Raw genomic sequence first — 44,469 nt, forward strand, 5'->3', positions numbered from 1 at the left:
CCACCAGCGCCGACACGCGGGCACCGGGGTGCAGGCGCACGCCGTGGCGGGCGTGCATCCGGCCGCACACGGCCCCCATCTCGGGCCCCAGGACGCGCTGCAGGGGGACCGCCCCCGCTTCGACGACGCCCACCTCGCAGCCCAGGCCGACCGCGGTCGAGGCGACCTCGGCGCCGATGAACCCGGCCCCGATGACGACCAGCCGCGCTCCCGGCACGAGTTCGCGCCGCAGGGCCTGCGCGTCGTCGAGGGTGCGCAGGGTGTGCACCCCGGCGGGCACGGGGCCCGGCGGGGTGCGCGCCCGCGCCCCGGTGGCGAGCACGACGGCGTCGGAGGCGATGCGGGTGCCGTCGTCCAGCTCGACGGCGCCCTGCCGGGTGTCCAGGGCCCGGGCCGTGCGGCCCAGGACCCACTCGGCCCGCAGGTCCTCGTCGTCCCCGGTCAGGCGCAGGTCGTCCTCGGTCACCGCGCCGGCCAGGAACTCCTTGGACAGCGGGGGCCGGTCGTAGGGGGCGTGCTTCTCGTCGCCGACCACGGTGATCCGGCCTTCGAAGCCCTGCTCGCGCAGCGCGCGGGCGCTCGCCAGGCCGGCCAGCGAGGCCCCGACGACGGTGACGGCCTCCATCAGACCACCTCGTTCACGGGCGCGTCCGCGCCGACGGGGGCGGACTCGCGGACGTAGACCGTCCCGTCCTGGACGAGGACCTCGTGGGTCCGGACGGGCTTCTTGGCGGGCGGGCCGCTGGGGCGGCCGGTCCGCAGATCGAAGCAGGCGGCGTGCAGGGGGCACTCGACCGCGCACCCCTCCAGCCATCCGTCGGACAGCGACGCGTCCTGGTGGGTGCAGGTGTCGTCGATCGCGTAGAGCTCACCGTCCACGTTGAAGACCGCGATCGCCACCTCCCCCTGCACTCGGGCCGACTCTCCGGGCGGGAGGTCGGACAGCTCGCCCACGAAGATCATCTCGCCTCCAGTTGCATATGAAGAAAATAAATGCGTGATACGCAACGAACATTGGGCGGTCCGGTCCGCCGCTCGTCAACGGTGGATTTCTCTCGACGGCCGGTGGGGGTCACGGGTCCGACACGGCGACGCACACCGCAGGGTGATCCGCCGTCCGGTGGACGGACCCGGAGCCGACCGCTTCGACCGCGTTCGACCCTGTGAGGGGGGACCGGGACCGTCCGCGAGGATCCTCTCGCCTCTGTTGCGTACTGCGAGACCTACGGTGATATGTGCAACACACAGGATGCGTGTCCGCCCGCCGCCCGTCAACGGTCGATTTCCCGGAGGCCCGATCCCGGCCGCATTCCCGGCGCCGCCCCCGGTCCCGACCTGCACGCGGGGCCGACCCCGCGGCCCTTGACCCGTACCGAAGCGGTCCCGTAGGTTGCCGCTTGCCGGAATAGAGATATATCACTCGTCGATCCGTCGTCGTCCGAACCCCGCCGGAACGGCAGTCGCCTGCCGGGACGCGCCCCGTGCCGCAGCGGCGGCAGGCCGCATCGAGGGGACTCATGACCGATAAGCCGAAGCGGCCGTGGCGGGGCCTCACGCCGCCCGTCGTCCAGGAGGAGCGCACCGTCCGCCGTGCGGTCGCGGCGGCGGCGGTGGGCAACTTCGCCGCCTGGTACGACTTCGGGCTCTACTCCTATCTGGCCGTCGTGGTGCTGAACCGGGTGTTCTTCCCCGACGTCGGCCAGTGGACGACCGCGCTGGCCCTCGGCGCGTTCGCCTCGGCCTTCCTGATGCGCCCGCTCGGCGGCCTCGTCTTCGGCCGGCTCGGCGACCGGTTCGGCCGCACCCGGGTGCTGGCGGCCTCGATGCTGCTCATGGCGGCGGCGACGGGGCTGCTCGGGCTGGTTCCGGGCTACGGCGCGATCGGCCTCGCCGCACCGATGCTGGTGCTGCTGATGCGGATGCTGCAGGGCTTCGCCGCCGGCGGCGAGTACACCGGGGCGCTCACCCTGATCGCCGAGTACGCGCCCGACCGGCGGCGCGGGTTCTTCGGCAGCCGGCTGGAGCTGTCCACGCTGACCGGCTACGCCCTGGGCGCGGCGGTGTCCGGGGCGGTGATCGCCCTCCTGCCCGACGACGCCCTGGTCGCATGGGGCTGGCGTCTGCCGTTCATGCTCGCGCTCCCCCTGGGCCTGACCGGCCTCTACCTTCGGATCGCCCTGGAGGACACGCCCGCCTTCCGGCAGCTCATGGAGCGCTCACCCGCACTGTCCACGATGTCGGTCCGGCGCGCCGTCCAGATCATCGCGGCCCACTACCGCACCGCGGCGCTCGTGGCGGCCGGGGTGACCATCGCCTGGAACGTGACCAACTACGTGCTCACCAACTACGTGCCCGCCTACCTGACCGGAACGCTCCCGCGCTACGGCATGGGCGGCACCAGCGAGGCGGTGGTGACCGCCCTGCAGGTCGCCACCATGGTGCTGATGGTGTGCGTGATCGGGTCCGTGGGGCGGTTGAGCGACCGGATCGGGCGCCGGCCGGTCCTCATCATGGGCAGCGCGACCCTGGCCGTCTTGGGCCTGCCGGCGGTGTGGCTGCTGCGCGAGGGCCTGCCGGGCCAGATCGTCGGGCTGCTGATCATGGGGACCGCCCTGGTGTGCTTCGCCGCGGTCTCCCCCTCGACCCTGCCCGCCCTGTTCCCCACGATGGTCCGCTACAGCGGCCTCGCGGTCATCTTCAACGCCTCGGTCTCGCTGTTCGCCGGTACGGCGCCGACGGTCATCGAGGCCGCCACCGTGGCCACCGGCGATCTGGACTGGCCCGGCTACTACCTCATCGGCGCGGGCGTGATCGGCCTCGTCAGCACCTGCTTCCTGAAGGAGCACGCAGGGCGGCCCCTGGAAGGCGCGGCGCCGCTGACGTCGAGCTCGGAGCTGCCCCCTCCGCCGCTGTCCCCGGAGGGCGTTCCCCTGGAGTACCCGCACGACGAGGAGTCCTAGGGCCGCCCCGCTCCTTCCCACTCCTTCCCGGCGGACGTCGCCCCTCCCCCGCTCCGCCCCTTCGGATCCCCTTCCCTTCAGGCCTGCCTTCCCGTGCAGGCCCTGCCGGCGCCCCCGGCGCAGAGGCGGTAGGCCCCGCGCGCACGCGCGCGGGGCAGAGCAGGTGCTCGAACGGACCGCCCTCCTCCGTAGGCCCCGCGCGCACGCGCGCGGGGCTCTCGAGGGGTCCGCGTCAGCCGGTGCGCTGCCGGACCCAGTCGTGGAACTCCCCGATGTGGTGCTCGCTGGGCACCAGCACCCCGCCGTCCCGGTAGGACCGGGAGTCCATGGCGAGCTGGCACCGCTCGCAGGCGTCGAAGTCCTGCTGGTTGACCCGGTGGAACAGCTCCACCGAGCGGTCGAGGTCCGCGCCCGAGTCGACCACCTCGGGCAGGTAGAGCCAGTCGCAGCGGACGAGGGTCCGATCGGCCGACAGCGGGAACATGCGGTGGAAGATCACGTGGTCGGGGACGAGGTTGATGAAGACCTGCGGGCGGACGGTGATGGCGTAGTACCGCCGGTCCTGGTCCTGGCTCACCCCCGGGATCGGCTCCAGCCCGGCCGAGCCGTCGACGGTGAAGCCCTCCACGTCCTCGCCGAACTCGGCCCCGTGGCCCACGAAGTACTGGGCCGCCAGGCCGTCGGCGAACTCCGGGAGGACCTCGGTCAGCTCGGGGTGGATCGTCGCGCAGTGGTAGCACTCCATGAAGTTCTCGACGATCTGCTTCCAGTTCGCCTTCACGTCGTACTCGATCCGCCGGCCGAGCTTGAGGTCGGCGACCTGGTAGCCCACGATCGCGTCCGGGGTGCCCAGGCGGGCGGTGACATCGCCGATGACGGTGTCCTCGAACGAGGGCGGCTCCTCGGCCAGGCACAGCCACACGTAGCCGAGCCACTCGCGCACGTGCACCCGGTGCAGGCCGAAGCGGGCGCGGTCCACGTCCGGCATCGCCGTCAGGTTCGGGGCCGAGACCAGCTTGCCGTCGAGGGAGTAGGTCCAGGCGTGGTACGGGCACTGGAAGGCGCGCCGCACCTCGCCGCGCTCCTGTGTGCACAGCCGGGCCCCCCGGTGGCGGCACACGTTGAGATAGGCGTGGACGGCGCCGTCCCGGCCCCGGGTCACCAGGACGCTCTCGCGGCCGATCTGCACGGTCTCGAACTGGCCGGGGCGGGCCAGGTCGTCGCCGTAGGCCGCGCAGAACCACTGGGCCTCGAAGATCGCGGCCTGTTCGGCGCGGAAGATCCCGGGGTCGGTGTAGTAGTGGCCGGGAAGGGTCTCGCGCAGGCTCTCAGGGAGGTTCTCGCCTTCGGTGGATGCGGCGATTTCACCGGTCGTCATGGACGCGCTCCTCACGCGGGGAGGGGAAGGGGACGGAAGGTGGGCGACCTCGCCGCCGGCGCCGGGGCATGCGCGGCCGCGTTCCCCGAAGGCCGGTGGCGGAGATGTCGATGGGAGCACCCGGGGCCGCGGCCGTTCGCGGGGCACGGCGACCCCGCGCGCGGTCCCCGAGGGGCTGCTCGAATCGGCTGCTCGAAAGGCCGTGCGCCGGAGACGGCAACGCGGGAATGAGGCCTTCGCACCTTATCGCGGACAGATATATGAGTCGAGGGTTCAGAGGGGGCGCCGGCCCGCGGCGCGGGATCCGGACGCGTTCTACGGGCGTTCTGCGGGCGTTCCTCGTTCAGCGGAAGACGACGGTGCTGTCCCCGTTGAGCAGCACCCGCCGCTCGCAGTGCCAGCGCACCGCCCGCGACAGGGCCAGGGCCTCGGCGTCCCGCCCCACCGTCTGCAGCGCCTGCGGGTCGTAGGTGTGGTCGATGCGGATGACCTCCTGCTCGATGATCGGCCCCTCGTCCAGGTCGGGGGTGACGTAGTGCGCGGTGGCGCCGACCAGCTTGACCCCGCGCCGGTAGGCCTGGTGGTAGGGCTTGGCGCCCTTGAACCCCGGGAGGAAGGAGTGGTGGATGTTGATGGCCCGCCCGTAAAGGGCCTTGCAGGTCTCGTCGGAGAGGATCTGCATGTAACGGGCGAGGACGACCAGGTCGGCCCGGTATTCGTCGACCAGTTTCAGCAGCCGGGCCTCGGCCTCCGCCTTGTCGTCGGGGGTGACGGGGATGTGCACGAAGGGCAGTCCGGCCGCCTCGGCCATCGGCCGCAGGTCCCGGTGGTTGGACACCACGGCCAGGATGTCGGCCCCCAGGCTCCCGGCGCGCCAGCGGTAGATCAGGTCGTTGAGGCAGTGGCCGGCCTTGGAGACCATCACCAGCACGCGCGCATCGCGGTCGTCGAAGAAGGCGAAGTCCATCCCGAAGTCCGCGGCGACCGGCTCGAAGCCTGCGGAGACCTCATCGAGGTCGACCTCGTGGCCGGCCGCGACCTGCGTGCGCAGGAAGACGCGTCCGCGGACGGAATCGTCGAACTGCCGGTATTCGCGGATATCGCAGCCGCGCCGGAGCAGATAGGAGCTGACAGCCTGGACGATTCCGGTCCGGTCGGGACAGCTCAGGGTGAGGACGAACGAACGGGCCACCGGATTACTCCTCAGCATTCCACGACGTTGAGGGCGAGTCCGCCGCGGGCGGTCTCCTTGTACTTGTCCTTCATGTCGGCCCCCGTCTGGCGCATGGTCGTGATCGCCTTGTCGAGGGGGACGTGGTGCCGGCCGTCGCCCCGGACGGCCATCCGGGCGGCGGTGATCGCCTTGACCGCGGCCACCGCGTTGCGCTCGATGCAGGGGATCTGCACGAGCCCTCCCACGGGGTCGCAGGTCAGCCCGAGGTTGTGCTCCAGACCGATCTCGGCCGCGTTCTCCACCTGCTCGGGCATGCCCCCGATGACCTCGGCGAGCCCCGCCGCCGCCATCGAGCAGGCCGACCCGACCTCGCCCTGGCAGCCGACCTCGGCCCCCGAGATCGACGCGTTCTCCTTGAACAGGATCCCGATCGCCCCTGCGGTGAGCAGGAACCGCACCACCGCCTCTGAGCCGAACGAGGGGAGGAAGTCCCTGGCGTAGTGGAGGACGGCCGGGACGATCCCGGCGGCGCCGTTCGTCGGCGCGGTCACCACCCGTCCGCCCGCGGCGTTCTCCTCGTTCACGGCGAGGGCGAAGAGGGTGACCCATTCCAGCGCGGCCAGGGCGTCGTCGTCCCCTCCGCCGGCCTCCAGGCGCGCCCGGAGCCCGCCGGCCCGGCGGCGGACCCGCAGCCCTCCGGGCAGGACCCCGGAGGTGCTCATCCCGCGGTCGACGCACTCCCCCATCACCGACCAGATGTGCAGCAGGCCCTCGCGGACCTCGTCCCCGGTGCGCCGGACGCGCTCGTTGGCCAGCATGACCCCGCTGACCGGCAGGCCCGTGCGGCGCGTGTGGGCGAGCAGCTCCTCACCCGTGCGGAAGGGGTAGGGGGTGGCGGTCCCGTCCTCGACGAGGACGGGGCGGCCCGCCTCGTCCTCGTCGAGGACGAACCCTCCCCCCACCGAGTAGTACTCCCGGCGGTCGACCGTGCGGCCCCGGTCGTCGAAGGCCTCGAAGACCATTCCGTTGCTGTGGAACGGCAACCGCTCGTTGCGGTGCAGGACGACGTCGTCCAGGGAGAAGGCGATCTTGTGCTCCCCGAGGAGCGCGAGGACCCCTTCCTCTTGGACCGCCCGGACCCCCGGTCCGGCGGAGACGGGGTCCACGATGTGGGGCTGCTCCCCCTGGAGGCCGAGGACCACGGCCGTGACGCTGCCGTGGCCGTGCCCGGTCGCGCCGAGCGACCCGAACAGCCCGCAGCGGACGCTCGCGACGCGCGGGAGGCCCCCGGAGGAGCGCAGCCGGGTGGTGAACAGGTACGCCGCGCGCATCGGGCCGACCGTGTGCGAACTGGACGGTCCGATGCCCACTTTGAACAGATCGAATACGGACAGGCTCATGCGCGCTCCCCTGGCGGTTCGGGGCGGGTGCGGCGGCGGGGCCGCCGACGGCGGTGCGGGCGGGGCGGTCGGGCAGGGTGATCAGGCGGTGTGGGCCGGGCGGGATGGCCGGGCGGGCGCCTCGGCGCGCCCGCGTGGACCGCACCGCCCCGGCGGTGAGGGGGGACCGGAACCGGGGCGGTGCGGGGTCCGGTTCAGCGGCGGATGCGCTTCATCTCGGGGTCGACCAGGGGTTCTGCGGCGACGGTGGCACGGACCATGCGGTCGAAGTACTTGATCTCGACCGGGGTGCCGGGCGTGGCCGAGGCGGGCAGCCACGCGTAGGCGATGGGCGTGCCCAGGGTGTGGGAGAAGGCCGCGGAGGTGACGTATCCGGCGGGGTCCCCGTCGAGGAACACCGGCTCGGACCCGAGCACCACGCTGCGCCCGTCGTCGACGGTCAGGCACGTCAGGCGGCGCGTCACCGTGCTCTCGTCGCGTCCGGCGAGGGCGTCGCGCCCGACGAAGGGGCCCTTGTCGGGGCGGACGGCGAAGCCGACGCCCGCCTCGTAGGGGTCGTGCTCGGTGGTCATGTCGGTCCCCCAGGCGCGGTACCCCTTCTCCAGCCGGAGGCTGTTGAAGGCGGCCCGGCCGGCGGCCACGACGCCGAGGCCGCGTCCGGCCTCGTACAGCACGTCCCAGAGCCGTCGGCCGTACTCGGCGCTGGTGTAGACCTCCCAGCCCAGCTCTCCGACGTAGGACAGGCGCATGGCGGTGACCGGGATCCCCGCGATGTGGGCCCGCTTGCACCGGAAGAACTTCAGGCCCTCATGGGAGAAGTCGTCGCGGCTCAGCGGCTGCACCAGGTCGCGGGCCAGCGGCCCCCACACCCCGATGCAGCAGGTGCCCCCGGTGACGTCGCGCAGCTGCACGCTGCCGTCGCCGGGGAGCCGCCGCCGGAAGTAGTCCAGGTCGATGTTGCCGTTGACACCGACCTGGAACTCCTGTTCGCCGAGGCGCGCGACGGTGATGTCGCTGCGGACCCCGCCGGCGGCGTCGAGCAGCAGGGTATAGGTCACGGCGCCGACGGACTTGTCCATTTTTCCGGTGGTCAGGCCGTCCAGGTAGGCCAGGGCGCCCGGACCGCCGATCTCCAGCCGCTTGAGCGGGGTCATGTCGTACAGGGCCACGGCGGTGCGGGTCCTCCAGGCCTCCACCGCCACGACGGAGGGGTCGTGGAACATGCCGGACCAGGCGTCGCGGGAGGGCGGCCGCCAGTCCATGGGCAGCTCCTTGGCCAGCGCCGCGTTGGCTCCGTACCAGTGCGGGCGCTCCCAGCCGTGGGCCTCCAGGAAGACGGCGCCCAGCTCCTTCTGCCGCGCGTGGAAGGGGCTGACGCGCAGGTCGCGGGGCGAGAGCCGGGGCTGCAGCGGGTGTTTGACGTCATAGATCTCGATGAAGTTCTGCCGGGCCGTCTCCTCCACGTAGGCCTCGGCGGTCTCGATCTCGTCGAACCGGTGGACGTCGCAGCCGTGCAGCTCGACCTCGCTGCGGCCGTCCACCAGCAGCTGGGCGACCGACCTGGCCACGCCCGCCGAGTGGGTCACCCACACCGCCTCGGCGATCCAGAAGCCGGCCGTCTCGGGCGACTCGCCGATCAGCGGCCCGCCGTCGGGGGTGAAGGAGAAGACGCCGTTGAAGCCGTCCTCGATCCGGGCCGTCTCCAGTGCGGGCAGCAGCCGCCGGGCGTACTCCCAGGACTCGGCGAAGTCCTCGCCGGTGAAGGGCAGCATCGAGGGCATGGACGCCTCGGTGGGGCCGTCCACGCGGGGCAGGTCCTCCAGGCCCACCGGCATCGGGCGGTGGGCGTAGGAGCCGACGCCGAGCCGGTCGACGTGCTCGCGGAAGTACAGGTCGCGGTCCTGGTGGCGCAGGATCGGCATCCGCGCCTCGCCGTGCTCGTCGTTGCGCCCCGCCAGTTCGGGCAGCGGCCCGGTGTGCACGTACTGGTGGGCCATGGGCAGCAGGGGCAGGTTCATCCCGGCCATCGCGCCGACCGCGCGGCCCCAGAAGCCGGCGCAGCACACGACGATGTCGGCGGGGACCTCGCCCCGGGTGGTCTCCACCCCGGTGACGCGCCCCCCGCTCTGCCGGACGCCCACCACGCGGGTACCGCCCTGGAACCGGGCGCCGCGCGCCTGGGCGCGGCGGGCGAGCGCATCGACCGCGCGGGAGGCCTTGGCCAGGCCGTCGGTGGGGGTGTGCAGGCCGCCCAGGATCCGGTCGGGGTCGAGCAGCGGGTGGAGTTTGGCGCACTCCTGGGGGCCCACGACCTCGCCGGGGACGCCCCAGGAGGTGGCCCAGCCCTGCTTGCGGTGCAGGTCGGCCAGCCGCTCGGCGGTGGTCGCGATCTCCAGGCCGCCCACCCGGTTGAAGCACCAGGCCCCGTCGGCGTCGAGGCCGGTGAACTTCTCGACGGTGTACTGGGCGAACGCGGTCATCGTCTTCGAGGGGCCGGTCTGGTAGACCAGCCCGGGCGCGTGGGAGGTGGACCCCCCGGTGAGCGGGAGCGGCCCCTGGTCGAGGACGGTGACCCGGTCCCATCCGCGCTCGGTCAGCTCATCGGCCAGGTTGGCGCCGACGATCCCGGCTCCGATGATCACGACACGGGGGGTCGTACTCATGCTGGTCTCCTAACGGGCGGACTGTGAAGGCCTCTGAGGGGCGGCGCTTGCGCAGGCGGGAGCGGCACCTGCTCCGTGGAGCCGCGGCAAACGGCTCGGGGGCGGGGGCAGGAGGCAGGGGCAGGGCGCGCCGAAGACGGGCGCACACCGCGGGTGGGGCGAAGGGGCGAGGGGGCGTCGACGCGGAGGACCCGCCATAGCACGGGCCCGGGGCCGGGGTCGGCGGCACGCTGAACGCATACTGATATATCAATTGGATGGAAGGTATGCCGCGGCCGAGCCGGCGGTCAACCCCCCGCCCGGAACCGGGACACCCGTCCCCGCCCCGCCGCCCGAACGGGGCGAGGCCGCCGACGCCCTTCCGGGCCGACACCGCTCCGAACCGGTGGCGCGACCCCCTTGACCCCAGTGCCCTCGCTGTTAGCCTGAGGGCCTTCTGATATTTCAGTTGTATGGCAATTGCGTGGCAGTGCCGCGCGGCCGTCCGCTCCCCGCCCGCCCGCCGCCCTCCGGCACGGAAGGAGTCCCGTGTCCCCCTCCCGCCCCACCAGCGCCGCCCGCGCTCTCGACCTGCCGCTGAGCGCCGCCGACCCGCAGTTCGCCGCGGCCCTCGGCGCCGAGCTCCGCCGACAGCGGACCACCCTGGAGATGATCGCCTCGGAGAACGTCGCCCCCCGCCCGGTCCTGGAGGCCCAGGGGGCGGTGCCGGCCGACGAGTACGCCGAGGGCTCCCCCGGCCGGCGGTCCTTCGGCGGCTGTGAACACGCCGACGTCACCGCCGCGTCACTGCAGCCCGGCTTCGACGGCGCGGCCGCCGCGCGGCTGCGCGCACGGGCGGAGGCCCCGGCCCCCGCCGCACCGCTCTACCCGGGCTCGAACGGAGGGCTCTGATGGCACCGCGCACCCCCGGCGCCGACCTGCCGGACCACCCCGACCGGCTCTGGCGCGCCGCCGACCCCGAACGGTCCTACGACGTGGTCATCGTGGGCGGCGGCGGACACGGCCTGGCGACCGCCTACTACCTGGCGGTCAACCACGGCATCACCGACATCGCCGTCCTGGAGCGCGGATGGCTGGCCGGCGGCAACATGGCCCGCAACACCACCATCATCCGCTCCAACTACCTCTGGGACGAGAGCGCCGGGCTCTACGAGCACGCGCTGAAGCTGTGGGAGGGGCTGGAGGAGGAGCTCGACTACCCGCTGCTGTTCTCCCAGCGCGGCGTGCTGAACCTGGCGCACTCGCTGCAGGAGGTGCGCGACGGCGTCCGGCGGGTGGGGGCGAACCGGCTCAACGGCATCGACGCCGAGTGGCTCGACGCCGAGCAGGCCGCCGAGGCCTGCCCGATCCTCAACACCTCGCCGGACCTGCGCTACCCCGTGCTGGGAGGGACCTGGCAGCCCCGGGCGGGCATCGCCAAGCACGACCACGTCGCCTGGGGCCTCGCCCGCGCCCTGGACCTTCTGGGCGTGGACCTGGTGCAGGGGTGCGAGGTCACCGGCTTCGAGCGGGCCGGCGACCGGGTGGTCGGTGTGCAGACCACCCGGGGGCCGATCCGGGCGGGCAGGGTCGCGCTGGCCGCGGCGGGCCACACCTCGGTGCTGGCCGACACGCTCGGCCTGCGCCTGCCGCTGCAGAGCCACCCGCTGCAGGCCCTGGTCTCGGAGCTGCTGGAACCGGTGCACCCGACGGTGGTCATGTCCAACGCGGTGCACGTCTACGTCAGCCAGGCGCACAAGGGCGAGCTCGTGCTCGGGGCGGGCATCGACTCCTACAACTCCTACGGCCGGCGGGGGGCGTTCCCCACCATCGAGCGGGAGCTGGCCGCGGCCGTGGAGCTGTTCCCGGTGTTCGCCCGCGCCCACGCGGTGCGCACCTGGGCCGGCGTCGTGGACGTCACCCCCGACGCCTCCGCGATCATGGGGCGGACCCCCTTCGAGGGCCTGTACATCAACTGCGGCTGGGGAACCGGCGGTTTCAAGGCCACCCCCGGCGTGGGCTGGTGCTACGCGCACACCATCGCCAAGGACGAGCCGCACCCGCTCACCGAGCCCTTCGGCCTGGAGCGCTTCACCACCGGCGCCCTGATCGACGAACACGGCGCCGCAGGGGTGGCGCACTGACCCGGGCGGGACGGGCCGGCCGCGCCGCCTGCCGCCCCCTCTCCGCGACCCCGGCGTCGCGGCATCCCACGACCCTCCGAAGGAGGCCCCGCATGATGCTGATCCCGTGCCCGTGGTGCGGCCCGCGCAACGAAGTCGAGTTCCACTACGGCGGCCAGGCCGACGTGGCCTGCCCCCGCGACCCCGACGCGGTCTCCGACGCCGAATGGGCCCGGTTCCTGTTCTTCCGCGCCAACCCCATGGGCGCCTTCACCGAGCGGTGGATGCACCGTGCGGGCTGCCGCCGCTGGTTCACCGTCCGCCGGGACACCGTGACCCACGAGATCCGCCCGGTGGGCGCGGAGCAGGAGAGGGCGGTGACGGTGTGAGCGGCTCCTTCAGGCTCGCAGAGGGCGGCCGGATCGACCGGGACCGCCCCGTGGCCTTCCGCTTCGAGGGCCGCGACTACCAGGGCTGCGCCGGCGACACGCTGGCCTCGGCGCTGCTGGCCAACGGGGTGCACCAGGTGGGCACCGGCATCCGCCACGGGCGCCCCCGGGGCATCGCGTCCGCCGGCGCCGAGGAGCCCAGCGCGCTGGTGCAGATCGTCAAGCCCTTCCCCGAGCCCATGCTCACCGCCACCACGGTGGAGCTGCGGGACGGGCTGGAGGCCCACGGCCTGCCCGGACAGGGGCGCCTGGCGGCCGACCCCGACCCCGCCCGCTACGACGCGATGCACGCCCACTGCGACGTGCTCGTCGTCGGCGCCGGACCGGCCGGGCTCTCCGCGGCGCTGGCCGCCGCCCGCGCCGGCGCCCGGGTCGTCGTGGCCGACGCCGACACCGAGTTCGGCGGCGGCCTGCTGGGCAGCGGGGAGCTGCTCGACCATGCGCCGGCCGCGGACTGGGTGCGGCGGGTGACCGCCGAGCTCGCCCGGGGCCCCGACGTGCGCCTGCTTCCGCGCACCACGGTCTTCGGCCACTACGACGGCAACTACCTGGTGGCGCTGGAGGACCGGGGCCCAGACGCCCTCACCCGCCAGCGCACCTGGCACATCCGGGCCCGCGAAGCGGTCCTGGCGACCGGGGCGCACGAGCGCCCCCTGGTCTTCGCCGACAACGACCGCCCCGGCACGATGCCAGCCGGGGCCGCCCGCACCTACCTGCACCGGTACGGCGTGGTGGCGGGGCGCCGCGCCGTCGTGTTCACCACCGACGACGGCGCCTACCCGGCCGCGCTGGACCTGTGGGGCGCCGGGGCCGAGATCGCCGCCGTCGTCGACGCGCGGCCGGAGGCGCCCCCCTTCTGGGCCAGGCGCTGCGCGGAGGCCCGGATCCCGGTGCTCCCCGGGCACGCCGTGGTGGGCACCTCCGGCGAGGAGCACGTCACCGCGGCGCACATCGCCGCGTTCGACCCGGACTCCGGAACGATCGGCGCCGCCGACCCGCAGGCGTGCGACCTGCTGCTCGTCTCCGGCGGCTGGAACCCCGCGGTCCACCTGTACTCCCAGGCCGGCGGCCCGGTCGCCTTCGACGGGGCCGCCGGCGCGTTCCTGCCCGCCGGCTCCGTGCCCGGGGTGCACCCGGCGGGCGCGGCGTCCGGCCTGCGGACCACCGCCCAGTGCCTGTCCAGCGGCGCGGTGGCCGGGGTGCAGGCCGCATCCCGCCTCGGGCTCGAGGCCGCGGCGGCGCCCCGCCCCGAGACGGACGCGCACCCGGTGCCCAAGGGCCGCCCGCTGTGGCGGGTCCCCGACCCCGACACCGAGGCGCCGGGCGCCCGGCAGTTCGTGGACCTGGCGCGCGACGCCACGGTCGCCGACATCGGCAGGGCCGTCGGAGCGGGGCTGACCTCGGTGGAGCACATCAAGCGCTTCACCACCGTCGGCACCGGGCACGACCAGGGCAAGACGTCGGGGACGCTGTCGACGGGCATCATCGCCGAACTGCTGGGGACGGACCCGTCCGAGGTGGGCACCACCACCTTCCGCGCGCCCTACACGCCCGTGGCCTTCGCCGCGCTGGCCGGCCGGGAGCGGGGCGACCTCTACGACCCGGTCCGGGTGACGGCGATGCACGACTGGCACGTCGGGCACGGCGCGCCCTTCGAGAACGTCGGCCAGTGGAAGCGCCCGTGGTACTACCCCCGGCGGGGCGAGGACATGGAGGCCGCCGTGCTGCGCGAGTGCCGCGCGGTGCGCACCGGCGTGGGGATGCAGGACGTGTCCACGCTCGGCAAGATCGACGTGCAGGGCCCGGACGCGGCCGCGTTCCTCGACCTCGTCTACACGAACATGATGAGCACGCTCAAGGTCGGCCGCATCCGGTACGGACTCATGTGCACCGCCGACGGGATGGTCTTCGACGACGGGACCGTCATGCGCACCGGCGAGAACCGGTACCTGCTCACCACGACCTCCGGCAACGCCGCCCACGTGCTGGAGCACCTGGAGGACTGGCTGCAGACCGAGTGGACGCACCTGCGGGTGCATCTGACCTCGGTGACCGAGCAGTGGGCCACCATCGCGCTCGCCGGCCCGCGCTCGCGGGAGGTCCTGGCGCGGGTGGCCGCCGGCATCGACCTGGACAACGCCGAGTTCCCCTTCATGAGCTGGCGCAACGGCGCGGTCGCCGGGCGGAGGGCGCGGGTGTGCCGGATCAGCTTCTCCGGTGAGCTGGCCTTCGAGGTCAACGTGCCCTGGTGGCACGGCCGGCACGTCTGGGAGGCCCTCTACGAGGCGGGCGGGCCGTTCGGCATCACGCCCTACGGGACCGAGACCATGCACGTGCTGCGCGCGGAGAAGGGCTTCCCCATCGTCGGCCAGGACACCGACGGCACGGTCACCCCGCAGGACCTGGGCATGGGGTGGGCGGTGTCGAGGAAGAAGGCCGACTTCATCGGCCGCCGCTCCTTCAGCCGCCCCGACACCGCCCGCACCGACCGCAAGCAGCTCGTGGGCCTGATCCCGGCCGCGGGGGAGGGCGTCCTCCCTGAGGGGACCCAGCTCGTGGAGACGCGGGTGCTCCCCGAACCGCCGGTGCCGATGCTCGGCCACGTGACCTCCAGCTACCGCAGCGCCGTGCTCGGCACACCGTTCGCCCTGGCCCTGGTCCGAGGGGGACGCGACCGCATCGGGCAGACGGTCTACGGCCACGTCGGCGACCGGCTGGTGCCCGTCGAGATCACCGATCCCGTGTTCTACGACAAGGAAGGAGCACGCCGTGACGGCTGACCTGTACGGCGCCTCTCCGCTGGCGGCCCGCGCGGACGCCCTGGCCCGGCACTCGGCGCCGGAGGGCGTGCAGGGCGTGCGGATCGCCGAGGTCCCCTTCACCGCCCAGGTCGCGCTGCGCGTGGACCCCAGGGGCGGGGCGGCCGAGCGCATCGGCACGGCGCTCGGGGCCGCACTTCCCGGCCGGCCCGGGCAGGTCGCCCGCACCGACCGCGTCCTCGTCCTGGGCCTGGGGCCCGACGAGTGGCTGGTGGTGGGCTCCGAGGGAACGGCGCCGGAGCTCCAGGACACGCTGACCGCGGCCCTGGACGGCGCGCACGGCGCGGTGGTGGACGTGTCGGCCCACCGCACGATCGTCAGGGTGTCCGGGCCGAAGGCCCGCGACCTGCTGAACACGGGGTGCGCGCTCGACCTGCACCCGCGCGTATTCGGCGCCGACCAGTGCGCGCAGACCCTCCTCGCACGCGCCGCGGTGATCCTGCTGTGCCGCGAGACCGATCCTGCGGACTTCTGGGTCTTCGTGCGCGCCTCGTATGCGCGCTACCTGGCCGACTGGCTGATCGACGCCACCGAATTCGACGGCTGAACCGCAGCGGGGTCCGGCGGGGCCGGGGCCCCGCTGCCGACCGCCCGTCCGGCGCGAGCGGTCCGCAGTGGAAACGTTCCGCCGGACCGACACCGGCCGCCCCGTCTGTCCTCCACCGCCACCGGCACCGGCAGCACACCCCGGCAGCACGGGGCCACCGGTGCCGATCCGTCCGGCTCGGCTGCCCGCGTAGGCGGACGGCACGTCCTCCCCGCAGTCGTTGACGGAGGTTCCGGGTGCCGTTGGACGCGGCGACGGGTGTCCGCGACCGGTCTGCCGCTGCAGGGCCGGGCGCCCGTCCGCGCACCGTGTCCGTCCCGAGGGCAGAACGCTCCCCCGCGCGCCGGGTGCCCGCGCCGAGGCGGCCGTGCCGCCCCCTCCGATGCCGGGGCCCGGTACGGCCGGCCGACGTGCACCGACTTCAATGCACACCCCATCACCGATCGAGGAGCTCCCGGCGCCGCCCGCGTGAAAGAGGTGCCCGGAAGCGGCCACGGCCCGAATGCGCCAGGGGAGACACCCCGGCCCTCGCGACCCGGCCCTCGGAATCGGGGGCCACGCGCCGCCGGACGCGCCCTGGGCACGGCAGGCGCCGCGCGTCCGGCGCGAGCGGGCGCACCGCCCGCCTTTCCCCTACGACCGAAGCGGCCCCAGTGCCCCCGCGCACTGCGGACTGCGGGGCCGGCCTCCTGGCCGCGTCGGCCGGGAAACGGACCTGAAAACGCCTCGGAATCGAAAGGAATCCACCCCCCATGCTGCGCAAAGAGCAGGACTCGACGCTCGATCACCCCACCCGCCCCGCCGCCTCCGGGCGCGACCGCACGAAACTCGCACCGGACCAACCTGTGGACCGGGTCGTCCTCGGCTCGGCCCTGGCCCTGTGCCTGGGCTTCGTGGCCTGGGGCGTGGTCGACGCCGACTCCCTCGCGTCGAGCGCTCAGGCCGTGCTCGACCGGATCCTCCACTCGACCGGCTGGCTCTACGGGCTGGTGACCTCCGGGCTCGTCGTATTCGCCCTGTTCCTGGCCTTCTCACGGTTCGGGGACATCCGCCTCGGCCGAGACGGCGAGCGGCCCGAGTTCAGTACGCCGGCGTGGACCGCGATGCTGTTCGCCTCCGGCATGGGGATCGGCCTGGTCTTCTGGGGCGTCGCCGAACCCCTGTCGCACCTGGCCCGGCCGCCGATGGGGGCCGCAGCGCCGAACTCCCCCGAGGCCTCGCGGCTCGCGATGGAGTACTCCGTCTTCCACTGGGGCCTGCACCCCTGGTCGCTGTACGCGCTGGTGGGCCTCGCCCTGGCCTACGGCATGTTCCGCAAGGGGCGGCCCAACCTGCTGAGCGCGATCGTGCTGCCCGGCAGGCCGTCCTCCTCCGGGCCCTCCCGCGCCATCGACGCCTTCGTCGTCTTCCTCACCACGTTCGGCGCGGCGACCTCGCTCGGCCTGGGCGCGCTGCAGATCAACAGCGGCCTGGCCTCCACGTTCGGCGTCCCCGAGAACACCGCGGTGGCCATCGCGGTCATCGCCGGGCTCATGCTGCTGTTCGTGCTGTCGGCGGTGACGGGCGTGCACCGCGGGATCAAGCACATCTCCACGGTCAACGCGGCCCTGGCCGGGGTGCTGGTCGCGTTCGTGTTCGTGGCCGGCCCGAGCGTGCGCATCCTGCAGACGCTCATCGAGACCCTCGGCGGGTACACGGCGCACATCGTCCCGATGTCCTCGCAGACCGGGGCCTACGGCGGTGAGGCGTGGCTCGCCGCGTGGACGGTCTTCTACTGGGCGTGGTGGATGTCCTGGGCCCCCTTCGTGGGCGCCTTCATCGCCCGCATCTCCCGCGGGCGCACCGTCCGCGCGTTCGTGGTCGGCGTGCTCGTGGTCCCCACGGCGCTGAGCCTGGCCTGGTTCGCGGTCATGGGCGGCACCGGCATCCACCTGCAGCTCACCGGCCAGGCCCCGATCGCCGACGTGCTGGAGGCCTCCGGCGAGGAGGGGGCCCTGTTCTCCCTCTTCGGCCACCTTCCGCTGACGACGCTCTCCTCCGTCGCGGTGATGGTGCTGATCGCGCTGTTCTTCGTGAGCAGCGCCGATTCCGCGTCGGTCGTCCTGGCCATGATGTGCCAGCGCGGCGCGCTGCACCCCCGCCGCTCGCTCGTCGTCCTGTGGGGCGTCGCGATCGCCCTGACCGCGGCCGTCCTGCTGCTGGCGGGTGGGCTCTCGGCGATCCAGACGGTCTCGCTCGTCGTCGCCCTTCCGTTCATGGCGCTCCTGGTGGCGGCGTGCGTCGGCCTCTTGCGCGAGCTGCGCGCGGAACCCGTCCCGGAGCCCGGCCGGCCGCGCGCCGGCGTCCGCTGATCGGCGGCCCCGATCAGATTCGTGGTCGTGGTGACGTCCCTCCCCCGGCCGTCACCACGACCACGATTCATTCACCCGGAATGCGGATGCCGCCCCGGCCGGGAGCCGGGAGAACGCGTTGAGAGGCCTTCAGAGAATGGACAGAACGGCCTTCTCGAACCCGCGGATGTGCTCGACGGCGAGTTCGCGGGCGCGGTCGGCCTCGCAGTCGATCATCGTCTCCAGGAGCGGGACGAGTTCGCCGACATGGTCGGTCACGGCGGGGAGGCGGTCGATATAGAGGTACCAGATCCTCAGCATCAGGTTGTAGTACTGGGTGAGCGTCGCCTCCAGGTAGGTGTTGTGGGAGCATTCGTAGATCGCCCGGTGCACCTTGCTGTCGAACACCATCTGCGATTCCGCGTCACGCCCGTGCTCGAAGGCCTCGTCCCGGAGTCCGGCCAGTCGGCAGCGCTGCTGCCCGGTCGCGCGCCGGGCCGTCTGATAGGCGGCCTCGCCTTCGAGGGGCGCGCGGACCTCGGTGAGCAGCGAAAGGTCGGAGAGCTGCACTTCGGTCGCGAACACGCCGCGCCGCGGGTAGACCTTGACCAGCCTCTCGGATTCCAGGCGCTTGATCGCCTCGCGGACCGGGGTCCGCCCCACTCCGAGCTGACGGGTGAGCTCTTCCTCGTGCACCGGGGCTCCGGGCTGGATGCGTGTGGTGACCAGCATGTCGCGAATCGCGAAATAGGCGGCCGCCGAAAGTGACGTATTCTTCCTCGGGGAATTCTGTGCGGCTCCGCCTTCGGTATTCTGCATGCCTGCCATGGTAGGGCAACGTGAAACATCAGTCGTCGGGAACAGCCCGACACCCGGCATGCCGCGCGGCCGGACCGGGCACCGCCCGAGGTGCCCGAGGCGGCCCTGCCCGCGGTTCCGCCCCTCCGTTCGGAGGGCCGGCGCCGCCCGTCCGGCCAGGTGGCACCGCTCCCCCGGCCGCCTAGTGTCGCGTGCGTGCACGGCCGCGTTCGCCCGGGCCTCCGAGCGCATCGAGCGCGGGGCCCGGGAGGGCGGGCGGAACCGCTCCCCCCTTGTCCACAGGCGCCGATCGGCACTGACCGACACGGCGCCGGGCCTGGAAGAATGGAAATCCAACAGCACCGTCGGCTGTACGTTCAGGGGGCCGCCATGTCCAATCCTCCCACCGACGACCCGCGCCAGGACGCCCCCGGCGTCTCCGAGCCCAAGCGCTCGGCCGTGGGCATCCCCGCGATCGCCAACAGTATGAAGGTCGTCGGCCGGCAGTCGGGGGCCAAGCGGGGGCTGCTGACGCTGACCGCGGTCAACCAGAAGCAGGGGTTCGACTGCCCCGGCTGCGCCTGGCCCGAGCCCGACCACCGGCACCCGGCCGAGTTCTGCGAGAACGGGGCCAAGGCCGTGGCCGAGGAGTCGACCCGCCGCGCGGTGGGGCCGGAGTTCTTCGCCGAGCACCCCGTGTCCGACCTGGCCGAGCGCAGCGGCTACTGGCTCGGCCAGCAGGGGCGCCTGCCCCAGCCGATGTACGCCGGCCCGGGCGCCGACCACTACACGCCCATCGGGTGGGACGAGGCCCTCGCCGTCATCGCCGACGAGCTCACCGGCCTGGACTCGCCGGACGAGGCCGTCTTCTACACCTCGGGCCGCACCAGCAACGAGGCCGCCTTCCTCTACCAGCTGCTCGCGCGCCGCTTCGGCACCAACAACCTGCCCGACTGCTCGAACATGTGCCACGAGTCGTCGGGGTCGGCGCTCACCGAGACGCTGGGTGTGGGCAAGGGCAGCGTGAAGCTGGACGACCTCTACCAGGCCGACCTGATCATCGTCGCCGGGCAGAACCCGGGGACCAACCACCCGCGCATGCTCACCGCCCTGGAGAAGGCCAAGCGGTCGGGGGCGCGCATCATGACGGTCAACCCGCTGCCCGAGGCGGGGCTGCAGCGCTTCCGCAACCCGCAGTCCGCACGCGGGATCGTCGGGCCCGGGACCGTCCTGACCGACCTGTTCCTCCAGGTCAAGGTCGGCGGGGACCTGGCGCTGTTCAGCGCCCTCAACCGGCTGCTGCTGCAGATCGACGAGCAGCGCGGCGGCGTCCTCGACCACGGCTTCATCTCCGAGCACACCCACGGCTTCGACGCCTACGCCAAGGCCCTCCTCGACCACGGGGAGGAGGAGTTCTGGGAGCGCATCGGCGCCTGCACCGGGCTCAGCCGCGAGCAGGTCGAGGAGGCGGCGGCGATGGTGCTCGCCTCGGAGAAGGTCGTGGTCTGCTGGGCGATGGGGCTGACCCAGCACCGCAACTCCGTCGTCACCATCCGGGAGGTCGTCAACTTCCTGCTGCTGCGGGGCAACGTTGGGCGCCCCGGGGCGGGCGTGTGCCCGGTGCGCGGGCACAGCAACGTCCAGGGCGACCGCACCATGGGCATCTGGGAGCGGCCGCCGGCGTCCTTCCTCGACGCCCTCGAGGCGGAGTTCGGGTTCGCCCCTCCGCGCGAGCACGGGGTCGACACCGTCGACGCCATCCGCGCGATGCGCGACGGAAGCGCCAAGGTGTTCTTCGCCATGGGCGGCAACTTCGTGTCGGCGAGCCCGGACACGGCCGCGACCGAGGAGGCGATGCGCCGCTGCCGCCTGACGGTGCAGGTCTCCACGAAGCTCAACCGGTCGCACGCGGTGACCGGCGAGCGCGCGCTGATCCTTCCGGCGCTCGGGCGCACCGACCTCGATCTGCACGAGGGGGAGGAGCGCTTCGTCAGCGTCGAGGACTCCATGGGCGAGGTGCACGCCTCCCGGGGCCGCGTGGAGCCGCTGTCGCAGGAGATGCGGTCGGAGGTCGACATCGTGCGCGGACTGGCGGTGCGGCTGCTGGGCGAGGACGACGTCGTCCCCTGGGAGGAGTTCGCCGACTACGACCGCGTCCGGGAGCGCATCGAGCGCGTGGTCCCCGGCTTCGAGGACTACAACGAGCGCGTGCGCAGGCCGGGCGGCTTCCTGCTGCCGCACGCCCCCAGGGACAGCCGCACCTTCCCCACGGCCACGGGTAAGGCCAACTTCACCAGGAACGGCCTGTCGGCCCCGCAGGTCCCCCGGGGACGCCTGCTGCTGCAGACGCTGCGCTCGCACGACCAGTTCAACACCACGATCTACGGGTTGGACGACCGGTACCGCGGCATCCACAACGGGCGCAGGGTGGTCCTGGTCAACCCTGAGGACCTCAAGGAACTCGGCCTGGAGGCCGGAGGCTACGTGGACCTGGTCAGCGAGTGGAAGGACGGCACCGAGCGCCGCGCGCCCCACTTCCTCGTCGTCGAATACCCCACTGCCAGGGGTTCCGCGGCCGCCTACTACCCGGAGACCAACGTGCTGGTTCCACTGGACTCCACCGCCGAGGTGTCGAACACGCCCACCTCCAAGTCCATCGTCGTCCGCTTCGAGGCGGACTCCGGCCTCTAGCCCGTGGGGACCCGGAGCCCCGTGCTCCGGGTCCCCACCGGGAGGGGTAGCCCGACTGAAACCAACTTCTGCCGGGCCCTTCCCGGCCACCAGGGACTCGTAGCGGCGCTCCAGGAGCATCCGGCCCTAGTGCAGCGAGCTGGGCCACTCGCGCCTGTAGATACGCTGCGTATTCGTCACGGTCCGCCTGCCTGGCCCCGTCATCAGTGAGTTCTTCACCGACGGCTTCCCCCACACCGCCCGGCGTCTGGAGACCCGCGGCACCTACGGAGTGCCCTCCGGGGCCAAGGAGTTCCAGGCGTGGTTGCGAGGTGACGAACCCGAGTCCGACCTCGACCGGACGGGGCTGGTGGCCATACGCAAGCTCGAAGCCGAGGGCATGAGGATCGAACGGGTACGGACCCATTGACGACCCGCCCACGGACTACCAGCGCTGGGCCCTTCCCGAGGTCACCGACAGCATCGCCACGGGCGAGGACATCCGCTACCTTCCCCGCGCCGAGCAGGGACCCCTCCCCCAGCATGGGCCGCACTGCGGTTTCTGGCTCTTCAACTCCCGAACCATCGACGTCTTCTCCTTCGACGGAGCCCGCTCGCTCGGTGGCGGCAGAGGCGATGCTCGGCGAGATCCAAGAAGGTGCGCGCCAATCATGGTGGACCGCCGACACAAACACCTTCACTTTTCTACGCATCTGCCGAGTGCGTCGCCGACGTGTTCCTCGGTGTACTTCTTCTGCACTACCTCCCCCTGGAGGCGGCGGTCGGCCCGTAGAAGCGGCCCCGGAAACAAGATGGAGCCGGGGCGCATCCAGGGCTGGGACATAGCGACAGGGAACCCGTCAAGTAGGAAGCACCAGAGCGAGCGCCGGCACCACGACCGCTGCGTGAGCCAAGATGATCGTCACCCAGGCGTTAGACGAGAGTCCCCGCAGCCCCTCACCCCTGGCCCCACTCCAGGCACCGATGAGGACCACGGCGGCCAGAACTGTGAGGATCAAACGAACCCACCAGACAGGCACACTTTCGCTGACCTTGCCGAGGAGAAGCGAAACCAATCCGAACGGGATGACCAGCAGCCATCCCGTTGTCTTTTTTTCCTCGATTTCAGTGTCCAACCAACTTACCTTCCAGCGAGCAGCCGCCCGCTCACGCCTTCGTTGATCAGGGCCGACGATTGCGGGCGGGAAGAGGGCACCATTCCTCTCCCCGCCCGACTTCAGTCCGTCAGGACAGCCAGTCGTCGAGGGTGCTGTAGATCTCGTACTTGGTGAACTCCTTCAGGGAAGTCCGGATCCAGGAAGGAACGTTGTTGTCGAACCAGCCGGAGAAGTGGCCCCACCCCTTGCGCACGGCACCCTTGACGCCGGGGATCTTGCCCATGAGCTTGATGATGATCTTGACGACGCCCCTCTGCTGGGCCTCGGTGGCGGTTCCGTCCGCCACGGCCTCGAGGGTCTCGCGTTCGCTCTGAGTCAGGTACTCGGCTTCAGGCGCCTGGAGGGCTTGGCGCGCCGATTCACGCAGGTCGTGGTCGGAAGCAACGGTGGCCGCGGTGGGACGGGGAGCCTCGTGGGCCTCCGCCGCCGTCGCTGCGGGCGCCGCGAAGCCGAGGGCGACCGCCGACAGAGCCGTCACACCGAAGGCCCGGATTGTTGCCTTGTTCACCTATACTCCTCTTGCGAAGGGGAGGGCGGACGTAAAGCGCTTTGGCGAGTTGCCCTAACGTCCGCCCTTCTCTGGCCTTGTCCGGGGGGGGCACCCCGGAACGCACCAAAAGTTAACAACCCTTCCTATTTCAGGCAAACATCCCATCATAGGTCTTCATTGCCGGGCGAAGGTGTAGCTGACCAGGGAACTCCCACCCCTCTTCACTGCCCCCAGTTGGAGAGCCAGATGGCCGGACTCGGCCATCAAGGAGGACCGGACTTCCCTTGACGCAACTACCCCCAGTGCACTGATTGCTGCAGACCGGTGCGCTTCAGTCGGCACAAGCAGACCCCTGGTCGATGTCCGCGGCCAGGTACGGGGCCGTCGGCGGTGACGGTGTACATGCCGCCCCCTTCCGGCATTGACGAGGCCGGGGCGGGGTCAGTGAACCCGTGCTCCTGGTCCCCCTGGGAGGGGGCCCGTCGGAGACCGACTTCTTCCGGGTCCTTCCCGGCGACCCGTGGCGGTGGGCTCCAGGACGGGCCGCCCCACCGTCCCTGAACGGGACGGAGAGCACCCCCGGGGCCCGCTACCGCTTCACGCGGTTACGGACCGCGAGCACCGCCAGGGCCAGCAGTACCGGTCCCGCGAACCGGGACACCACCACCGTCCACTTGCCGACGTCCGTGAGTTCCTTGCCGCCGTCGCGGAAGGCGACCGACCCCAGGGCGATCCGCGCGGCTTTCTCCACCCGGTCACCCGTCCAGCGCTCCTCCGCGTCGGGGAGCTCGGCCGGCGGCTTGCCGATCTCGGCCGTCACCTCCCCGCCGCCAGACGGCAGCGAGAACTCCACCCGCTGTTCCGGCCCCTGGTCCGGCAATCCCCACCCGGCCAGCACCACCGTGGCCACAGCCACCAGCACCGCCAGTGCCGCAAGCGCACGCAGGGCGCGCAGCCCGAACCCCGACAGCGCCCAGTAGGCCCACAGGATCGCCCGCTCGGCCGGCGGCGCGGACGGCGCGCCTGCGCGGAACAGCATCTCGCCGTAGTAGAAGTCGGCGGCCCCGGGCCGGTCGGCGTTCTCCTCATGGGCCCGGCGCAGGCTGCGGTACAGGTCGGCCAGCTGCTCGGCCGATACCTCGGGACGCTTCGGCCTGGACAGGAGATGTGCTCCTCTGGGGTCCTGCACCCAGCCGCCGTACCCCCTGGTGGTGCGCCACTCGCGTTCCTCGGCCAGAACGCGGCGCCGCGACCACCGGACCAGCCGGCCGAACCGGCCGCCGCGCGACCTGGGTGGCCAGGCGAAGACGCACTGGCCCTGCAGGCCGAGGGATGCCAGGTTCATCGCCCCGGCGAAGCGGCACGAGGAGAGGTCCACGTCGTTGAGCGCCAGGTGCGTGCAGTCCACGCCCCGCAGGGACACCACCACCGGCATCCAGGGCCGCCCCGCCGTCGATGCCCCGGAGTCGCTGAGGGGAGACAGAAGCCGCGGACTGCCTCCGGGCGGGGCCTGTCCCCCGCTGGGAGGGGAATTCGGCCCAGTGGGGATCCGCCGTGGCGCGCCCGAGAGGGTAGAGGGCCCCTCGATCCGTGCTCCCTCCAGGTCGACCGCGGCTCGCTGGAGCACCAGCCGTGCGCCCGACGGGAAGCCTGCCCGTCTCAGGTCGACCCCTGCGGCATCGATCTCCAGGTCGACTGGGGAGGGGAACTCTGCGTCGGACAGGTCCACCCGCCCGGACGCGGCGATGGCGAGGGTGCTGGAACCGTTGAACTCTGTTCTGCGGAACTCGGCGTCGCCCTCGAAGCGCGTGTTCACGAACCCTGTGCTGCCCTCGAAGCGCGCCCCCGTGAACAGAGCGTTGCACTCGAAATGCGCCTCCCCGAACTCGGCGCCGCCCTCGAAGCGCGCGCCCACGAACCGGGCGCCGCCCTCGATATCCGCGCTCCCGAACCAGGCGTCGCCCCCGATATGCGCCTCGGTGAATTCGGCGCCGTACTCGAAGTACGCGCCGACGAACCATGCGTCGCCCTCGACGCGCACGCCCGAGAACTGGGCAATGCCCTCGAAGTGCGCGCCCAGGAACCCTGCCTTGCGCTCGAAGCGCGCACCTGTGAACCAGGCATGGCCCCTGAAGTGGGCGTCCCCGAACCCGGCGACGCCCTCGAAGCGCGCATTGGTGAACCGGGCATGCCCGAGGACCTTCCTTCCGTCCTCGTCCCTCAGTGGATCGAGCAGTCGATCCAGGAGGCCGGAGCCGATCGTGGTCCCCGAGACGTCCAGATCGCTCCCCGGGCCCAGACTCGCGAGGAAGCCGTCCAAGGTTTCGGGGTCCAGATGGGCCAGGCACGTCTCCGTCCCGGCGGCCCGGATACCGCGGCAGTCCTCCTCGGCCGCACAGGTCTCCCAATCGGTGGTGATCGCCATGGGCCTTGTCTAGCGGACTGGGCCGCCTGGTGAGGCCGCACACAGGCATGAGGGCGACCGGCCTCGCTCCCGGGCCGAGAGATCCGGGGCGGTCTCTTCGCGCATGGCCGCCAAGAAAACTCGATACCGAGAATAAGCCGGTCGAGAGCGCCGCAGATACCGCGACCCGAGCACCGGGCTTCGCACACCCCGGTGCTGCACCCATCCGCGATGGGCCGCCTTCCCTCCTCTCCTCCGAAATGAGGGATATGTAACTCTGCCGGACCACTCGACAACCGAGCGCCCCCGGTCGGTACTACGACACGCCGGTCGGCCTGTTCCCGGTCCGCGACATTACGTCTAAGGCCGGAACACGTGCTACTTTCCCGGTAAGAGACCTGATCGACAGGGGGACTCCATGGCCCAGAAGGTCAAAGTAGAGCTGGTCGACGACCTCGATGGGACCGAGGCGGACGAGACCATCCAGTTCGGCATCGACGGCAAGAACTTCGAGATCGACCTGAACGCCGAGAACGCCGACAAACTTCGCGAGGGGATGAAGGAGTTCGTCAGCGCCGCGCGAAAGGCTCAGAGCAAGCCCGCACGGGGCTCCTCCCGCCAGGCGAAGCGCAAGGGGCCGGACCGTGAGCGCAGTGCCGAGATCCGTGCGTGGGCCAAGGAACAGGGCAAGGAGGTGAACGAGCGGGGTCGTATTCCGGCCGGCATCGTCGCCGAGTACGAGGCCGCCACCGGCCGCTGAGGCCTACCGAGAGGCGCCCCCTTGCCACGAGGGGCGCCTCTTGTTCTCGGTCCGCTCTTTTCACCGCCCGGCTCCTGGCCGCGCAAGGGAGCTTGAGGTGACAGGTCCGACTGCGCCAGGAACAGGGGCGGCGGTGCCGCCCGCGTTCTGGGCCGCATGCTGTTGCACCGCCGCGAAAGCTCCGGCGTAAATCCGTGCTCGATCGGCACCCCGGCGCACTCATCGACCTCCGAGGGCGCGGCGCCGGAGCGTGTCTAACCGGGGCGTACGGCCGTGGTCAGGCTGGACCACCAGTAGTCGACCAGCTCCTCCTCCTCAACGGCACGTGCCGCACGGTCGGCGTGCACCATTCGACCTTCGCCGACGTAAATTCCCACGTGCGATTTGTTGTAGTAGAAGAACATGAGGTCCCCTGGGCGCAGGTCGTCGCGCTGGACCTTGTGGGGCAAGTCGGCCTGGGCGAAGGACGTTCGGGGGATCTCGAAACCGGCCTCACTCCAAGCGGCCTGCGCCAGACCAGCGCCGTCCCAAGAATCAGGTCCTGTCGCTCCCCAGACGTACGGCTTTCCGATCTGCTCGCGCGCGAACGCCACCGCCGCTTGGCCCTGTGCCGGCGTCGAGGCGTGCGCCGTTGCGGTGGTCGGCAACGCCAGCGCAAGGGCGAGGAGCACGGCGCTGAGCAGCCGGACGGTCGCCCGCGAAGCGGCAGTGGATTTCGTGCGTTGTTCCATGGAAGGGCCTTTCTTCACCGGTGATCACCGGTTCGTTGCTTTTCGTGGCCTGGGACACCCTAAGCCAGCCCGTCCGAAGAATTCAGGGCGGGGTCTTCATGGTCCCCGAGCCCCGGAGACGACCAGGGAAAATCGCATCCCCTTCGGGCCTGTCAGGCCTTCCGAACTTCAGATGATCTCCCAGTCCAATTCGCCCTCCGGGGTGACGAGCCGTTCGTAGACGCCCTCCACCCCGCCGACCTCCAGGGCCGTGGCCGTCGTCTCCAGCAGCGCCGACAGGGACCTGTACATCGCCTCCTTTCCGAAGGAGCAGCCCACTTCGTGGTCGGCGTTCCCGATGCGCCCGAAGCGGTCGCCCGGGCGCGTGTCGATGACCAGGTAGTCCCCGGCCCCGTCGGCGGCGAACGGAACCCACTGCCGGTGCCACCACAGCCCCTCCCCCTCGTCGTCCCCGCCTTCCGACGGCGCCTCCCAGCGGTCCTCGATCCTGGTTCTGATCCTCCATCCGCGGGCGACGCCGGTCGTGCTCAGCAGGGTCCAGAACGGAGGGAGGAGCTCGAGGTCGCGCGTGCCGTCGTGGCGGAGCAGCGACTCCCTCAGCGGTTCCGGCAGGGCCCTTCCGATCTCCCGCTCCGTCGAGGCGAGGCGGGCCGGGTCCGCCGGGGGCGCCAGTGCCTCGAAGGTGGCCGGGGCGTGCGCGGACAGCCAGGCCTCGATGCGGTCCCAGGACTCCTCTACCGGTGCATCCGGTCGTGTCGAAGACGCCATGGGCCGCATCCTGACACCGCGCACCGACAGGAGGCGGGTTCCGATCCCGTCCGGATCCGCGGCGGATACGGCCTCAGACATATTCCGATGACCCCGCTCGGCCGCCTCCAGCGCGGACGTCCGGCGGCGGGCGGGTTCGGATCGCCGCCGCCACCGCCTCGCCCCTCGGTCGGACCGGGATCCGGACCGGCACCAACCCCGCCGCCCCGGTCCGATCACCTTCCATGTCCGCCCGCCCCTCGGCAGGATTCCCACCGCGGGATTTCCTCGAACGTCTGTACTATCCGGGGTGGAGTATGCGCCGAACCGACGACGGGCCGAAGCGGAGGCGATCACGGGGACGCCGTCCCCGACCGCCTTGGGAACTCCCCGAATTCGCCAAGAGCAGGTACTACCCGTGGCTGGAGGAGATGGGCTCCATTCCGGTGCGGCAGGTCGCCGCCCGCCTTCCCGGGCAGGTCGCCACGGCGCTGCGCTGGGCCTGGCGCGCGAGCCCGCGCGACACCGCCGCCGTGGTCGGCCTCAACCTCGCCGCGGCCGTCCTGGCGGCCTCGGTCCTGGTGGCCCTGGCCGGCATCCTGAACGAGCTGTTCGCGGAGGGTCCCACCCCTGAGCGCATCCAGGCGGCCCTGCCCTCCCTGGTCCTGGCCGGGACGGCCGTCACCGCCCGCGCCTGCCTGCGCACGGCCGCGATCTGGGCCCAGGGGCGGCTGCGCCACCAGGTGGAACTGGTCGCCGAGACCGAGCTGCTGGGGACGGTCACCGCCGCCCGCCTTGAGGCCTTCGACGAGTCCGAATTCTGCGACGCGGTCTACCGGGGGCGCGATCGGGGCCTCTACCAGGCCGGGCAGATGATCGGTCACACCGTCGACATCCTCGCCGAGGCCGTCGGGATCCTCGCGGTGGCCTCGGTCGTGACGGTTCTGCACCCGTTGCTGTTGCCGCTGCTGGTGGCGGCCGTGCTCCCGGTCGGGTGGGCCGCCGCCCGCTCGGCGCGGATGCAGTACCAGCGGATGCGCGAACTCTCCACCACCAACCGGCTGCTCTACATCCACACCTACACCATGACCCAGCGCGAGACCGCCGCCGAGCTGCGCGCCTACAACATGCGCGGCCCGATGCTCCGTGAGTACACGGCCCTGGCGTCCTACGTGCGCGACTCGCTGCTGGCCATCGTCGGCCGCCAGACCGCCGTGCGCGCCTCGGGCGAGGCCGCAGGGGGCGCGGTCACCCTGGCCGCCTATGCCGCCCTGGTGGCGATGCTGCTGGGCGGGTGGATGCCGCTGGCGGTGGCCGGGACCGCCTACGTGGCGCTGGGCCAGGGCCGGGGCGCCCTGGACCGGCTCGTCAACGCCGTCGCGAGCTTCTACGAAGCCGCCCTCTACTTCTACGACTTCCTGGAGGTTCTGGGGCAGGCCCGGGAGCGCGCCCCAGCCCGGGTCACCGGGCCGGAGCCGGGGCCCCTGGAGGAGATCCGCCTGGAGGAGGTGTCCTTCTCCTACCCCGGCGCGGACACCCCGGCGCTCGACGGGGTCTCCATGGCTCTGCGGAAGGGCGAGGTCGTCGCCGTGGTGGGGCCGAACGGGTCGGGCAAGACCACCGTGTCCACGCTGGTCTCCGGGCTGTTCACCCCGGACAGCGGAAGCATCACCTGGAACGGGCGCGACCTGGCCGCCATCGACCCCGAGCGCCTGCGCGAGCGGATCGGCGCCATCCGGCAGAACCACTCCCTGTGGCCGTCCTCCGCGCGGAGCAACATCACCATGAGCGGCGAGGACGCCGACCCGGGCCGGCTGGAGCGGGCCCTGGCGCTCTCCGGTGCCGATGAGGTCGTGGACGGGCTCCCCCACGGCCTGGACACCGTCCTGGACCGGCGTTTCAAGGACGGAGCGGACCTGTCGGGCGGACAGCGCCAGCGCATCGCCGCCGCCCGCGGCCTGTACCGGTCGGCTGACCTGGTCATCGCCGACGAGCCCACCGCGGCGTTGGACGCCTTCGCCGAGCAGCGCCTGTTCGAGACCCTTCAGCACGCCGCACGCGGAGCCGCGGTCCTGTTGATCACCCACCGCCTCGCCTCGGTGCGCATGGCCGACCGGATCGTGGTCATGGACCGCGGCCGGGTGGTCGAGGAAGGCACCCACGACCGGCTGGGGGGGGGGGGGGGGGCGNCATCCAGGCCGCCGCCTATGAGCAGGGAGGCGTCGGAAAGGCGCCGTGAGGCCGCGGACGGCCACGCGGTGCAGGAACGCCCCGGCGCCGACCGTCCGCGTGACGGTCGGCGCCGGGGTGCTTCCGCGCCGGAGTGTCGTCGCACGTCGCTGCCGAGGGCCTGCCCGTCACCCGCTGGAGCGCCTTCTGGCCCTCACGTCGTTGTTCTGGGCCGCCCATGCCCGTTGCCGCGCTCACTGGCGCGACCACGATGGTGCGGCTCCCGTCGGTCGCCGGGCTGGACGGTCCCCGGCCGCATGCGGCCGGACGCCGACGAGACCGAGGCCGCCGAGGAACGCCGGCACCCGACGACGCGTCCTGAGTAGCCGCACTCATGCCCGGGGCCGGGACGGACAGCACGATCGAGGCATGGCAGAAGCGCGGGAGCAGAAGAACACCGACGACTACGACCCGCACTGGGACTGGATCCCGAGCGTGGGCCTGGCACTGATCATCGTGGGCTTCGCGCCCATGGGGATGGTCATGGCCCTGGGCGCGCTCGCCTCCGGCGGCTGCTCCTTGGGCACCGACGGTTCCTGTTCGGACAGCGACTTCTCCTGGTACGCCGCCGTTTCTTCAGTGATCGCGGCCCTGCTGTGCAGCGTCCTGTCATGGACCTGGCCGCGTCGGCGCTGGGCGAGGCCGGTGCGTCTGGCCTTCCTTCTCGGCGAGATCGGCGGGGCGGCCTTGGCCGTAACGCTCATCTTCACCATGCCTTAGACCCGATCCCGAGGGGCGTGGGCGCTGTGCGGAGGCGGCTCCATAACCGACGCCCGCGACTCCGTAGAGTGGCCTTCGCGAGGCGGTGCCGACCCGCTGGCGGGGAGGGGATGTGCGGCGTTCGTGGGTGAGAGTGATCGGGGTGAGCGCCGGCCTTCTGGGAGCCGGAGCCCTTGCGCTGGGCGTCGCCGCCGGGAGCGCCGACTCCTACGAGTTGCGGGTGCTGGTGTGGCTCTGTGCCGTGACCGCGGCCACGGCGGCCGTCGTGCTGGCGCTCTGGGCCTACGGCCTTCACATCTCCGGTGCCGCTCTGTGCCGGGCCCATTCTGCGATTGAGGGCCGCTCCGTCCCCGACCCTGACGATCTGTCCCCAGAAGAACTCGCCCTCCTGGCCGGCGGGCCGGGACGCCTCCTCGGCGTCTGCGCGTTCGACCTCTTCCTGACCGGGTGGCTGGGCGACGGGGCACCCCAGGTGTTCCTCGGCCACAGGGCGTTCAAGGAGGCGACCGACGTCCTTCCTCCGCTACGGCGATCGATGGTGGAGTACGCCGCGAAGACGGAAGCCGTGGAGCCGAACCGGCTCGTGGGCAGGGTCGGCGCGCCGGGCGTGGTCCGGGACATGCTTCAGGACCTTGCCGCCCGGGGCCTGTGCTCGGACACCGAGGGCCTGTACCGGGCGTGGGCAGTACAACGCGCCCTGGCGCTGGTGCAGCGCCTTCTGATCATCGTGGTGTTCACCGAGGTCCTCATGGCGGCCGGCGGGATCCTGGTGCTCGCCCCCGCGCTCGCCGTGATCGCCTATCCGGTGGGCTTGGGAGCGACCGGCGCACTCGCGTTCGCGGTGAACCGGTGGACGGCCGAGGTCTCGCCCCGCACCGCGGCGGGCCAGGAAGTCCTCGACACCGCACGGGAGCGGTACCGCCGCCCCACCCCCGACAGAGACATGACCGTCTCGCGCGCTCTGGCCCTGCGCCGTGTCGCCGTCTTCGGAGGGCTCGGAGCCAACGTCTCCGGGGAGCGCTACCGGGCTTCCCGGCACGTGCTCCCAGGGTCACGGCTCCCGCCGCCCCGAGGAGGCCCCATCGAGCAGTTCGATCCCGTCGCCGCATGGGACATCGTCAACCGCTACAGGCCGGCCGAGCACCGTCCCCTCCGTGTCGCCCCCGAAGGCGGGGCCGAGGCCGAACACGACTCCGTGCGCGAATGGACCCCCGCGTTCTGGGAGGGTCCAGAACGCCCGAGCGAACCAGGCTTCCACTGGCGGCGCTACCAGCCACCGGCCGAGCACGCCTGACCCGACGCCACTCCCGCCTGACGTACCCCCTGCCCGACGCCGATCTCCGCCCCGACGTCCCGGCCCCCGTGGTCCATGGACGTGCCGTCTCCCCCCTCGCGTTAGGAGTCCGCTGTGGCCCGACCCACCGGCTGCCTCGTCCTTGTCACCGATCCGCTCGGCCGCGTCCTCCTCCAGCTCCGCGACGACATCCCCGGGATCTGCTGGCCCGCCCACTGGGCGCTTCCGGGTGGACGCCGGGAGCCCGGGGAGTCTTGGGAGCAGGCGGCGATCCGCGAGGTCGCCGAGGAGACCGGGATCCTCCTGGACCGGGTCGAGCGGGTCCGGGCCGTCGACGGCGACGGCGACGGGACACCACTGTTCCGTGGCGCATTCGACGGCGATGAGGGCGATCTGGTGCTCGGGGAGGGACAAGAGCTGCGGCTGGTCTTCCCTTCGGGCCCGCTTCCCGAGCCGATGCCTCCGCACATCCGCCGGCACATCGCCAGGCTGTCGGGGGCGCGGGCGGTGTGAGCCGGCGCGCCGACGCGCACGACGGTCTCATCGCGCACGCCGGGACCGTCGGACGCCGCGTTTCCCCGTTCCGCCATCGGGAGGCCGCCCACCGGCGCCGGGCGTGCACGGCCCTCTGTCCGCCCGAGCGGCCCCCTCATCAGCCGGGGCAGACGACATCCCTGGTCAAGGTGGTGTGCAGCGACCGTGGCGCAGGGGTCAGCCGGGGACACCCGGTGCCGCAATCCCATTTTCGACAACTTATTGTGATTACTCGATCGCCCTACGTAGGATCACGGTGTCCTCGGTGACCGCGTCCCGCTCACAGCGGCCGCCATCCCCCATCGCGGCCGGGCGTGCCCGGCCGTACGAAGGAGCGGATACCCCATGTCCACGAGGAACCCCCGGACCCGCGTCCTGCGCCGCGCCGCGGCCGTCGCCACGGCCGCCACCGCCGCGCTCGCCCTGCTCTCCTCCCCGGCCGCGGCGGAGGAGGCCGACGAGCGGACGGGAACGCGCTCCGGCGCGGAGGCCTCCGCCCAGCAGTCCTGGCTGTACGACCCGGCGGTCGTCCCCAACCCCCGGACGTCCCTGGCCCACTCCTTCAGCCGCGGCACGGCCCAGATCCGCTTCGGGACCTACCAGGGCACCCAGTACGGCTGGGGCCGCGCGCTCAACGCCAACGCCGACCACTGGATCCGGTTCGAGGTCGACCTGAACGGCGACCGCAGCTGGGACATGTACAACGCGTGGCGGGTCGGCGCGCGGATCTACACCCGCGGCTACCCGACCTCGTCCTCGGCCGCGCGGGCGTTCCGCGCCTGCATCGTCGTCAACCCCGGCGACGGGTGCGTCAGCGGAGGAAACGGCACCTACTGGTGGTGACCCCGCCCCGTACCGCCGTGCTGCGGGCGACCGGCGCGCAGGGCGGCCCGCCGAGGGCATGAGCGGGTCGGCATGCGCGGGCGGGGCCCCGGCACACCGGTGCGGCCGCGCGGGAGCCACCGCGCGGCCGCGCCGCCGAGGACATGCGGGGGTGCGGGGACGCGCGGAAGACCGCGCACCGCCCCCGCCGTCAGACCTCCAGGAACCAGTACCTGAGGGTCTCGCTTCCGCCCACCGTTCCGGGGCCGGCGACCTCGACCAGTACGGGCCCCTCGAAGCCCTCGGGCACCTCGAACCCGACCGCGCCGTCCCAGTCCTCTTCCTCCGGCAGCCGGTCGGGGGCGGACGTCGCCTCCTCCGGGGGGTAGAGCTCGGCCTCCTTCATGTCGTCGCCGTACAGGACACGGATGTCGGGCTCGGTGAAGTCCCAGGAGCCGGCGCCCTGGAACGGGTTCTCCACCTTGTACTCGAACCACTGCCCATCGACGTCGTCCGTAGTGGCGTCGTTGTCCGAGAACAGATTGTCGCCCACGCCCATCGACAGCGGGGTCCCGTGCAGCGGGAGCATCCGGCCGCCCGGCGAGCCGGCGCGCCACACGGACGTGTCCTCCGTCAGATCCTCCAGCGTGCCGGCCTCGTCCGCCGTGGCCCCGGGGGCCTCGTCGGCCAGCGGCCCTGTAACGGCCCCGGGGTCGAGGTCGAGGCGCCAGTAGCTGAAGAAGTCGGGGTACTGCTCGTCGTTGCGGTAGTCGTCCACGTCGGGACCGGTGCCGGGATCGCGGACCTCCAGAACGGCGAAGTCGTAGTCGTACTCGGTCGGAACCGCGTACGTGCGGCGGACCTCGATCCCTTCGTTGGGTCCCAGACGCGTCGGCCAGGAGTCCGAGGCGGCCGTCAGCAGCGGGATGTCGGACATCAGCGCACCGGCGCCGGCCTTGTCGCCCATGTAGATGAGGTCGAGGTCCTGGTCGGTGGTGTTGATGACCTTCAGGGTCACCGCGTAGGCCTGGAAGCCGGCGTCCAGTTCCGGGTGGGAGGAGTACATGCCGGGCCCGATCGCCGAGGATCCGATCGGGAGGGGCTCCACCGCGAGGACGTCGAGCGTGAAGTCCCCCTCGGGGGATTCGCGCACCTCGCCGGGGGTGCGCAGGCCCGCCGCCGTGCTCGCCTCCAGGCTCTCGAAGGTGTAGTCGCCGCTGTTCCACATGGAGGGAACGGCCCAGTCGGGCACGGTTCGGGGCCCCTCGGAGGTTCCTCCGCTGCGCGGCACGGCGCCGGGGATGCCCATCCGGAAGGGGATGTCGGTGAAGAACCACACGCCGGCGGCGCCGCCGGCCAGCACGAGCACCAGGGGAACGGCGATGAGTGTCAGAACCAGGCACCCGGACTTCTTCTTCGCCCCCGCCTGCTGCGGCCCGCCGTGAGGCCCACCTGGCGGTCCGCCCTGAGGCCCGCCGTGGGGCCCGGCGGGCGGCCCTCCGGGCGGCGGTCCCGGCGGTCCCGGCGGTCCCGGCGGACCTGGCGGTCCGTGGGGTGGTCCATGGGGTGGTCCTCCACCCGTCGGAGGACCACCGGGGCCGGGCGGTGCCCCCGGTGGCGGCGCCTGTCCGGGAGGAGGCCCAGGAGGCGGTCCGGTAGGCGGTGGAGGTCCGGGCGGCGGCTGCTCGTTCGGGCCGGACCGCGGACCGTGCGGTTGCTGTGGGCCGGTCGGGTGCACGTGGCCTTCTTTCACTGTGATGGGGGAGGTCAGGCAATCGGTACAGCCTGATCCGCGCATTGTCACCGCCTGCGGGGAACGCCTCAACCCGCTTCGACCGTGATGAAAATGCGCAGGGCACGGCCACCGCGCGCACCGCACGGCCGCTCGCCTCCTCACCATCACCCCGGCCCATCGCGCAAAGGGCTCTAAGAGACCGACTCTCGCTTCCCGGGCGGCGACGGCCTGCGCGCCCAGAACAAGGCGTGTTCGCCGTCGCCTTCCGGCTCAGGCACAACGAGGCGACTCGTCACCGTCAACCCGGCCCCGGTGATCTGCTCGGCGTAGGTGTCCGAGTCCGCATGGCTCCACCACATCGCCGCGGAGCCGCCGAGCCAGCGCTCTTGCGTACCGGTCCAGGCCGTTTCGCCGACGGTGGCGAGCAGGCGTCCGCCCGGCCTCAGCCAGCGCGCGATCCGTCCGAGGAGGGGCTTCTGGTCCGGAAGCGGCATGTGGATGAGGGAGTACAGGCACACGACCGCGTCGAAGCCCTCGTCGGGAAAGTCGACGCGGGCGGCGTCCGCACGGATGAAGTGCGCCCCGGGGACCAGGCTGCGGGCGCGGTCGATCTGTACCTTCGGGTCGGAGGGCATGGGTGGATCGTGTCGGTCCATGCAGGCGAGCATCGCCGCCCTGACTCCGGGGGCGCCAATGGTTCTCCGGGCTGTCACGGCGTGCCGGGGCGCGGTTTCTTAAGGGAGCCACCTCAGGTATTGCCCGTGCGGTGCGGTCATGGCCATGAGGTGTCCGTCCATTCGAAGCACGAACTCTCTGCTGCGGTGCCCCGCGGACGCGGGCAGAGCGTAGGGAAGCGCCCCGGGCGCCTCGTTGGAGATCCAGTGGCAGGAGCGTTCCTGCACGGCCTCCACGAACTCGCGGCGCTCGGCCTCGGGGAGGTAGGGAAGGACAGCGCTATGGAAGACTACCGGCGTGGTGCCCGCGGGAACCTCCGCGAGGAGGTCGTCCAGCTTCTCGACCATGTCACCGCGCACCACGCGGACCGGGTGGCGGCGGGCCGTCTCCAGTGCACCACGGAGACGCTGGTGGCGGGAATGGTGACCGGGCCAGATCAGGCTCTCCAGCCAGCGCACGTCCTCGGGGTCCGCGGGGTCCAACGGGTTCAGATCGATACCGGCGCGCCAAGCGACATGGGGGACGCCCTCGGGGAACGGCACCGGACCGCTCGTCTCGCATTCCAGATCGACGCGTGCGGTCGAGGGACCGATGGGCGGGCGGTCGTCATAGAGGTACCGGTACCGGTCGGGGTTCAGGCACAGCCCGGACGAAGCTCCCACCTCGATCAGGGCGAGAGGCTGAGGAAGGGAACAGAGCAACGGGAGGAGAAGAGCGCAGCGCCCGGGTTCGTTGGTCTGGGTACTGCGGCTCCGCATCGTCCCCTCGACCTGGTCCCAGTGGTGCAGGAGCCACGCACGGAATCGGGAGTGGTCATCGATCGGCCCACCGTGCAGACGTACGGCCCCAAGGAGGAGATTGGGCTGGCGCTTGGGTTCGGGAAGACGTTCGATCAGCGCCAGGACCTCGGGATCATCGGAGATCGAGGCAGTGAGAGCCGCGTAGACGGGGGAGGTCTCCCTGGCTTCGTTATCCGCGAACCATCGATACCGGTACGCCGTGGAGGATCGTTCAGCCGTTTGCTCGTTTCCTGTCCACATAGAAAAACGAACCTACAGACGTGGGAGGAGGGCCGTGAAATAGGCCTCCCCCATCCGAACACAACCAACACAAGAAGCCCCGATAGCCGCGCGTGTACGGTGAGCATCTTCCGCGCACCAGCACCAGGCTGCTGGGGTCGGCACCATCCCCGCGTTTGTTGGGGCGGCGTTCAGGCCAGATGCGGGCCAGCGAGACGGTATCGGCGCTGGTCAGCGAGGTTCGTCGGGGCACGGCCCGGTGAGTGGCCCGGCATGGCGGAACGCCTCGTCCAACGCCTGGTTCGCACGGCGCTCGTCCAAGCGGACCTGTAGGGGGTTCTGGGCGCGGTCGGGCTCAAACACCGCCACGCGCCCCTCGGCCACAAGGGTCCTCACGCTGGCGCTCCGGATGCGTCCGGCGAGTCGCCCGGCGGCGCGGGCCTCCTGGCGCTGGGGGTCGTCCTGGCAGTCGATGACCACGGCGCCGGTGCGCTTCAACGCCTTGGCGATGCGGTAGGGCGTAGGCGGTGCGCTCAGCCCTCTCCTCGGCCTGCCGCGCCTCTTGCCGAGCTCGGGCCCGGCGGGCCGAGGGGGAGGCGTCGATGCGGATCACGGGGGGCTGGCCCGTCCATACACCGACGCTACCGGGCCCGGTGCCGCGCGGTCCCAGGTCCGGCGCTGTGGGAAGGGCGGACGGATCCGGCCGCTCGGACCAGGCGGAAAGATCGACCGGAGCGCGCGGACAGGTCGTGTCTTCCGGGCTTATGGCGACATGTGTCCGCTGGGGGTGCTGGAATGGCGCGCATGCGGTGGAAGAAGGCGTGGGGCGCGGTCAAGGTGTGGGGTCGGCGGTACCTGTGGGCGTGGGCGGTGCCGCTGGCTGTGGCGGTCGTGGGCCTGGTCCTGGTGCTGCTGCTGGGGCCCTTCACTGACTGGGTCGCGGGTCCGGTTGTGCACGACCTGGGCGGCAAGGAGGAGGCAGCGGCGCTGAATACGGTTCGCAAGACTGTGTTGCAGGCGGTGGGGGGCGCGGCGGCGCTGTCGGCGCTGGTGTTCACAGCGATCAACTACCGGTTGAACCGCCGAGGCCAGTTCACAGAGCGCTATGCGACAGCGATCGGACATCTTGCCTCAGACAAGCTGGAGGAGCGCATTGGGGGGATATACGCGCTTGAGCACATCATGCGGGAGTCTGAGCGCGACCACGCAACCGTGGTGGAAGTGCTCTCGGCGTTCGTACGGGAAAGGGCACCCACTTCCGGGAAGGAAGCGGGCTATGCCTGTCACAATCGGGGCCGGTGGATGCACCCGCCCACCGGATCACCGGACCCGCCTGGGCGGGCAGAGCACTCGGAGCGCCCCTCCACTGACGTGCAGGCAGCGTTGACGGTTATCGGGCGACGTCCCAGGCGCCCCGAAGCAAACCAGGTCGACCTTCATGGAACAGACCTGCAAGGGGCCCACCTTTGGGGTGCACGCCTCAGAAACGTTAACCTGGAAAACTCCCACCTGGAAGGCGTAGTGCTAACAGGCGCCCACCTCGAGAACGCGTTCCTGGAACGTGCCCACCTGAAGGGTGCGAAGCTGCTCTTTGCCCACCTCCAAGGCGCCTATCTACAAGGCGCTCACCTCGAGAACGCGGAACTGTGGAATGCGCACCTCGAACGCGCACACCTGGAGGGCGCTCACTTTGAACACGCAGACCTAACGGACGCCCACCTCAAACATGCACACCTAGAAGGCGCCTTTCTTGCTGGGGCCAAGGGGCTCGACGAAGACGCCGGGAATTAGGCGGTCTGGCGCGTCTCTGCCGGCCGTAGCGGAGCGGAGGCCGCAGTGCCTGTACCTGCAGAAACTCGATGCGAGGGCCATTCCTTCGCGGACGGGCGCGCCCCGTCGGTGGCGCGCGGATGGTGGACGCTATGAGCGTCGGGAGGCCGGGGAGCGACGCGGAGCGGGCGCCGTGCGGGCACGCGACGGAGGAGCGCGCGCAGCACGGATGCCCGCGTGAGCGGAAGGAACCACGGCCGACTGTCCGCGACGTGGCGAAGCCCGCCCGCGCGTAGCGCGGGCGGGCCTTGATCCTGTAGGGAAACTCCTCACACAGCGCCCGGGGCCGCGCCGACGCCGTACTGTCGGGCCGTTCCTCCGGGCTCGGGTGGTTCCCCAGGTGCGTGCGAGATCTAGAGTTCGCCGCGCTCCAGCGCCCTCAGGAACGCGCTCCACTCCGGGCTGGGGAACTCCAGATGTCCGAGGTCACGGTTCTGGGTGTCGCGTACGGCGGTGTTGGCTCCGTCAGCCACCTCGACGCAGTTGGAGCCCCCGTCGCTGTAGCTGCTCTTACGCCACTTCATCGTCCAACCTCTTCATCTCATCCCGAAGCCTGCCCAAAGCTGCTTCCGGACTGGTAGCCGCCCCTTGTAGCGCGGCGAACTGCATCCGGAACCGGGCTACGTCTACCGCATTGGTGATGATCTGCCCCTCATGCGGGGTTTCGGCGAACATCACGTCCGGTTCGTTGTCCGTCGTGATCAGCTTAAACGCTCCGGAGTTGCCCGGATGTCGGGGCGTATCCGCTGGTATGAGCTGCATAGTGATCCGATCGGCTTCAGCCAGCTGGTACACGTAGGCGAACTGGGCCCGCATGGTCTTCGGGTTGCCGTAGCGCCGCTGCAGGATGGTCTCGTCCAAAGCCAGCCAGACTCTCGGGCGCGATGCGGCAGTCAACCGCTGCGAGCGTTCAGCTCGGGCATCGGCTCGGGCCTGTAGCTCCTCCTCGGAAAGCCACTGGGCTCCGTACCGCATCAGTGCTGCTGCGTATTCCCTGGTCTGGAGGTAGGCGGGAAAGACCAGGACTTGGTAGTCGTAGATCGCGCTGGCGCCCTGGACGAGTTCGGCGACTTCAAAGCGCCATGCGTCGCGCCCGGAGCCGGTGAGCCCGTCCCAGACTCGCTGCAATCGTCCGTACCCGACCGTTTGGTCGAGGCGGGTCCTCAGGTCGCTGGAGGGCTCGACGTTTCCGCGTTCGATCTCTGAGATCTGGGACTTACTGCAGTTGACCTTGTTCGCCAGTGCGGTTTGCACGAGCCCGGCTTCGTTCCTCAACCGCCGAAGCTCTGCGCCGTAGGCCTGGAGTAGGCGCTTGTCAGGGGGCATGCCTTCATCCCACCACGAACAGCGCCCGGCGTCTGGACCCATTCCAGAGATTTCCAGCGCGCCTGGAACTCTTCCAGAGAACTGACAACAGTCTTCAACTGCTGCTTTCCATGCACAAAGCTGACGCCATGGACAGGGAAGCGGGCCTGCACCCTTCAGTCCGCTCGGCAGACCAAACCCCCGCGACGCGGGTCGGCGTCCGGGGGCGTGGCCCCACCTGGCAATGAGGTGAGACAACATGGACGATATCCCCCACGGAACCCCTTCTGCACCCAGTACCGGCGACCCGGGTCCCCCGGATCTCCCGGCGGGGATCGCCTCGGCCGCGCGCACGTGGAACGCCCGGCACCCGGGGTGGGTGGCGACCTTCCTGCCCTCGGCCCCGGTGGAGTGGCAGTGGGTGGCCGACCGCATCCGGCGCCTGGACCCCTTCGAGCGGGCGCGCGGGCACCGGGCCACCGTCTACGCCCCCGACCTGGACGCGCTCTCGGACGTGGTGGCCTGTGAGGTCGAGCGGCAGGCGCCCTACCTGGCCGGGAAGGCGCGCCCAGTGGGCGGCCAGCCCTGGGCCCCGGGACGGTACGCCCGGTGAGGGGGGGAGGTGGCGTGATGGCCTCAGACGATGCCGCATCCCGGCGGCTCTTTCCCCGCGAGGGCCCCGACGACGACGGCGGCGGGGAGTGCGCAGAGGTGGAGCCGGTGCCGGATGCGGGCGCGGTGTGGGCCTACCTCGACGGGGCCACGGGGGACCTGGTGCTCACGCTGACCGACGACGCGCGCGGGGTGCTGCGGCTGCGCCCGCGTGCTGAGGAGCACGAGGCCGTGATGCAGACCCTGCTGACTGCGACCTGCTCGGGCGCGCGCAACGCGGTGGATGAGGACACCCGGACGTGGTGGGCGGCCGTGGCCCGCCATGGACAAGCCGTCCTTGACCACATGAGCGGAGCCGCCCTGCTGCCCCGGGTGGCCCCGGAAGGCGAGGAGTAGCCCCCGCCCCAGGTTCCCCCGCCTGTCGGTTCGAGCCAACTCCCGGCAGGCGGGGCCCGAAACGACCAGACGGCCACACCCCCGTGCGCGGGGAGCAGCCTTATTGACCGGGGAGGATGCGCCTAGGGACCGCTGATTTTCGACCGCTTCGGATCCCGCCCCCAGCTGTGTGTCGCTCTTCCTACAGCCAATCGTGCTCGTACGCATAGCGGGCCGCCTCGTGGCGGGTGCGGGTCTGGGTCTTCTGCATCGCGTTCGACAGGTAATTGCGCACCGTTCCTTCGGCCAAGTGGAGCCTGCCGGCGATGTCCGCCGCCGAGTATCCGTCGCGTGTCGCCCGCAGCACGTCGACTTCCCTGTCGGTGAGCGGGCAGTCGTCGATCACGGCGAGTGCGGACACGTCCGGGTCGACCCACCGCTTGCCCTGGTGCAGCGTGCCGATGACCGTCGCGATGTGCGCCGGCTCCGCGGACTTGCTCACGAACCCCTGGACGCCGAGCTTCAGCGCCTTACGGAGCACCCCCGGCCGGGCATGGCGGGTCAGCATCAGGATCACCTGGTCCGGCCGGACACGACGGATCTCCGCGACGGCGCCCAGCCCGTCCATGCCCGGCATCTCCAGGTCGATCACCAGTACATCGGGCCGGTGCTCAAGAGCCGCCTCCACGGCCCCCTCGCCGTTCTCCGCCTCGGCCAGAACGGTGATCCCTCCCTCGATCGGGAGCAAGGCGGCCATCGCCTTGCGGAGAAGCGCCTCGTCGTCGGCGAGCACCACGGTGGTCATCTACCGGTCGTCCTTCCCTATCGCCATCGCCCTATCGCCGGACCGCCTCGGGCCGCTCCGGACCGCCTCCCCCAGCGGCTCCCAGGGCGCGCGGGAACGAGGCGGACGTGCGGAACACCCCCTCGTCCACCTCCACCGTCAACACGCCCCCTTCCGAGGCGAGCCGCTCGCGGAGGACGGCCAGTCCGCTCAGCTCCGGGGACGGGGAGCCTCCCTCGCGCACACCGTCATTGGCGACCGTGATGCCCGACTCCGTAACGGTGATCCATACGCGCTCCGCCTCCGCGTGGCGCAGGATGTTGGTCGTCGCCTCCCTGAGAACCTGACCGAGCAGCTCCCCTGCACGGGCATCGACATCCCCCACCCGGTCCGCCTGCACACGGATTCCGGCGGCCTCGAAGAGGTTCTTCGCGTTCTCCAGTTCCGCAGCGAGGTTGAGCCGTCGCTGGGCATAGGCCAGCTCCTTGGTCTCGGTGATGGTCTCACCGACCAGGGCGTGCACCTCGTCCAGCTCCTCCTCCGCACGCTCGACGTCGCTGTGCAGAAGCCTCTTCGCCAATGTGACCTTGAGCTTGACCACGTGCAGCGTGTGCCCCTGGATGTCGTGCAGGTCGCCCGCGAACCGCACGCGCTCCCGCATGACGGCCAGGTCCGCCTCGCGCTCACGCGCCTTCTCCAGCTCCCCCATGAGGCCGTGGACCGCATGCACCAGCACGGCGAGAACGACCCCGCCCAAGGCGATGCACACGGACACGAGGACGTACCGGAGCAGGACCTCCTCTGCGCCCTCATGCCCCATGACCAGTTTGGCCCCGATCGCGGTTGCGGCGACGGCGGCGGTGCCCGCGATCGCTGCCCGGCGGTGGTGCGGCAGCTCCAGGACGGTGATGGTGGCGACGATCGCGAACCCGTAGGCCGACGTGGGCGAGTCCACCGCCAGCACACCGGTGATCCAGACGACCGCGGTGACGAGCAGCCCCGGGAGCGCGACCCGGGGGAAGGAGAATCGCCCCGCGTTCCACCGCCCCATGACCACGAGGGCCGTACCGACGCCTGGCCCGAGCAGGAGCCCGTGCTGCAACGAATCGGCCTCGATGGCCACCAGCAAGGCCCCGACGGCGGAGATCGAGCCGAACACGATGCCGGAATTGGCCTTGTGCAGCTGCCCCTGCGCCTCGTCGAACCGCTCGGGTCCTTCAGCCCGCCCGGACCGGTCCAGCCGTGTGGCTGTCATGGCTCCCCCAGTTCCCTGTCCGCGGCTGCCGCCGGCCGTCGTTCCCCTCCGGCCCCCTCCCCTGCGGGCACCGGACCGCCGCATCGCGCCATCAGCGCGCCGACGGACCAGCACAGCTCGGCGGCTCGTCGACCCGGTGAACCAGGGACGCGCCCCTAGTGTCGCCCACCCGCCCCCGAGCCCACCAGTGACACCACGTCATGAGGGCCCCCTCTGAAATGTCATAGGTGATCGATGACGAAATCTACCTGCACAAATACCGTCCCGATGGGCGAAGGTGGCGTCATGTCCGCGGCGGCCGTGCCGCCGATCCCCGCCGGGTTCGGCGCGGGAGGACGGCCCGGAAACACCGTTGGAAAGACCACTGGAAAGGCGCCACCGATGATCGAGCAGCTCCAGGCCTTCACCGATTCACTACCGCCCGCCGTGCAATGGGTCGTGGTCATCGGGCTCGGAGTCATCCCTTTCGTGGAGTCCTACTCCGGATCGGTGATCGGTGTCCTCGCCGGCCTTCCTTTTGTCGTCGCCGTCCCCGCCGCCATTCTCGGGAACGTGGCCTCGATGCTGTTCGCGGTGTTCGCCGCCCACCGGCTGCGAGGGTTCGTGCGCGGCGACCGCTCAGAGGCCGAACTCTCGCCCCGTCGGGCCAAGCTCAAGCAGCGCTTCGAGCGTTTCGGCGTCGCGGGCGTGGCGCTCCTGGGTCCGCTGGCGCTGCCGAGCCAGATCACCTCGGCGGCGACGGTCTCCTTCGGGGCCTCCCGCAACGCCGTGATCCTCTGGCAGACGGTCTCGATCATCGTCTGGGGCACCGGATGCGGGGCTCTCGCTGCTCTGGGAGCCTCCGCGGTCACATGACGAGGGCGGATCATCCCCGAACGTGCGGGAAGCAGGCTCGTCGGGCTGGGCCTTACACCTGCCGCCCCTTGCTCTGAACCACGTCGACGGCCGTCATGCACCGTGTCATCTGCACAGCAGGTCGGCCAGCTCGTCAGGGGTCTGCAGGCTGACCATGTGCGTCGCCCCCGGGATGACGATGAACTCGGCCCCGTGAATGTCCTCGGCGATGGTGCGCTCCTGCTCCGGCGGGGTCGACGTGTCCAGTTCACCGGCGATGACGCGGGTAGGGACCGTGATCTCCGATAGGCGGGCCCGGGTGTCGACCTTGGCCAGTGCGCGCAGGTTGGCGGCCCAGTCGGCGGGGGCCGCCCGGGCGATCTGGTCCCGGGCGTACCGGACCGGCCAGCCGTTGGCGGCCAGGGCCTCGGGCGTGAACCACCGGGTCAGCGTCGGCACGACCTGCGCCGACATGCCGTCCGCCTCGCCGTTCCGGGCGCGCCGTTCGAAGGCGTCCTGGGCGTCGGCGACGGTGGCGACCAGGTCCAGGCGGCTCACCCGGTCCGGGTGGTCGAGGGCGAAGGTCTGGGCGATCGCGCCGCCCAGCGAGAGCCCGACGACGTGCGCCGCAGGGACCTCCAGCCGGTCGAGCAGCGCGGCCGTGTCGTCGGCGTGGTCGTGCAGCGTCCGCGCGGCCGGTGCGTCCGCGGCCCGGCCGTGTCCGCGCAGGTCGAGCGCGATGACGCGGCGGTCGGCCGGCAGCCGGTCGATGACGGGGCTCCACACCCGGCGGTCCACCCCGAGGGCGTGCAGCAGGACCAGCGGCTCCCGCCCCCCCCCCCCCCC

General features: G+C 71.6%; 38 protein-coding genes and 2 pseudogenes. 20 read left to right on the top strand and 20 right to left on the bottom strand.

The window, feature by feature from the left end:
* Both D450_RS0106295 and D450_RS0106300 read right to left on the bottom strand, forming a co-directional pair.
* The coding region (locus D450_RS0106295; protein ID WP_017537828.1) for an NAD(P)/FAD-dependent oxidoreductase at positions 1-625 on the bottom strand (625 nt) is incomplete at its 3' end.
* Positions 625-963: a bifunctional 3-phenylpropionate/cinnamic acid dioxygenase ferredoxin subunit gene (locus D450_RS0106300; protein WP_017537829.1), complete on the bottom strand. Its 339-nt coding sequence runs from the start codon at positions 961-963 to the stop codon at positions 625-627. The genes D450_RS0106295 and D450_RS0106300, both read right to left, overlap by 1 nt.
* A gap of 554 nt (positions 964-1,517) precedes the next feature.
* Here D450_RS0106300 and D450_RS0106305 point away from each other — a divergent pair.
* Positions 1,518-2,960 (top strand): MFS transporter, encoded by a 1,443-nt coding sequence (locus D450_RS0106305; protein ID WP_017537830.1) that lies wholly within the window; start codon positions 1,518-1,520, stop codon positions 2,958-2,960.
* Between the two features lie 232 nt (positions 2,961-3,192).
* On the opposite strand, the gene D450_RS0106310 is transcribed toward D450_RS0106305, so the two are convergent.
* The 4 genes from D450_RS0106310 to D450_RS0106325 form a co-directional block, all read right to left on the bottom strand.
* Entirely contained in the window at positions 3,193-4,338 is a 1,146-nt protein-coding gene (locus D450_RS0106310; RefSeq protein ID WP_017537831.1) for an aromatic ring-hydroxylating oxygenase subunit alpha, read from the bottom strand.
* A 343-nt stretch (positions 4,339-4,681) separates the two neighbouring features.
* Positions 4,682-5,530 carry a formyltetrahydrofolate deformylase gene (gene purU / locus D450_RS0106315; protein WP_017537832.1) on the bottom strand — a complete coding sequence of 283 codons (849 nt, stop codon included), beginning with the start codon at positions 5,528-5,530 and terminating at the stop codon, positions 4,682-4,684.
* Between the two features lie 11 nt (positions 5,531-5,541).
* Positions 5,542-6,912 carry an L-serine ammonia-lyase gene (locus tag D450_RS0106320; RefSeq protein WP_017537833.1) on the bottom strand — a complete coding sequence of 457 codons (1,371 nt, stop codon included), beginning with the start codon at positions 6,910-6,912 and terminating at the stop codon, positions 5,542-5,544.
* A gap of 194 nt (positions 6,913-7,106) precedes the next feature.
* Positions 7,107-9,575, bottom strand: a complete 2,469-nt coding sequence (locus D450_RS0106325) for a GcvT family protein (RefSeq protein WP_026128413.1) — start codon at positions 9,573-9,575, stop codon at positions 7,107-7,109.
* 570 nt (positions 9,576-10,145) lie between these two features.
* Here D450_RS0106325 and D450_RS0106330 point away from each other — a divergent pair.
* The 6 genes and pseudogenes from D450_RS0106330 to D450_RS0106355 all read left to right on the top strand — a co-directional run.
* Positions 10,146-10,349 (top strand): annotated as a pseudogene (locus D450_RS0106330) (transcriptional regulator); the annotation flags it as partial.
* A 116-nt stretch (positions 10,350-10,465) separates the two neighbouring features.
* Positions 10,466-11,698: a sarcosine oxidase subunit beta family protein gene (locus tag D450_RS0106335; RefSeq protein ID WP_017537836.1), complete on the top strand. Its 1,233-nt coding sequence runs from the start codon at positions 10,466-10,468 to the stop codon at positions 11,696-11,698.
* A gap of 92 nt (positions 11,699-11,790) precedes the next feature.
* Positions 11,791-12,066, top strand: a complete 276-nt coding sequence (locus D450_RS0106340) for a sarcosine oxidase subunit delta (protein ID WP_017537837.1) — start codon at positions 11,791-11,793, stop codon at positions 12,064-12,066.
* Complete coding sequence (locus D450_RS0106345; RefSeq protein WP_017537838.1) at positions 12,063-14,906, top strand: 2Fe-2S iron-sulfur cluster-binding protein; 2,844 nt, start codon at positions 12,063-12,065, stop codon at positions 14,904-14,906. Before D450_RS0106340 ends, D450_RS0106345 begins: the two co-directional genes overlap by 4 nt.
* On the top strand, positions 14,896-15,492 hold the full coding sequence (locus tag D450_RS0106350) for a sarcosine oxidase subunit gamma (RefSeq protein ID WP_017537839.1): 597 nt from the start codon (positions 14,896-14,898) through the stop codon (positions 15,490-15,492). The genes D450_RS0106345 and D450_RS0106350 overlap by 11 nt, the downstream gene beginning before the upstream one ends.
* Before the next feature lie 752 nt (positions 15,493-16,244).
* Positions 16,245-17,843: a BCCT family transporter gene (locus D450_RS0106355; RefSeq protein ID WP_017537840.1), complete on the top strand. Its 1,599-nt coding sequence runs from the start codon at positions 16,245-16,247 to the stop codon at positions 17,841-17,843.
* 129 nt (positions 17,844-17,972) lie between these two features.
* Here the strand turns inward: D450_RS0106355 and D450_RS0106360 are convergent, their stop codons facing one another.
* Positions 17,973-18,650, bottom strand: coding sequence for a GntR family transcriptional regulator (locus D450_RS0106360; RefSeq protein ID WP_338037958.1), 678 nt, complete (start codon positions 18,648-18,650; stop codon positions 17,973-17,975).
* Between the two features lie 360 nt (positions 18,651-19,010).
* Here D450_RS0106360 and D450_RS0106365 point away from each other — a divergent pair, with 360 nt between their 5' ends.
* The 3 genes and pseudogenes from D450_RS0106365 to D450_RS35560 all read left to right on the top strand — a co-directional run.
* Positions 19,011-21,311, top strand: coding sequence for an FdhF/YdeP family oxidoreductase (locus D450_RS0106365; protein ID WP_017537842.1), 2,301 nt, complete (start codon positions 19,011-19,013; stop codon positions 21,309-21,311).
* Between the two features lie 202 nt (positions 21,312-21,513).
* On the top strand, positions 21,514-21,720 hold the full coding sequence (locus D450_RS35385) for a DUF6879 family protein (RefSeq protein ID WP_394296816.1): 207 nt from the start codon (positions 21,514-21,516) through the stop codon (positions 21,718-21,720).
* Positions 21,716-21,907 (top strand): annotated as a pseudogene (locus D450_RS35560) (DUF6879 family protein); the annotation flags it as partial. The gene D450_RS35385 and the pseudogene D450_RS35560, both read left to right, overlap by 5 nt.
* 243 nt (positions 21,908-22,150) lie before the next feature.
* On the opposite strand, the gene D450_RS0106375 reads toward D450_RS35560, so the two are convergent.
* From D450_RS0106375 to D450_RS35150, 3 genes are all read right to left on the bottom strand, one after another.
* Complete coding sequence (locus D450_RS0106375) at positions 22,151-22,426, bottom strand: hypothetical protein (protein ID WP_017537844.1); 276 nt, start codon at positions 22,424-22,426, stop codon at positions 22,151-22,153.
* A 109-nt stretch (positions 22,427-22,535) separates the two neighbouring features.
* Positions 22,536-22,976, bottom strand: coding sequence for a hypothetical protein (locus D450_RS0106380; protein WP_017537845.1), 441 nt, complete (start codon positions 22,974-22,976; stop codon positions 22,536-22,538).
* A gap of 571 nt (positions 22,977-23,547) precedes the next feature.
* Positions 23,548-25,383 (bottom strand): pentapeptide repeat-containing protein, encoded by a 1,836-nt coding sequence (locus tag D450_RS35150; protein WP_017537846.1) that lies wholly within the window; start codon positions 25,381-25,383, stop codon positions 23,548-23,550.
* A 397-nt stretch (positions 25,384-25,780) separates the two neighbouring features.
* Between D450_RS35150 and D450_RS0106390 the strand changes: the two genes are divergently transcribed.
* On the top strand, positions 25,781-26,122 hold the full coding sequence (locus tag D450_RS0106390; protein WP_017537847.1) for a histone-like nucleoid-structuring protein Lsr2: 342 nt from the start codon (positions 25,781-25,783) through the stop codon (positions 26,120-26,122).
* Positions 26,123-26,376: 254 nt separating this feature from the next.
* Here the strand turns inward: D450_RS0106390 and D450_RS0106395 are convergent, their stop codons facing one another.
* Together D450_RS0106395 and D450_RS0106400 are read right to left on the bottom strand one after the other, a co-directional pair.
* Positions 26,377-26,853: a C40 family peptidase gene (locus tag D450_RS0106395; RefSeq protein WP_017537848.1), complete on the bottom strand. Its 477-nt coding sequence runs from the start codon at positions 26,851-26,853 to the stop codon at positions 26,377-26,379.
* Between the two features lie 168 nt (positions 26,854-27,021).
* Complete coding sequence (locus tag D450_RS0106400; protein ID WP_039820206.1) at positions 27,022-27,621, bottom strand: SMI1/KNR4 family protein; 600 nt, start codon at positions 27,619-27,621, stop codon at positions 27,022-27,024.
* A 1,538-nt stretch (positions 27,622-29,159) separates the two neighbouring features.
* Between D450_RS0106400 and D450_RS35715 the strand changes: the two genes are divergently transcribed.
* The 5 genes from D450_RS35715 (at position 29,160) to D450_RS0106425 (ending at position 33,220) form a co-directional block, all read left to right on the top strand.
* Positions 29,160-30,155 (top strand): ATP-binding cassette domain-containing protein, encoded by a 996-nt coding sequence (locus tag D450_RS35715; protein ID WP_449289455.1) that lies wholly within the window; start codon positions 29,160-29,162, stop codon positions 30,153-30,155.
* A 43-nt stretch (positions 30,156-30,198) separates the two neighbouring features.
* The gene (locus D450_RS0106410) at positions 30,199-30,549 is read left to right on the top strand and encodes a hypothetical protein (RefSeq protein WP_017537851.1); all 351 of its coding nucleotides are present in this window, start codon (positions 30,199-30,201) and stop codon (positions 30,547-30,549) included.
* A gap of 142 nt (positions 30,550-30,691) precedes the next feature.
* Entirely contained in the window at positions 30,692-31,843 is a 1,152-nt protein-coding gene (locus D450_RS0106415; protein ID WP_241483079.1) for a TIGR04222 domain-containing membrane protein, read from the top strand.
* Positions 31,844-31,957: 114 nt separating this feature from the next.
* Positions 31,958-32,356, top strand: a complete 399-nt coding sequence (locus D450_RS0106420; RefSeq protein WP_017537853.1) for an NUDIX domain-containing protein — start codon at positions 31,958-31,960, stop codon at positions 32,354-32,356.
* 366 nt (positions 32,357-32,722) lie between these two features.
* Positions 32,723-33,220: a hypothetical protein gene (locus D450_RS0106425; RefSeq protein ID WP_017537854.1), complete on the top strand. Its 498-nt coding sequence runs from the start codon at positions 32,723-32,725 to the stop codon at positions 33,218-33,220.
* Positions 33,221-33,410: 190 nt separating this feature from the next.
* Here the strand turns inward: D450_RS0106425 and D450_RS0106430 are convergent, their stop codons facing one another.
* From D450_RS0106430 to D450_RS0106445, 3 genes are all read right to left on the bottom strand, one after another.
* Positions 33,411-34,568 (bottom strand): hypothetical protein, encoded by a 1,158-nt coding sequence (locus D450_RS0106430; protein WP_017537855.1) that lies wholly within the window; start codon positions 34,566-34,568, stop codon positions 33,411-33,413.
* Between the two features lie 557 nt (positions 34,569-35,125).
* Positions 35,126-35,569 carry a class I SAM-dependent methyltransferase gene (locus tag D450_RS0106440; RefSeq protein WP_241483080.1) on the bottom strand — a complete coding sequence of 148 codons (444 nt, stop codon included), beginning with the start codon at positions 35,567-35,569 and terminating at the stop codon, positions 35,126-35,128.
* A 99-nt stretch (positions 35,570-35,668) separates the two neighbouring features.
* Positions 35,669-36,649: a DUF2332 domain-containing protein gene (locus tag D450_RS0106445; protein WP_017537858.1), complete on the bottom strand. Its 981-nt coding sequence runs from the start codon at positions 36,647-36,649 to the stop codon at positions 35,669-35,671.
* Positions 36,650-37,432: 783 nt separating this feature from the next.
* Here D450_RS0106445 and D450_RS0106455 point away from each other — a divergent pair.
* The gene (locus D450_RS0106455) at positions 37,433-38,419 is read left to right on the top strand and encodes a pentapeptide repeat-containing protein (protein ID WP_017537860.1); all 987 of its coding nucleotides are present in this window, start codon (positions 37,433-37,435) and stop codon (positions 38,417-38,419) included.
* Between the two features lie 392 nt (positions 38,420-38,811).
* On the opposite strand, the gene D450_RS32255 is transcribed toward D450_RS0106455, so the two are convergent.
* Together D450_RS32255 and D450_RS0106465 are read right to left on the bottom strand one after the other, a co-directional pair.
* Entirely contained in the window at positions 38,812-38,982 is a 171-nt protein-coding gene (locus D450_RS32255) for a DUF397 domain-containing protein (protein ID WP_017537861.1), read from the bottom strand.
* The gene (locus D450_RS0106465) at positions 38,969-39,784 is read right to left on the bottom strand and encodes a helix-turn-helix domain-containing protein (protein ID WP_017537862.1); all 816 of its coding nucleotides are present in this window, start codon (positions 39,782-39,784) and stop codon (positions 38,969-38,971) included. The genes D450_RS32255 and D450_RS0106465 overlap by 14 nt, the downstream gene beginning before the upstream one ends.
* 238 nt (positions 39,785-40,022) lie before the next feature.
* Here D450_RS0106465 and D450_RS32970 point away from each other — a divergent pair, with 238 nt between their 5' ends.
* Together D450_RS32970 and D450_RS0106475 are read left to right on the top strand one after the other, a co-directional pair.
* On the top strand, positions 40,023-40,376 hold the full coding sequence (locus D450_RS32970; protein ID WP_152520808.1) for a hypothetical protein: 354 nt from the start codon (positions 40,023-40,025) through the stop codon (positions 40,374-40,376).
* Between the two features lie 17 nt (positions 40,377-40,393).
* On the top strand, positions 40,394-40,771 hold the full coding sequence (locus D450_RS0106475) for a hypothetical protein (protein ID WP_017537864.1): 378 nt from the start codon (positions 40,394-40,396) through the stop codon (positions 40,769-40,771).
* Between the two features lie 181 nt (positions 40,772-40,952).
* Here D450_RS0106475 and D450_RS0106480 read toward each other — a convergent pair whose 3' ends face one another.
* Positions 40,953-41,555, bottom strand: coding sequence for a response regulator transcription factor (locus D450_RS0106480; protein ID WP_017537865.1), 603 nt, complete (start codon positions 41,553-41,555; stop codon positions 40,953-40,955).
* 31 nt (positions 41,556-41,586) lie between these two features.
* Positions 41,587-42,789 (bottom strand): sensor histidine kinase, encoded by a 1,203-nt coding sequence (locus tag D450_RS0106485; protein ID WP_017537866.1) that lies wholly within the window; start codon positions 42,787-42,789, stop codon positions 41,587-41,589.
* A 381-nt stretch (positions 42,790-43,170) separates the two neighbouring features.
* Between D450_RS0106485 and D450_RS0106490 the strand changes: the two genes are divergently transcribed.
* Entirely contained in the window at positions 43,171-43,644 is a 474-nt protein-coding gene (locus D450_RS0106490) for a small multi-drug export protein (protein WP_017537867.1), read from the top strand.
* A gap of 105 nt (positions 43,645-43,749) precedes the next feature.
* Here D450_RS0106490 and D450_RS29615 read toward each other — a convergent pair.
* The coding region (locus D450_RS29615; protein WP_017537868.1) for an alpha/beta fold hydrolase at positions 43,750-44,469 on the bottom strand (720 nt) is incomplete at its 5' end.

The organism is Nocardiopsis halophila DSM 44494, assembly GCF_000341245.1.
In the GTDB taxonomy this organism is placed as follows: Bacteria; Actinomycetota; Actinomycetes; order Streptosporangiales; family Streptosporangiaceae; genus Nocardiopsis_A; species Nocardiopsis_A halophila.

What these genes read in the sequence shown, in the direction of transcription:
- D450_RS0106445 (WP_017537858.1), bottom strand. Translation starts at nt 36,649, where the DNA reads ATGTGGACAGGAAACGAGCAAACGGCTGAACGATCCTCCACGGCGTAC.
- D450_RS0106320 (WP_017537833.1), bottom strand. Translation starts at nt 6,912, where the DNA reads ATGAGCCTGTCCGTATTCGATCTGTTCAAAGTGGGCATCGGACCGTCC.
- D450_RS0106490 (WP_017537867.1), top strand. Translation starts at nt 43,171, where the DNA reads ATGATCGAGCAGCTCCAGGCCTTCACCGATTCACTACCGCCCGCCGTG.
- D450_RS32255 (WP_017537861.1), bottom strand. Translation starts at nt 38,982, where the DNA reads ATGAAGTGGCGTAAGAGCAGCTACAGCGACGGGGGCTCCAACTGCGTC.
- D450_RS0106455 (WP_017537860.1), top strand. Translation starts at nt 37,433, where the DNA reads ATGCGGTGGAAGAAGGCGTGGGGCGCGGTCAAGGTGTGGGGTCGGCGG.
- D450_RS0106360 (WP_338037958.1), bottom strand. Translation starts at nt 18,650, where the DNA reads ATGGCAGGCATGCAGAATACCGAAGGCGGAGCCGCACAGAATTCCCCG.
- D450_RS0106305 (WP_017537830.1), top strand. Translation starts at nt 1,518, where the DNA reads ATGACCGATAAGCCGAAGCGGCCGTGGCGGGGCCTCACGCCGCCCGTC.
- D450_RS0106310 (WP_017537831.1), bottom strand. Translation starts at nt 4,338, where the DNA reads ATGACGACCGGTGAAATCGCCGCATCCACCGAAGGCGAGAACCTCCCT.
- D450_RS0106335 (WP_017537836.1), top strand. Translation starts at nt 10,466, where the DNA reads ATGGCACCGCGCACCCCCGGCGCCGACCTGCCGGACCACCCCGACCGG.
- D450_RS0106400 (WP_039820206.1), bottom strand. Translation starts at nt 27,621, where the DNA reads ATGGCGTCTTCGACACGACCGGATGCACCGGTAGAGGAGTCCTGGGAC.
- D450_RS0106475 (WP_017537864.1), top strand. Translation starts at nt 40,394, where the DNA reads ATGGCCTCAGACGATGCCGCATCCCGGCGGCTCTTTCCCCGCGAGGGC.
- D450_RS0106355 (WP_017537840.1), top strand. Translation starts at nt 16,245, where the DNA reads ATGCTGCGCAAAGAGCAGGACTCGACGCTCGATCACCCCACCCGCCCC.
- D450_RS0106390 (WP_017537847.1), top strand. Translation starts at nt 25,781, where the DNA reads ATGGCCCAGAAGGTCAAAGTAGAGCTGGTCGACGACCTCGATGGGACC.
- D450_RS0106465 (WP_017537862.1), bottom strand. Translation starts at nt 39,784, where the DNA reads ATGCCCCCTGACAAGCGCCTACTCCAGGCCTACGGCGCAGAGCTTCGG.
- D450_RS0106325 (WP_026128413.1), bottom strand. Translation starts at nt 9,575, where the DNA reads ATGAGTACGACCCCCCGTGTCGTGATCATCGGAGCCGGGATCGTCGGC.
- D450_RS0106485 (WP_017537866.1), bottom strand. Translation starts at nt 42,789, where the DNA reads ATGACAGCCACACGGCTGGACCGGTCCGGGCGGGCTGAAGGACCCGAG.
- D450_RS0106440 (WP_241483080.1), bottom strand. Translation starts at nt 35,569, where the DNA reads ATGCCCTCCGACCCGAAGGTACAGATCGACCGCGCCCGCAGCCTGGTC.
- D450_RS0106365 (WP_017537842.1), top strand. Translation starts at nt 19,011, where the DNA reads ATGTCCAATCCTCCCACCGACGACCCGCGCCAGGACGCCCCCGGCGTC.
- D450_RS0106410 (WP_017537851.1), top strand. Translation starts at nt 30,199, where the DNA reads ATGGCAGAAGCGCGGGAGCAGAAGAACACCGACGACTACGACCCGCAC.
- D450_RS0106340 (WP_017537837.1), top strand. Translation starts at nt 11,791, where the DNA reads ATGATGCTGATCCCGTGCCCGTGGTGCGGCCCGCGCAACGAAGTCGAG.
- D450_RS0106300 (WP_017537829.1), bottom strand. Translation starts at nt 963, where the DNA reads ATGATCTTCGTGGGCGAGCTGTCCGACCTCCCGCCCGGAGAGTCGGCC.
- D450_RS0106425 (WP_017537854.1), top strand. Translation starts at nt 32,723, where the DNA reads ATGTCCACGAGGAACCCCCGGACCCGCGTCCTGCGCCGCGCCGCGGCC.
- D450_RS32970 (WP_152520808.1), top strand. Translation starts at nt 40,023, where the DNA reads ATGGACGATATCCCCCACGGAACCCCTTCTGCACCCAGTACCGGCGAC.
- D450_RS0106395 (WP_017537848.1), bottom strand. Translation starts at nt 26,853, where the DNA reads ATGGAACAACGCACGAAATCCACTGCCGCTTCGCGGGCGACCGTCCGG.
- D450_RS35150 (WP_017537846.1), bottom strand. Translation starts at nt 25,383, where the DNA reads ATGGCGATCACCACCGATTGGGAGACCTGTGCGGCCGAGGAGGACTGC.
- D450_RS0106480 (WP_017537865.1), bottom strand. Translation starts at nt 41,555, where the DNA reads ATGACCACCGTGGTGCTCGCCGACGACGAGGCGCTTCTCCGCAAGGCG.